This window comes from Altererythrobacter aquiaggeris (assembly GCF_037154015.1).
Classification (GTDB): domain Bacteria; phylum Pseudomonadota; class Alphaproteobacteria; order Sphingomonadales; family Sphingomonadaceae; genus Aestuarierythrobacter; species Aestuarierythrobacter aquiaggeris.
Map to the genome: position 1 here is coordinate 2,220,541 of NZ_JBANRL010000001.1, position 54,049 is coordinate 2,274,589.

Genomic DNA, 54,049 nt, shown 5'->3' on the forward strand with positions numbered 1-54,049 from the left:
AATGAATTGCTGCGAGACTAATGATCGCACTGCATCGCAGCGGAACTATGCTAGACTGCACTCGTAGTTCACGAATATCCGGATAGTTACATTTTTAGGAGATTACCGCCATGGAACGTAAAGGCGACGAAGTTCATCTTGAGACAGACGAAGCGCGCGGCGGCGAGAGCCAGGGCACGATGCGCTGGGTTCTGGGCGTGGGTCTGTTTCTGGCGATTGCTCTCCTTTCGATTATCTGGATCACCGGCGCTTTGACGCAGGACCCTGTCGAAAGCGAAGCAACAGTAAGCGGCAAGATCGAGGCTGCCAACGAATCCGGCGGCGATGGTACTGACGGAATAGTCTCCGATAATGCAGACGATCTGGAAACAGCGGTGCCGCAAACGGATGAAGCCGTGGGCACAATTGAAAACGAGACTGCCGAATAACGCAGGGTTCAGTCGGGCACGGGCGTCTCTATAGGTGCCTGTCCCGATTGCGACGCGGCGACGGCTTCGGCCGCTTTCAACACGCGCATCATGTTACGGCTCGAGATCATTTCCAACTCGGCCTGCGTATATCCGCGTTTGGCAAGCTGGGTGAACAACGCCGGGTATCCCGCGACATCTTCCATCCCGACAGGAACAGTCGGGATTCCATCATAATCACCGCCGATGCCAATATTGGCGATACCGGCGACTGACCGGATGTGATCGATATGATCGGCCATGTCGGATATATTGGCCCCGGGTTCCGGATTGGCCTGCGTCCACGCAGCCAGCGCCGTTTCCACCGCCCGGGGCTGGCCCTGCCACAAGGCTTCCAACCGCGCGTTTTCTGCTTGGTGACCGGCGTACCATTGCCGTGCCGCCTCGCTTAGAAAACCCGGATAGCCGACGACCATCACTATGCCGCCATTGGCGGGAAGGCGCGCCAAAACGCTATCCGGCACGTTTCTCGCATGGCCATTGACCGCGCGCGCACCCGAATGGCTGAAAATGACTGGCGCAGATCCTGCGTCCAGCGCATCGAGCATCGTTTTCTCGCTCACATGGCTGAGATCGACCAGCATCCCCAACCGGTTCATCTCGCGCACCAGATCTTTGCCGAAGTCTGTCAGTCCATCATGCTCGGGCTTATCGGTGGCGCTGTCGGCCCAGGGCGTGTTCTTTGAATGCGTCAATGTCATATAGCGCGCCCCAATGGCATACATCTGGCGCAGAACAGCCAGGCTGGAACCGATTGAATGGCCGCCCTCCATCCCGATTAGGGAAGCAATCTCGCCTTCAGCCAAGGCGCGTTCGACATCGGTTGAATCCAATGCCAGCGCCAGCCTGCCGGGATATTGCGCGATCAACCGCCGTGTCACATCGATTTGCTCGATTGTGGCGACCACGGCCTCAGGCTCGTCCAGATCGGCGCTGACGTAAACCGACCAGAACTGCGCGCCCACTGCTCCTGTTTTCAACCGTGCCAGATCAGTATGCATCGCCTGTCCGTTTACGTGGTCAGGCCCGGTCCCGGTCGTATCTTCGAAATCGAATTCGGACAGCATATTGCGGTAGCGTTCGCGCAATTGCATCGGCACGTCGTTGTGCCCGTCCCACACAGGTGCGGCTTCAAGTGCCGCTGCCGCCACTGCTTCGCCCGATTGGGCGGCGGCGGGCGATGTGATGACCAGCGTAAGCGCAAGTGCGGTAAAAACTGTCTTCATCGTCAGCAACTCCCGAATTGGCCGCGACTTGCGGGGAAACGTTCGTATTCTCGAGCGTATCTTTATCGCGTGGGCGTGCAACTGCAAATATGCCTGATTTTGATAGGAAGCGAAAACATGACCGTCGAAGCAAGTTGGAACGGCTGCATTATTGCTCGCAGCGATGACACGATTGTCGTCGAAGGTAACCACTATTTCCCGGATGACAGTGTCGATCAGGCTCTGCTGGAAAATAGTGACACGACATCATCCTGCCCCTGGAAAGGCACTGCGCATTATTACAACATAAACGCGGGCAATCAGGTGAACGCTGACGCGGCGTGGTATTATCCCCAGCCCCTGGAAAAGGCTTCCCACATTGCCGGTCATGTCGCATTCTGGAAAGGTGTGGAGATAAGCCAGGTCTGATAGAAACCGCCGGCTTGTTGCTCGGAGAGGTTGATTGCCAAGATTGGTAGCGCGCTGGGTACTAGCCTTGTTGTATGGCTTTGCCGGCTATGCCCACATTGCCATCCCTGCTGTTTTCCTGGCGATCACACCTGACTGGGTTCCCCTGAAATTACCGGTTGTAATCGGCACGGGATTAGCTGAGATTGCCGGCGCTGCGGCGCTGCTGCAACCTTGGTCACGCAATTTGCGGCGCTGCGGTGCGATCGGCCTTGCAATGTATGCCGTGTGTGTATTCCCTGCCAATATCAACCACTTCATGATGGATATGGCGCGCGCTGATGGCGGTGCGGGGCTGGTGTATCATGTGCCGCGTATGTTCGCGCAGCCAATGATAATCTGGCTCAGCCTGTGGGCCGGAGAGGTCCTTGACTGGCCCCTCCGGCTCCGCAGCCCCCTGTTTACAAGGGAATAGCTTTAATCAGGTGAGGTGCTTTGAAACAGCTGCCGTCATCTGAAACATCGAGATCTGGTCTTTGCCGATAACAGCGCCGAGTTTCGCGTCAGGATTGATTTGACGGCGATCGTTGCTGTCCTGCAGATCATGCTTCTTGATATGCTCCCAGACCTTTGACGTCACTTGAGCGCGGGTCATCGGACCTTTGCCAACAACTTCTTCAAGAGCCGGGGTAAGGGTTACGGGTTTGTTTAGCGCGTTGTTCTTTGCAGCCATTATTTAGTTCCTTTCTTCAATTCTGATGAGACAGGCGCAGGATAATATCATGCATCCTCCTCATCCTCCCATTTATCGTCTTCGAATTCGCTGCGTTTGTAAGTCCCCGTGAGGACGCTCGCAGCTATCACGTGGCCTTCCATCTCCTTGACCAATTGTGCACGGCTTGCACCGGGCATCAGGGTCAGCGGAAGGTCCAGCGCAAACAGTTGAAACACAAAATCATGGGCATCGCCATCCTGCGGCACTTCGGGTAGCAGCCATTCAGAATTTTTCTGGCTGTTCTTTCCGACCCGCGGCGGGGTCTCACCCTCAAGCAACATACCCTTCTGCGGTGCAAGTCCCCAAACCAGCCAATGGCAAACAGGCACCGCACCTGCCGAATGCGCATCTTCCACCACAATTGCGAGTTCCTGTGTGCCGGCCGGGGGCGCTGTCCATTCAAGCGGGGGCGCGACCGCATCTTCCTCGTCCGCGGTGAAGCACGGGTCGAGCGCTTCTCCATCGGCAAATGCCGGCGAGGTGAGCTGGAACCCACCGCGGCCAAGCGTATTCTCGCTCGCCAATGTTGCAACAGCAATCTGCCCCTTGCCGGGCGCGGATTTTTTCAGGGCTTTTGAAAGCCAGTTTGGTACCTGATCAGACATTGAGAGTCTTTTCGGCCCCTGAAAGGTGTTTTGCAACTCTGCCCATCCGTAAAATGGTGAGATATCAACCGGCATCAGGCGAAAATGCACATTTTTACGCCTGTCGGAGCAAAATCTGGCAAATTTTTGCGGACCCGCGCAGCGCGCAGACGGAATCGCCAAGGGCGATCCGCCTCACCTCGCTCCAAAAAATGGAGAGTTTAGGGAGAAAACCGGACTGATCCGGCCTCCTCCTGTCGCATCAAGTTGCGGCGGCGGCCGTTTCGGCTGTTTCAGCGGCTGCTGCGGCTGCTGCGGCGGCGCGGGCCTGTTCGGCTGCGCGGCGTTCAGCGCGGGCTTCGTCGGCAATCTTGCGTTCTTCGGCGGTACGCAAAACGCGCTCTGCCATGCTTCGCCAAGCGGCTTCTGACCGCAGGGCACGCTCTTTGACATTTTGCAGCGGCGCCTTGCGCGCTTCTTCGGCTGCTTCTTCGGCACGGGCTTCATAAAATTCGTATGTCTGGCTCATCGTGTGTCCGTCGATAAGATGATTGATGATATCTGCGCGGGGAGGAGTGACAACGCACTCCCCCCCGGCAGGCGAAATCGTAAACTTATGCCTGAGACAGGTTTACAGCCGATTCCTTGCCATTGCGGCCGGTTTCGACGTCATAAGAAAGACGCTGTTCTTTATCCAGCGTCTGCATGCCGGCGGCCTGCACTGCTGTGATATGTACGAAGCTGTCTGCTCCGCCATCTTCGGGCTGGATGAAACCATAACCCTTGTCTGCGTTAAAAAATTTAACTGTGCCGATAGGCATATTCCGTTCCTTTCAAGAACGTATCAATCCGGCTGCGGAAATGCAGCACGGGTAGTGCGTAAGGCCGTTTCGAGAAAGGAAGTCGTCGGTTTTAGCAAAGCCCGAAGGCCCTATTCACGTCGAAGTCCGTCGCAATTCCGACGTCAGCGCGACTCCATTAGCATGGTTGTGGATAAACGCCTAATTCTGCAGCAATCCTCGACTTATTGCCTGCCGGCAGGCAGTAATAAGGCGATGGGCAATCACAATGCGCTACATATTCTCGTCGATGCGGATGCATGTCCGGTAAAGGACGAAATTTACAAAGTGGCGCTGCGCCACCGGGTGCGGGTTAGCATTGTCAGCAATTCGCCGTTCCGTATTCCGGCCGATCCGTTATTCGAACGCATTGTGGTCAGCGACAGCTTCGATGCAGCCGACGACTGGATCGCCGACCACGCCGATGGGGGCAGTGTCGTCATCACCGCTGACATCCTGCTTGCTGATCGCTGTATTAAAAAAGGTTCAAGTGTTCTGGCACCTGATGGCAAGCCATTTACCGCCAATTCGATCGGGAGCGCTGTCGCCACGCGCGCAATAATGGCAGACCTGCGTGCCGGCGGTGATATCGTAGGCGGGCCCGCACCGTTTTCGAAAAGCGACCGTTCGCGTTTTCTTTCGGCGCTGGACGAGGTGCTGGTGCGCCTCAAGCGAACCAGCACCTCGTCGAAACCGGCGGTCTAGTCGTTAACGACGAAGGTAATTTTAAGCGTGCAACGCCATTCGGTGACTTCTCCGTCGGATACGGTGGCTTTGGTGTCTTTCACCCAAACGCCCTGAATGCCGTTGATTGTTTTGGAGGCCCGGCGGACGCCTTCGCGCACTGCATCTTCGATGCTCTTGTTCGACGAGGCAATGATTTCGGTTACTTTTGCGACTGACATAACATCTCCTGTAAGTGAGTTGAACAAGATCAACGGTCGGAAAGCCAGATCGTTCAAAGTTGACCGTAATGTTGGCGCAGGGCATCATACGATTATGCCTCGCCAACACACCACCTTTGCCGAATTCTGGCCGTTCTACCTGCAGGAACACAGCAAGCCGAGCACCCGCGCGCTGCATTATACCGGTACCTCGCTGGTCGTTCTGATCGCCGCCTTTGCTGTAGTGAGCGGTACCTGGTGGTTACTCGCCGCAATGCCGCTGGCGGGCTATTTCTTTGCCTGGATCGCGCATTTTACCGTCGAGAAAAACCGTCCGGCGACGTTTACCTATCCGCTGTGGTCGCTCGGCGCGGATTTCAAAATGTGGTGGCTGTGGCTGACCGGCAGACTGGCGCCGGAACTTCAACGTGCGGGCGTCACGGCGCCCGATCGCCGGTGAATGGCCGACTTGCGCTGTAAGCGCAGCCATTGCGGATATCCTGCGCGGAGAGCCACAGCGTCGCGGTGAACGGATAGGTCCGGTCGGACATCCCGTCGCTGCATTCCATTTCGCTTACCGTCAGCGTGAAGGGCCCGCCTGGCATCTCGCCCGACCATGACAGACCGCCCAAACCCTCCATCCGGGTGGCCGCGTAATCTGTGCCTTCGATGTCTTCCGGCGTAAAATAGGTGAATGTGCGCGCCGTCACTTCGCCGCCCCAGAACGGTTCGGTCCCGGTGAGGGTGATGGTTTCGTCCAGCGCAATACGCGATCCTGCTTCGACAGGTTCGGGCGTATCCGCCGCTTGGCAGGCCGTGAGCAGCAATGCGGCGATCAATGGCGCGCGGATGGTTTTCAGCATCATCAAACTCCCTCCGGTTTCAATGCCCGATCAGCAAATCGAGAAGGATCAGCCCTTCTTCTTGCCCTTGTGTTCGCCAATCAGCAGATCGATTTCTTCAATCCTGATGCGTTCCGGCGTTCCTTTGGGCAGGCCTTTCAGACGGCAGGTCGCCCACAGCTTCTTGCGCTCGGATTCCAGATTTTTCAGATAGAGATCGGCCATGGTGCTTCCTGATTTTTGGTTGAGCGTACCCTAGGCGATCAGCGCGCGCCGGAACAGCGCCGAAATTTGCCCGCCTGCTTTTGCGCGCCGATCCTGTCAGCGCCGCAGCGGGCCGGCGCCAAATAAAACGGGCGCCCCGGCTATCTGCCAGAGCGCCCGTCCTTATCAGCTTATTACCAATCTTACGAAGGCATCAGAACCGTGTCGATTACGTGCACTACGCCATTCGACGCAGCGATATCGGTTGCGGTTACAGTCGCGGTGTTACCGGCTGCATCCTTGAGCACGACGTTTTCGCCAACGACGCTCGCGGTCAGTTTCGCACCGTTTACGGTGGTCAGTTCGGCGGTGCCGTTAGCTGCGGTGATCGCTTCGGTCAGCGCTGCAGCCATCGTTTTGCCCGATACGACATGGTATGTCAGAATACCGGTGAGTGCATCCTTGCTTTCGGGCTTGGTCAGGTTTTCCAGCGTGCCGGCGGGCAGTTTGGCAAATGCTGCGTTGCTTGGTGCGAATACTGTAAACGGACCTTCGCCCGACAGTGTTTCGCCCAGGCCGGCTGCGGTCACGGCGGATACCAGCGTGGAGAAATCGGCGTTGCCCGATGCCACATCGACAATCGTCCCGGTTTCGGCCGCGGCAGGATCTACGGTTTCGGTTGCGGTTACTTCCGCATCAGTCGGGGTGGTTTCGGTTTCGGCACACGCCGAAAGGGCAAGTGCAGCGGTCAGAGCGAGGGGGAGAGTAAAATATTTCATCTGGATTCAATTCCTGTGCGTGTTTGATGGGACCATTCCCGCAGACAGACCGGATGCCCTGTAATTGGCCGGGGGTAATCTGCCGCATCAAATATCCGCAGCAATTGGCCGGACTGAATGGGGGGCGCAACCTGTCCTTCAGATGAACCAACTGGCGCCGTGCCAAGTGGTTCCAAAACATTCGACCAACCGCACAGGGTTACACTAGTGACACCGTGTAACTCTGCACCCGGTGCCGCATAAACTGCAGAATTCCGCCATTCAAAGCGCCATAGCGCGCCGGAAACCGCGCCGGACAAATTTGCGGGGTGACGCAAAAAACCGCATTCGGGCGTCCTGCGCGGCTCAGGCTCAGTCGCAATCCCCGCCATATTCGGGCAGATATCCGTCGTAATCGAGCTGCGGCGCGGCACCGCGTTCCACCGCCGCCACCAGATCATCGAACGACTGCGACTGCGCTTCTGCGGGCATGGCCAGCCGCCCGCCCGACTGGATCGGCCCGCGCCGCCCCAGCGCCATCAGCGCAACCGTCAGCCGTTCGTCAAACTTGCGGTATGACCCGACCTGCTCGCCCTTGAAAAATACCGGCATTTCCACCCCGTTCAGCGCGCGGCCCAGCGCCGCATGGGCCAGATTGTCAAACGAATGGTGGAAGGCCATGTCCCACCCCAGATCGAACGCCTGCCCTTTCAGTCTGGAACGCAACCGATACGCCGACTGGCGCGACATCCCGACACTGTGCGCTGCGGCGCTGACCGAATGGGTGGCGGATAATTGCCGCAGAAATTCCGCCTGCATGGCATCGGACCAGCGGCGGGTTTGCGGGGCGGGAATGATCGAGCGGCCCGATCGGGCGGGGGTGCGTGTCATCCGGCAGTATAAGGCAGAATTCGGCGGTGTAGGAAAGACTTACGCAGCCGCGCGGCGGGAACGCTAATCCGCCTGATGCGCTGGTATCATCAAAGGAAAGGCAAATTTCATGAGCGATAAATCAGTCAAACAGCACCTTGAACATATTGCAAAGGCGATGAAGGATATCGATTTTGCGATGCTCAACACGCACACCGCAAACGGCCAGATCGGTGCGCGCCCGATGAGCAATAACCGCCAGGTCGATTTCGACGGCGACAGTTATTATTTCACCTGGGAAGATTGCCGGATGGTGGATGATATCAAGGCCGATCCCAAGGTCGGCCTGTCGCTGCAAGGCGCGCCGTCACCCAAGGGCGCACCGGGCATTTTCATCTCGGTCGAAGGCAAGGCCGAAATCGTCCGCGACAAGGAAGCGTTCAAGAAGCATTGGGTGAAAGATCTTGAACGCTGGTTCAAGGACGGCGTCGATACCGAAGGGATGGTCATGCTGCACGTCCACGCCACCCGCGCCGCCTATTGGGACGGCGAGGATGAAGGCGATTTCGATATCAAGGGGTGAGAGTGAACGGCACTGGCGGGCGGGCCGGCGGCGCGCGCCTGCGGGGCGCGCCTGCGGTTAATCGGTAGGCACGCGCCGGTCGGCCTTTTCGAAATGGCGTGTGAGCCGCTGCGCCAATGTGTTTGCCGCCGTCCGCGCCGCCGCGTCGACATCGCCCGCCTTGCCAGTGACGCTCATCGGCTTTTCACCGCGAATGCGCGCTTCGATCATGCAGCTTTTGTCATCACCGCCACCCTTGCGGGCATTCTCGTCACTCACATGCACTTCCAGCCGGGTGAGCCGGTCCTCAAACCGCGCCAGCTTGTCCCGCACCTGCGTTTCGATGCGGCTGGCCACATCTTCGGTGCCCATGACGCTGCTGTCGGAATTGAACTGGAATTGCATTGGGTGTCTCTCTTTCATTGGTTGTTTTGTATCAACGAACGAGGCCCTCGCCGTATCCCCGAAATCGGGGGTTTTTGGGCGGTTTTTTCGAAGTGGTAGTGGCGTAGGAGAGAGGGAAACTAAGGGCCGTTTAACGAGATGCCGAAGGGAGAGCCATTCGGGCTACGTCTGCGTCCCCACATCAACTTATGCGTTAAATTTTGGGGCGTATTGCACCTGTCACCGGAATTCCCACCGCATTGCCATAATTGAATAAATGCTAAAAGAGTTCTTCTTGAATAGCGTCGGCGACTCTTGGTGGACACCCACACCATTTAGCGACTCACATAGACTCTTCTTGGAGAAGCCCTTCTTTCGCGACCCTGGAAAGTCTCGAACATCGACCACATGATCGATTCCAGCTTCTCCTAATGTCGCTAAGAAGGCGTCAATATCCGCACCTTCGTAACCGATCGTGAAAATTGTGGTCACTCACACTCCTTAAGTCATTTCATCTTCGTTTTGAAATCGTCCGGTTTCGTTCAGACGATGATTTCCCGACTACGTTGCAATTAAGCCTCACTCACTCACCCGCGCCATGATCTTGATCTCCACCCATGCGGTCGGCTCGTACAGGCTCGACACGCCCAGCGCGGTCCATGCGGGGAACGGGGCTTTGATATAGCGGTTTTTGACTTCCACAAATTCGTTGATCTGGCCCGCAAGATCGGTGTGGAAGGTGTCGAATGTCACCACATCATCCCAGCCTGATCCGGCGCGTTCCAGCGTTTTGCCGATCCGTTCAAACGCGCGGGTGAAGCCGGGGGTCATCGTGGTCTCCCCCGGTGCCGGGCCCGCGACCACGCCGGAGAGATACACCATCCCGTCCACGATCACCGCTTCGGAATAACCGACCTGCGTCTGGAACGCGAGCGCGTCCGGATTTTCGGGCATGATCGTCTGCAATTCATCATGCGCCAGCGCGGCGGCGGGTGCGCCGGCAAGACAAGCGAAACCGGCCCCCAGCAAAGTTGCGACAAGAACCGTTTTACGCATGATCATCTCCCTATTGTTGGTCGCCGGAGTTAATTGACCTCATCTTCGGGTAAGTAAAGGTTGTCGCCCTTGGCCTTATAGACGCGCGACATTTCCTTCATCCCCTCGACAGCGGCGAGGCGGCTGGCTTCGGCGGTGTCGGCGCCCAGCTTCTCCGCAGCCAAGAACCCGTCGGCGGTCTGGTTCTGTTTGGCGGCGAAATCGCGGACTTCCTGTGAAATCTGCATCGAGCAGAATTTGGGCCCGCACATCGAACAGAAATGCGCGGTTTTCGCGCCTTCTGCGGGCAGCGTCTGGTCGTGATATTCCTCCGCCGTTTCGGGATCGAGGCTGAGGTTGAACTGGTCGCGCCAGCGGAATTCGAACCGCGCGCGTGACAACGCATCGTCGCGCAATTGTGCCGCGGGATGCCCTTTCGCCAGATCGGCCGCGTGGGCGGCGAGTTTGTAGGTGATCACGCCCACTTTCACATCGTCGCGGTCGGGCAGGCCGAGGTGTTCCTTGGGTGTGACGTAACACAACATCGCGGTGCCATACCAGCCGATCTGCGCCGCGCCGATGCCGCTGGTGATATGGTCATATCCGGGCGCAATATCGGTCACCAGCGGGCCGAGCGTGTAGAACGGAGCCTCGCCGCAAACTTCCAGCTGTTTTTCCATATTCTCCTTGATCTTGTGCATCGGGACATGGCCCGGCCCCTCGATCATCACCTGCACATCGGATTTCCATGCGCGGTGGGTCAACTCGCCCAGCGTGTAAAGCTCGGCAAATTGCGCTTCGTCATTGGCATCCGCGATGCTGCCGGGGCGCAGGCCGTCACCCAGGCTGTAGGCGATGTCATACGCTTTCATGATCTCGGTGATGTCGTCGAAATGTTCGTAGAGGAACGATTCCTTGTGATGCGCGAGGCACCATTTTGCCATGATGGAGCCGCCGCGGCTGACGATGCCGGTGACGCGCTTGGCCGCCATCGGCACATAGGGCAGACGCACGCCCGCATGGATGGTGAAATAATCGACGCCCTGTTCGGCCTGTTCGATCAGCGTGTCGCGGAAAATGTCCCACGTCAGCTCCTCGGCAATGCCGCCGACCTTTTCCAGCGCCTGATAGATCGGCACGGTACCGATGGGGACGGGGCTGTTGCGGATGATCCATTCGCGCGTGTCGTGGATGTTGCGTCCGGTGCTGAGGTCCATAACGGTGTCCGCGCCCCAGCGGGTGGACCAGACCATCTTGTCAACTTCGCTGGCGACATCGGATGCCACCGCGCTGTTGCCGATATTGGCGTTGATCTTTACCAGGAAATTACGCCCGATCGCCATCGGTTCGCATTCGGGATGGTTGACGTTGGAGGGGATGATCGCCCTGCCCCGCGCCACTTCGTCGCGCACGAATTCGGGGGTAACATGTGCGGGCAATTCCGCGCCGAAGCCTTCGCCGCCGCTGGCTGCCTTTAGCGCCACTTCGCGGCCAAGATTTTCGCGCGCGGCAACATATTCCATTTCAGGCGTGATGATGCCGCGGCGGGCATAATGCATCTGGCTGAGGTTCTTGCCCTCCTTCGCCCGCAAAGGTTTGCGCAGGGCAGCCGGGAACGCAGGCACACCGCCTGAACGATCCGGGCCGAGCTGGCCGTTATCTTCGGGCTTCACTTCGCGCGGCGCATATTCTTCCACATCACCGCGCGCGAGCTGCCATTTCCGGCGCAAAGGCTCCAGACCCGCCTGAATGTCAATGTGTGCATCGGGATCGGTGTAGGGGCCGGACGTATCGTAAACCCGCAGCGGCGGCTCGCCCGAAGAAGGCTCCAGATCGATTTCGCGCATGGCGACATTATACGGACCGACATGAACCTTGCGGCTGCCGCGAATGGGGCCGGTGGTGACACCGATTTCGAGTTTGGAATTGATATCGGCCATAAAAATGCACTTTCCGGTTGTTCGGACAGAGCGCGGGAAAAATCGGCCGCCCTCCCTCCGCCCGTAACCCCCGAAAAATCGAGGGGCGGGATCAGGTTCAACGGGTCGAGCGCTGCCAAACGCTCCTCTCAGGCCATTTTAGCAAACCGCAACGCAAGCGCAGCGGAGGGCAGCCTCCCCGGGGTATGTTTGCCTGACTAAACCAAACACCCGGCAAGTGGAAGGCCTGTTGGTAAGCCGGTTGGTTGATCGACAGGCCCGCAACGCAGATGCCCGCACCGCAAATGTTTGGCCGCAAGGCGATTGCGGGCAGCCTGCCGCTCGCCTAAGTCACCGGCTGATGAACGGGCGCAAATGTGACATTGCCATTGTGGGCGGCGGATTGTCGGGCGGGCTGATTGCACTGGCGCTGGCGCGTGCGCGGCCCGAACTCGACATTCTGCTGTTCGAACAGGGCGAAACGCTGGGGGGCAATCACCGCTGGAGCTGGTTTGAAAGCGATCTGCCCGAAGGCGGCGCCGATCTGCTTCAAACTTTCCGCAAGGCGCGCTGGGCCGATGGCTACGATGTCCGCTTCCCCGAATATCGCCGCACACTGGATGCGGTCTATTGTTCGCTATCATCGGCTGATTTCGACCAGGCATTGCGCCGCGAATTGCCCGACGGGGCAATCGTAACGGGTAGCGGGGCGGCCCGGATCGGTTCGGGCGGGCTGACATTGGAAGACGGGACGCCGGTCACTGCGCGCAATGTAATCGATTGCCGCGGTATCACTGCGGCCCCGGCGCTTGAAGGCGGCTGGCAGGTTTTCATGGGCCGCCATATGCGTACCGCCGCACCGCACGGTGTCACGCGCCCGATCATCATGGACGCCGATGTCCAGCAGCACGGCGCATACCGCTTCGTCTATGTCCTGCCGCTGGGCGCTGACGAACTGTTTATCGAAGATACGTATTACGCCGATAGCCCCGATCTTGACCGCCGCGTGCTGGGCGCGCGGATCGAAGCCTATTGCGAAGCGAACGGCTGGACGGGCGAAATTATGGGTAACGAAACCGGAGTTCTGCCCGTGATTACCGGCGGCAACTTTGCGGGTTTCCAGGCCGCGCATGCCCGGCCGGGGGTAACCGCGGCGGGTGCGCGCGGCGGTTTTGTTCACCCGCTCACCAGTTACACTTTTCCGCAGGCGGTCGAGACCGCGCTTGCGATTGCGCAACAGGCAGACTTGCCCGGCGATCAGCTGTCAGCGGTTATTTCTGCCCGCGCGCGCAACCATTGGCGCGCCACCGCATTCTACAGAATGCTGGGTAAAATGCTGTTCGGGGCTGCAGAGCCTGACGAGCGGTACAGGATATTCCAGCGTTTCTACCGGCTGTCACCGGGGTTGATCGAACGGTTTTACGCCGCAAAATCGACAATATTGGACCAGATACGCGTGCTTTCGGGCAAGCCACCCGTCCGCATCGGGCGCGCGATAAAGGCACTTACCGGCGGCGGCAAACCGCTCGCCAAGAAGGATGATTTATGAGTTTCGAAGGCAAGAGGGCCTGTGTTGTCGGGGCCGGTTTCGGAGGTATGGCGCTGGCCATCCGCCTGCAGTCCGCCGGCGTCAAAACCACGCTGGTCGAAGGCCGCGATAAACCCGGTGGCCGCGGCTATTTCTGGGAGAAAGACGGCTTTACCTTCGATGCCGGCCCCACCGTTATCACCGATCCGCCATGCCTGAAGGAACTTTGGGAACTGACCGGACACGACATGGCGGACGATGTCGAACTGATGCCGGTCAAACCGTTTTACCGCCTCAACTGGCCTGACGGGACGAATTTCGATTATTCGAATGATGATGCGAATATGCTCAAGGAAATGTCGCGGGTCGCGCCCGGCGATATTGCCGGATACCAGGAATTTCTGCGCTATTCCGCGCATGTCTATGAAGAAGGCTATGTGAAACTGGGCACTGTGCCGTTTCTTGACTTCAAATCGATGATCAAGGCCGCCCCCGCGCTGGCCAAACATCAGGCGTGGCGCAGCGTCTATTCGATTGTTTCCAAATATATCAAATCGGAAAAACTGCGCGAGGCGCTCAGCTTCCACACGCTGCTGGTCGGAGGCAACCCGATGAAGACCAGCGCCATCTACACGCTGATCCACAAGCTGGAAAAAGACGGCGGCGTCTGGTGGGCGCGCGGCGGCACCAACCGGCTGGTTGCGGGCATGATCCGCCATTTCGAACGGCTGGGCGGCACAGTGCGGATGGGCGATCCGGTGGTGCAAGTGCACACATTGGGCAAACAGGCGACTGCGGTGGAAACCAAAAGCGGCTGGAAAGAGAAATTCGATGCCGTCGCCAGCAATGCCGATATCATGCACACTTACAAGGATCTGCTGTCGGGCAATCCGCGCGGCAAAAAGAACGCCAGGGCGCTGGCGCGGAAGAAATTTTCGCCCGGGTTGTTTGTGGTCCATTTCGGGCTGGAAGGGACCTGGCCCGGCATCCCGCATCACATGATCCTGTTCGGCCCGCGTTACGAAGGGCTGCTCGACGATATTTACACCAACGGTGTACTGCCGCAGGATTTCAGCATCTATCTGCACCACCCCACCGTGACCGATCCGGGCATGGCCCCTGCCGGAAAAAGCACATTTTACGCGCTGGTGCCCGTCGCGCATATGGGCAAGCTGGCGGTTGACTGGGACGAAATCGGTCCGGTGCTGGAAAAACGCATTCTGGACGAGGTGGGCCGCCGCCTGATCCCCGATATCCATGACCGGATCGTGACCAAATTCCATTATGCGCCAAACGACTTTGCCGGCGATCTCAACGCGCATCTCGGCAGTGCCTTCAGCCTTGAACCCCTGCTTACGCAGAGCGCGTATTTCCGCGGACACAACCGCGATGATGTGATCGACAATTTCTATCTTACGGGAGCGGGGACGCATCCCGGCGCGGGTATTCCCGGCGTGGTCGGAAGTGCCAAGGCGACAGCGGGATTGATGCTGGGGGATCTGGCGAAGTGAAGCGGCTGGCAGTCTATTGCGGCTCCGCCTCGCCCGCGGACGTCCGCTATATCGAACTTGCGCGCGATGTCGGCGCGGCGCTGGCGCAGCGCGGCATCGGCGTGGTCTATGGCGGCGGTCGGCTGGGCCTGATGGGCGCGGTCGCATCGGGCGCACTGGACAATGGCGGCGAGGTTATCGGGGTCATTCCCGAAGCGCTCGCGGGGAGCGAGGTCGCCAACAATGATTGCACGCAGCTGCATGTCGTATCGGGAATGCATGAACGCAAGAAAGCCTTCACCGATCTGTCGGACGGGTTCGTAACCATACCGGGCGGTGTCGGCACGATGGACGAATTGTGGGAAGCGATCAGCTGGGCCCAGCTGGGCTATCACACCAATCCGGTCGGCCTGCTCAACGCCTTTGGCTTTTATGATCAGCTGCTTGCCTTCAACGCGCACATGGCGGCGGTCGGATTTGTCCGTCCAGCGCATCAGAACATCATGATTGCAGATGTTGAAATCGGCAGTCTGGTGGACAAGATGGCGGAATATGAACCGCATACGCCGATTTTCGCCATGAAGGCAGCCGACCTTTGACCATACCGCCGCGAGAGGCCGGACCGCCGCAAGGGTCCGGAACCCCGCGGCGCGAACGCATGCTTGCACCTTCGCGCATCTTACGCAGCACGCCCAGCGTAACGGGCGGCGGACGCGAGCGGCCGGCATTGGTGGCCAAGGCGCGCGAGGCGATCGAAGAAGGCTCCAGAAGTTTCGCGTTTGCCTCGAAACTGTTCGACGCGGAGACGCGCGAGCGGGTCTGGCTGCTATACGCCTGGTGCCGCCGGTGTGACGATCTGGCTGACGGCCAGCATATGGGGCGGCCCGACGAGGCCGCTACCGGCGACAGCGAAAGCGCGGGCAAGCGATTGCGCGCTATCAGACTGCTCACCGACCGCGCATTGAAGGGGCAACCAACCGCCGACCCCGCCTTCGATGCGTTCGGGCAAGTGGCCGCCGAATGCGGCATTACCAAACAGATGGCGGACGATGTGATCGAGGGTTTTGCGCTCGATGCGGCAGACTGGCGGCCGCGCAGCGAAATGGATCTGCTGCGCTACTGCTATCACGTCGCCGGCGCGGTTGGCGTGATGATGGCGAAAGTCATGGGCGTCCATCAGGACGATACCGAACTGCTCGACCGCGCCTGCGATCTGGGGATTGCCTTTCAGCTGGCCAATATTGCGCGAGACATTTGCGAAGATGATGCGGCGGACCGCTGTTATATCCCGCTGAACTGGCTGGTGTATCAGGATATCGAACCCGGCCAGCAGATGAAGCCGCACCACCGCGGCGAATTGGCCGATATGGCCAGGCAGCTGGTCGATCTGATGGAACAGCACGAGGCGATGGCGCGGCTGGGCGCAAAGAAATTGCCGTTCCGCAGCCGCTGGGCAGTGCTCTCGGCAGCGCGCATCTATGGCGCGATCGGCCGCGAGGTGCGCGCGCGGGGCAAGGCCGCTTGGGACCACCGCGTCAGCACTTCCAAAGCGGCCAAGCTGGGCCATGTGATCGCGGCATTCGGCGAAGCACTGGTGAACCGTCCGCCGCAGCCTGACCAGCCGCCAAAATATACGCGCGGGGACATTCTGATCGAAGTTCGCATGGCTGGCCCGATCGCGCCGCCATCGATGGAGCCGCTGCCCGACGAAGAAGCCTAGCCGCACCCGCTTGCCGCGCGCAGCAGACACGGTTAACCCGTTTCGCATGATACAATCGCTCCTGATCGCCAATCGCGGCGAGATCGCCTGCCGCATTATCCGCACCGCCCGCGAAATGGGTATCCGCACCATCGCAGTCTATTCAGATGCCGATGCAAAGGCGCTGCACGTCAGACAGGCTGACGAGGCGGTGCATATCGGCCCTTCGCCGGCCAATGAAAGCTATCTCGCCGGCGAGAAGATCATCGCTGCAGCCAGGCAAACCGGCGCGGAGGCAATCCATCCGGGCTACGGATTTCTGTCCGAAAATGCCGACTTCGCGCAGGCTGTGCAGGATGCGGGTCTGATCTGGGTGGGGCCGAACCCCGACAGCATTCGCGCGATGGGCCTGAAGGATGCCGCCAAGAAACTGATGCAGGACGCGGGCGTCCCTGTGACGCCGGGATACATGGGTGCGGACCAGTCGCCCGAACGGCTTGCGAAGGAAGCCACCGCGATTGGCTATCCCGTGCTGATCAAGGCGGTCGCGGGTGGCGGCGGCAAGGGAATGCGCAAGGTTGATGCGGGAAAAGATTTTGCGGAAATGCTGCAAAGTTGCCGCCGCGAGGCCAAGGCCAGTTTCGGCAATGACGAAGTGCTGCTGGAAAAATGGGTCACCAGCCCCCGGCACATCGAAGTGCAGATTTTCGGCGATAGTCACGGCAATGTCGTCCATCTGTTCGAACGCGACTGTTCGCTGCAACGCCGCCACCAAAAGGTGATCGAAGAAGCCCCCGCCCCCGGCATGGATGCTGCAACCCGCGAAGAATTATGCTGCGCAGCAATTCGTGCAGCAAAAGCGGTCGATTATGTCGGCGCCGGCACGATAGAATTCATCGCCGACGCCAGCGAAGGCCTCAAAGCCGACCGCATCTGGTTCATGGAAATGAACACCCGCCTGCAGGTCGAACATCCGGTCACCGAAGAGATCACCGGTGTGGACCTGGTCGAATGGCAATTGCGCGTCGCAAGCGGCGAGCCGGTCCCGCTGAAGCAGGACGAGATCGCAATAAACGGGTGGGCCATCGAGGCGCGGCTTTATGCCGAAGATCCGGCAAAGGGGTTTCTGCCGAGCACGGGCAATCTCGATCACCTGCGTCTGCCCGCCGATCTGGCGCGGATCGAAACCGGAGTCGAAGAGCAAGCCGCGGTGTCGCCATTCTACGACCCTATGATCGCAAAGGTTGTGGCTTCCGGACCTGACCGGATTACGGCCATTGCGGCTCTCGAAGAAGCTGTCTCCAAAGTCGAGGTCTGGCCGGTCAGGACCAACGCCGCGTTTCTTGCCCGCCTGCTTCAAGACGAGGATTTTATCGCCGGAAGGCTCGATACGGGCGCAATCGAAAGCAAGCTGGACGATCTTGTTTCATCGCAGCCAGTGTCGATTTCACTCTTCAAGGATGCGATGAACATGCTGGTCGGCGACGATCCCGCATTACGCAGCCAGTTCGGCAAACCGGTGTCAATTCCCGGGTTCCGCCTTAACGCAAATCGCGCCTGCCAGAGCGGGGTTTATGTCGATGGAAAATTCGAGACCGACTTTCCCGACAATCACCGCTTCAGTACACAAGCATATGCAATCGGCTGTGCGACCGCGATCGGGTTCCAGGATGGTCAAACATACGAAATTTCCCTCGAGTGCCGCGGAGGTGACCACCACCACGCCCATGACGGCGACATCCTCTCCCCAATGCCCGGCAAGGTCATCGCGGTCGATGTGGCCGAGGGTGACGCGGTAACGGCGGGCCAGCGCCTGATGGTGCTGGAGGCAATGAAGATGGAACACGCCCTCACTTCGCCATTTGATGGCACCGTGGTTGAACTTTCTGCCAGCGAGGGCGGACAGGTTCAGGTGGAGGCTGTTTTGGCGCGGATCGAAAAGAATGCCGGATAATCTTCCCTCGCATAAATACGGGGGACTAAAATCATGAGCTGGAAACCCGAGCTGGACGAACTCGCCAGGCGGCGCGCATTGGCCGAGGAAATGGGCGGGGCTGACAAGGTTGCGCGCCAGCATTCCCGCGGCAAAATGGATGCCCGTGCGCGCCTGGCCGCGATGGCAGACGAAGGCTCCTTCCGCGAAATCGGGAAAATTGCGGGGAAAGGTTCCTACAACGAGGATGGCGAGCTTGAGGCTGTCATGCCCGCCCCGTTCCTGTTTGGCCGCGCGAATGTCGATGGACGCCCCGTAGTCATTTCCGCCGATGATTTCACTGTGCGCGGCGGCGCGGCCGATGCCTCCATCCACCGCAAGATAATGCAATGCGAGGCGATGGCGCACGATCTGCGTCTGCCGCTGATCCGCATGATCGATGGCACCGGCGGCGGCGGATCGGTCAAAATGCTGGAGCAAATGGGCGCGACCTATGTCCCCGCAGTGCCGGGATGGAGCGATGTGGTCGCCAATCTCGACACTGTGCCGGTGGTCGCGCTGGCACTCGGCCCCACGGCAGGCCTCGGCGCGGCGCGCACGGTCGCCAGCCATTACTCGGTCATGGTCAAGGGGCTGAGCCAGATTTTCGCCGCCGGCCCCGCTGTGGTCGAGGCGCTGGGCGAATTTTCGGACAAGGAAACGCTTGGCGGCAGCGATATCCACACGCGCAACGGCGTAGTCGATAACGAGGTTGCCAGCGAAGAAGCCGCATTCGATGCAGCACGCCGTTTCCTGTCCTATCTGCCCGGTCACATCGGCGCTTTGGCGCAGCGGACGCATTGCGGCGACCCCGCAGACCGCCGCGAGGAAGCCCTGCTGGAACTTGTCCCGCGCGAGCCCAGACAGGTCTATTCCATGCGCCGCGCGCTGGAGATGATCTTCGACCGCGATTCAACTTTTGAAATCGGCCGCCAATGGGGCCGCGCCGCGATCACCGCCTTTTCCCGGCTGGACGGTTGGCCGGTTGCGGTGGTGGCCAGCGATCCGTCGTTTCTGGGCGGATCGTGGGAGGCCAGAACGGCCGAAAAGGTCGAACGTTTTGTCAAGCTGGCCGACCAGTTCCGCCTGCCGATCGTCCATCTGGTCGATAATCCCGGCTTCATGATTGGCAAGGCGGCAGAGGAAGCCGGCACAATCCGTTACGGTGTCAACGCGATGAACGCGATCTACCGCGCCGGGGTGCCGCTGGCATCGGTCATTGTCCGGCGCGCTTATGGCATCGCGGGCAGCGCGATGAGCAATGCCGACCGTTACCAGTACCGCTTTGCATGGCCCAGCGGCGACTGGGGCAGCCTGCCGATCGAAGGCGGTATCGAAGTGGCCTATAAGGCAGAGTTGGAGGCGGCAGACGATCCCGCCGCCATGCTCGAGGAAATCCGCGGGCGGCTGAACAAGGTCCGCAGCCCGTTCCGCAGTGCCGAACGCTTCGGTGTGGAAGATATTATCGATCCGCGCGATACCCGCCCGCTGCTGTGCGAATTTGCGCAGCTGGCATGGCGCAAGCTGGAAGAACGCTAGCGCGCAGCCGCGTCGGCAGAGGGCACGCGCCGGCCGAACAATCTGCCCCGCTCGCTGAACAGGATGAGGCCAAGCGCCAGCAGCGCGCAGGTGAGCATGGCAGTCGCCAGCGGCAGCGCCGTCCCGTCGTACAAATAGCCGATGAAGCTGCCCAGCAGTGCGCCGGTGATCATCCGCAGGCTGGTATGCGCCGACGATGCCGCCCCCGCGATATGATAAAACGGTTGCATCGCAATCGAACTGAAATTCGCGCCGATAAAGCCCAGACAGGCCATTGACAGGCTGAGCAGCGGAACAAATTCCCACAATGTCTGATCGGGCTGGCTGGCCGACCAGTATTGCGCGATGCAAACCACGACAAACGCCAGCAGGGCGGCGTGGCTCACCCGCCTTGCCCCGAACCGTTCGACGATCCGCGAATTGGTAAAATTGGCCAGCACCATGCCCAGCACCGCAGCGCCGAATATCAGCGCAAAACTGTTACCGGCGCCAAAGCTTTCACCGATCAATTGCTGCGATGAATTGAGAAAGCCGAACAGGGAACCAAACACCAGCGCGCTGCCAAGCACATAGCCTATAGCGCCGCGCTGCGTCAGCGCCTGTCCCATATTTCGCAGAATCGAACGCGCATCGATTTCCTGTTTGTTTTCAGGCGCCAGAGTTTCGGGCAAGCGCAGCCATGCCCAGCTCCCGACGATGACGCCCATCACCGCCATCGATCCGAATATCCAGCGCCAACCGGCCACCATCAGGATAAGCTGCCCGATTGCGGGGGCAACAATCGGCACAACCAGAAATATCATCATGATAAGCGACATCAGCCGCGCCATCCGGTCACCGCCCACCCGGTCACGCACGATTGCCGCGGGCACAACGCTCAGGCCGGCAGCGCCCACGCCCTGCAACACGCGCAGGCCGACCAGCCAGGTAAAGTCGGTCACCACAACGCAGGCCAGCGATAGCACGATGTAAAACAGCAATCCGAAGGCCAGTACCGGACGCCGGCCAAACCTGTCGGCAAAGGCGCCGGGGAAAAACGCACCGATACCCGCGCCGAGGAAATACGCCCCGATCACCAGTTGGCGATCGTTACCGGTGACGCCGAAATCGCCCGCCATCGCGCCCAGTGCGGGCAGCATCGCGTCAATCCCGAAAGCCTGCAGGCTCATCAGCATCGCCATCAGTGCGATCAGTTCGCGTTCCCCCAACGGGGCGCGTAAGCGGGCTTGCGGGCGGTGCATTGTTGGTCCTTGGCCGCTGGATCGCGGTTTTGCCAGAAGGTTTTTGTATGAAACCCAAAGCGCATGAAACGCTGCAGAGTTCCGCCAGCAGCAAATCGCGCCTATCCTGCGGTGTATGGATTCGCAGCTAGCCGATAATTTTGATGAGCCGGATGATGAGCCGGATGGTGGGCCCGAACCCGAGGGCGGATTGCGCAAGATCATCCATGTCGACATGGATGCGTTTTTCGCCAGCGTGGAACAGCGCGACGACCCGTCGCTGCGCGGCAAGCCGGTGGCTGTCGGCGGTTCGGGCGGGCGCGGCGTGGTGGCTGCGGCAAGTTACGAAGCGCGAAAATTCGGCGTCAGGTCGGCCATGCCCTCGGTCACCGCGAAACGCCGCTGCCCCGATCTGATATTTGTGAAATCGCGTTTCGATGCATATCGCGAGGCGTCAAATATCATCCGGGAAATTTTCAGGTTCTACACGCCGCATGTCGAACCGCTAAGCCTGGATGAAGCCTATCTGGATGTGACCGACGATTTGCACGGGATCGGTTCGGCAACACGTATTGCCCAGCTTATCCGCCAGAAAATCCGCGAGGAGACGCAGCTGACCGCGAGCGCAGGCGTCAGCTACAACAAATTTCTCGCCAAGCTCGCCAGCGACCAGAACAAGCCCGACGGGATTTGCGTGATCCGCCCAGGCGAAGGTGCGGCGTTTGTCCAGTCGCTGGCGGTCAGACGGTTCCACGGGGTCGGGCCGCGCGGCGCGGAAAAAATGGCCAGGCTGGGGATCGAAACCGGGGCAGATCTGGCACAGAAAGATCTGGCCTGGATGCGCGCCAATTTCGGCAGCTTTGCGGATTATCTTTACCGGGCGTGCCGGGGTATCGATCTGCGCCCGGTCAGGGCAAACCGTATCCGCAAATCGGTGGGCGGCGAGCGGACTTTCAGCGAAGACATATCCTCCGGCCCTGCGCTGCGCGAGACGATGGACCGGATCGTGGACATTGTGTGGGAGCGGATCGAACGGTCGAATTCGCGCGGGCGCACCGTCACATTGAAGCTGAAATTCAACGATTTCCGGATCATGTCGCGGTCCAGATCGCTGCCCGACTATGTCGCGGATAAAGCCGAATTCCGCATGATCGGGCATGAACTGCTGGCCGATGTTGTGCCCTTGCCGCTGCCGATCCGGCTGATGGGACTGACATTGTCGTCGCTGGAGCGGGACGATGACGGAGATGTCAGGCGGCGCGAGGAAAAGGCCGGCCAATTGCCGTTGTTCTAAACGAAACAGGTCACCGGCTGCGTGGCTGCGCCCAGCAATCGCGCAACGGGAAGGTCATGCTCGCGCATCATCGCCGCATCGAACACGGCGCGCTTGTCCTCGCCGCGGATGACGAACAGCAAATTGTCGCTGCCCAGCAAGGAGGGAATGGTCAGCGTAATCCGGTCGAACGGAGCATCGGCAGGCAAGGGATCGGGCGTGAGCAGACGGACCGCTTGCGGATCGTCCACTTGCGGATCACTATCGGGAAACAGCGAGGCGATATGGCCGTCGGCGCCCATACCCAGCCAGGCCAGCGCAAAATGCGGAATTTCTTCCATCACGCTGAGCGCGGCGACCCTGGCTCCGGCAGGCTCCAGCAAGGCGCGGATTTTGCCCGTGTTGCTGGCGGGATGATCTTCCGGCACCACGCGGTCGTCACCCGGCCAGACCACAATGCGGGACCAGTCCAGTTCGCTGGCGGCGAGAACTTTCAGGATGGGAAACGGCGTGGAACCGCCGGGCATGGTTATGGCAATCGGACCGTCGGTTGCGGCCAGCGCCAGCCGCAGACGGTTTTCCAGCCAGAAGGCAATCTGGCGGTCGTCAGCGCCTTCTTTGACAATCACGTTTTTCATCCGCGGGAGATAACACGGCGGATGCCCCGCGTCATTGCGGCGCGGCGCCAATTCCCGTGCAGGCTCTGGTCAACCAAGGATCGAGCCGAGAAACCAGACGCGCTCTTCCGCCATATCGGTCCAGTCGTCCAGCAACCCGTCGGTCGCATTATCTCCGGCCTTTTCAGCCAGATCTTTCATGCCCTTGAGGCGTTTCACCATCGCGGCATTGTCATCGCGCAATTCGCTGACCATGTCTTCTGCGGCAAGATCGGTGCTGTCCTGATCCTTGATCTGGGTATTTTTGGCAATCGAGCCGATCGAGGTCAGTGTGGCCATGCCGTTCTTGCGCACCCGTTCACCGATAACGTCGATCTGGTCGCGGATTTCTATCGCCTGATCGTCAAACAGCAGATGCAGGTCGCGGAACCGCGGACCTTTGACATGCCAATGAAAATGCTTGGTCTTTGTATAAAGCGCAAAGTGATCTGCCAGCAAACCGTTGAGCTCCTGTACCAGTGCGGTCTTCGAATTGTCGCCCTTGTCGGCCATGATGATTTCCTTCCCGGGAATTTCGTGTTCGTAGGATCAATGCACCAGCCCGCCAATCGGTTTCGCCAAGTGTGACTATCGCAGCAATCGTATTATCCGATCAGCCCGCGCGCATTCAGCGCAGCGAAAATGCCCGCCGCCAGCAGCAGCGCCGCCAAACCGCGCCTGGCCGGCCTCAGCGGCAGTCTGGCTTCCAGATCATCGCCCAACGCCCAACCGGCGCACAATGCGGCCATCCCGCCCAGCGCGCCGCCAACTCCGGCTGCCAGCGGCGAAGGCGTCGCAACCGCAATGGCGAATATCAGGAAGCGCGCGCCATCACCCAATTGCCGCATGACCAGTACGGCAAAGATGGCAAAAAACGATCGTGTCGGCTCTGCTAGTGCCCGTTCCGCACGGTTCCAGGCCAGTTCAACTGCTGCCAGAACAAGCGCCATCGCAACCAGCATCTGCTTGCCGGCCAAGGCAAGAAAGCCTGCGATTGCACCACCGGCAAACGCCATGACAGCCGCGCTTAGCGCCGCGCTGATGCAACCGATAATCAGCAACCACGCCGGCGCGCCAAGCCTGCCCGAAAGCCGCGCGATCAGCGTCTGGTCTCTGGCACCTGCAGAAACCAGCAAAGCCGCCAGCAAGCTCAGAAAAAAGGACGGTATGGCAATGCTCCGGACTGGAGCGGGCGAAGGGAATCGAACCCTCGTCGTCAGCTTGGGAAGCTGCTGCTCTGCCATTGAGCTACGCCCGCCGTTGGAAACCGCGTCTGCCGCACTGGTTTTGCCTGGTCAATCGCCAAGCTCGGGGTTTGCCTTGGGGCCGGCGAAAGTCTAGAAGAAGGTTTGAAAGAATCGCATAGCGAAGAGGAATTATCATGCGTCAGGTCAATCACTTCATCGCCGGCGGTCCGGGCGATACTGCCGCTGCGGCCGCTGCACGCCACCATGATATTTTCGATCCCAATCAGGGCGAGGTTCAAGCGCGCGTACCGCTGGGCAATGCCGCCCTGCTGGATCGCGCTGTCACCGCTGCCAAGGCTGCGCAGCCCGCATGGGCCGCCACCAATCCGCAAAAGCGCGCGCGCGTGATGTTTGCCTTCAAACAGCTTGTCGAAGCCAATATGGAAGACCTTGCCGCGCTGCTGTCCAGCGAACATGGCAAGGTGATTGCCGATGCGCGCGGCGATGTGCAGCGCGGGCTGGATGTCATCGAATTTGCCTGCGGCATTCCCCACGCGCTCAAGGGCGAATATACGCAGGGCGCGGGGCCCGGCATCGATGTGTATTCCATGCGCCAGCCGCTGGGCATCGGTGCGGGCATCACCCCGTTCAACTTTCCCGCGATGATCCCGATGTGGATGTTCGGTGTCAGTATCGCGGTGGGTAATGCCTTTATCCTGAAACCTTCTGAACGTGATCCCTCCGTGCCCGTCCGCCTCGCCGAATTGATGCTGGAAGCGGGCGCGCCCGAAGGCATTTTGCAGGTCGTCCACGGCGACAAGGAAATGGTCGATGCGATCCTCGACCATGAAGATATCGCCGCGGTCAGTTTCGTGGGCTCGTCCGATATCGCGCATTATGTGTACAAACGCGGCGTGGCTGCGGGCAAGCGTGTCCAAGCCATGGGCGGGGCGAAGAACCACGGCATCGTGATGCCCGACGCTGATCTCGACCAGGTGGTCAACGACCTGTCCGGCGCGGCTTTCGGGTCGGCTGGCGAACGCTGTATGGCATTGCCGGTTGTGGTGCCGGTGGGTGAAGACACTGCCAACCGCCTGCGCGACAAGATGATCCCCGCGATCGAGAAGATGCGCGTGGGTATCTCGACCGATGCGGAGGCTGACTACGGCCCCGTCGTCACCGCCGAGCACAAGGCCCGCGTCGAAGGCTGGATCGATACGGCTGAAAAGGAAGGCGGCGAGATCGTGGTGGATGGCCGCGGCTTCAGCCTGCAAGGGCATGAGAAGGGCTTCTTCATCGGCCCCACGCTGATCGATCACGTCACGCCCGACATGCAAAGCTACAAGGAAGAGATTTTCGGCCCCGTGCTGCAGATCGTGCGGGCGAAGGATTTCGAGGAAGCTCTGGCTCTCCCCAGCAAGCACCAGTACGGCAATGGCGTCGCGATTTTCACGCGCAACGGCCACGCAGCGCGCGAATTTGCCGCGCGCGTGAATGTCGGCATGGTCGGCATCAACGTGCCGATCCCCGTCCCCGTTGCCTATCACAGCTTCGGCGGCTGGAAACGCAGCGCATTCGGCGATACCAACCAGCACGGCATGGAAGGCATCAAGTTCTGGACCAAGGTGAAAACCATCACCCAGCGCTGGCCTGATGGCGGCGTGGGTAATGATGGCAATGCCTTCGTTATTCCGACTATGGGTTGAATCCTATGACAGACCAGTTTCAACTCACCGACGACCAGCTTGCGATCCAGGAAATGGCGCAGCGGTTTACCGCCGATAACATCACGCCCCATGCGGCCGATTGGGACGAGAAGAAGATCTTCCCGCTCGCAGTGATCAAACAGACGGCGGAGCTGGGTTTCGGCGCGATTTACGTGTCCGAGGAATCGGGCGGCATCGGGCTTGGCCGGCTGGAGGCTGCGCTGATTATGGAGGCGATGGCTTATGGCTGCCCCGCTACCAGCGCGTTCATTTCGATCCACAATATGTCCGCCTGGATGATCGACCGCTTCGGCGGGGACGAGATCAAGGCGCGCTATCTGCCCGACCTGATCAGCATGGACAAGATCGCATCCTATTGCCTGACCGAACCCGGCAGCGGGTCCGACGCAGCGGCGCTGAAAACCACCGCCCGGCTCGACGGCGATCACTACATCGTCAACGGAACGAAGCAGTTTATTTCGGGCAGCGGCGTGAATGATGTTTACGTTACCATGGTCCGCACCGGCGAAGATGGCGCGAAGGGCATTTCGTGTCTGGTCGTGGATAAGGACACGCCCGGCGTCAGCTTCGGCGCGCCCGAGCGCAAACTGGGCTGGAACGCCAGCCCCACCGCGCAGGTCATCTTCGAAGACGCGCGCGTGCCGGCCGCCAACCGCGTGGGCGCAGAGGGCGACGGCTTCCGCTTCGCCATGATGGGCCTCGACGGCGGACGGCTGAACATCGGTGCCTGCTCATTGGGCGGGGCGCAGCGCTGCCTGGACGAAGCGGTTGCCTACACCAGGGAACGCCAGCAATTCGGCAAGCCAGTGTCGGACTTCCAGAACACGCAGTTCATGCTCGCGGATATGGCGACCGATCTGGAGGCTGCCCGCGCGCTGCTTTATCTTGCAGCGGCCAAGGTTACTGCCAACTCGCCGGATAAATCGCGGTTCTCCGCCATGGCAAAACGGCTTGCGACCGATAATGGCAGCAAAATCGTCAACGATGCGCTGCAATTGTTCGGCGGTTATGGCTATCTCAAAGATTACCCGATCGAGCGCTTCTGGCGCGATCTGCGGGTTCACTCCATCCTAGAAGGCACCAACCAGGTCATGCGCATGATCGTGGGCCGTGACCTTTTGCGCCAGTAAGGGCTCTTAGATTTGACCGAACATCTGAAAATTCACACGCACGGCAAAGTGGGGCATATCTCGCTGAACCGCCCCAAGGCGCTGCATGCGCTCACGCTGGATATGTGCCACGCGATGAGCGCAGCACTGGCCGGATGGGCGGATGACGACAGCGTCGAGGCTATTATCCTCGATCATGCCGAGGGACGCGGGTTTTGCGCGGGCGGCGATATCAATCTGCTGCGCAAATCGGCGCTGGAAGATGGCGGCAAGACCGGCCGCGAGTTCTTCCATGACGAGTATCAGCTCAACCACCAGATGATGACATATGACAAGCCCATCGTGTGTTTCATGGACGGTATCACCATGGGCGGCGGCGTGGGTATTGCCATGCCCGCAAAATTCCGCGTTGCGACGGAAAACACGCGCTTTGCCATGCCCGAAACAGGGATCGGCCTGTTCCCCGATGTGGGCGGCGGCTGGCATCTTTCGCGCCTGGGCGGACGGCTTGGCCAGTTCCTTGCCCTGACAGGTGCGCGGCTGGACGGTGCGGAATGCCTGTGGGCCGGCATCGCAACGCATTATTTGCCTAGCGAAATGCTCGCCGATGCCAAGGCGCGGATCATCGAAAAGCCTGACCGGATTTCGGGCGTGCTGTCCGAAATGGTCGGATCGCCGCCGAAAGCGCGGATCGAGGATAACGCGCTGAAAATTGCGAAGCATTTCGCATCGGACAAATATGAGGATATTCTTGCCAGCCTCGAAGCCGAAGATTCCGAGTGGGCGCAGAAGGAACGCGATACGCTGGGCACCAAAAGCCCGCAGACCTGCAAGGTTGCGCTGCGGCAATTGGCGCAAAGCGCCGCGCTGACCGATTTTGCCGACAATATGCGGATGGAATACCGCATCGCCAGCCGTGTGCTGACGCGCCCCGATTTCGCAGAGGGCGTACGCGCGGTAATCGTGGACAAGACCAATGATCCCAAATGGAACCCGCCGACACCCGAAGAAGTCAGCGACGAATTGCTGGACGCGATCTTCGCAGCCCTGCCAGCTGGTGAAGAATGGGTTCCACTTGCAAAGTAGAGACAGCAATTCCCCAAACTTCGTCATTCCCGCGAAAGCGGGAAACCAGTTGGGACGAAGCACGCGGACGCCCTAGGTTCCCGCTTTCGCGGGAATGACGCATAGGGGTAAACAGGAGTTCAGGAGTTCAAGATGGCTAGCTACGAAACGATCACCACCGAAACCCGCGGCGCGGTGACCATCGTCACACTGAACCGGCCCAAGGCGCTCAACGCGCTTAACAGTCAGGTGCTGGACGAACTGATCGATGCTTTTGCCGCATTCGAAGCAGATGACAGCCAGCGCTGCGCGGTTCTGACCGGATCGGGCGACAAGGCGTTTGCCGCCGGTGCCGACATCAAGGAAATGGCCGACAAGGCTGCTGCCGATTTCTATCTGGAGGATTTTTTCGCCAAATGGACCAGCCATCTGGTCAAGGCTGTACGCAAGCCGTGGATCGCAGCGGTCAACGGTTTTGCGCTGGGCGGCGGGTGCGAACTGGCGATGATGGCAGACTTCATCATCGCCTCGGATCAGGCGAAATTCGGTCAGCCTGAAATCAAGCTGGGCGTGGCCCCCGGCATGGGCGGCAGCCAGCGCCTGACACGCGCGGTTGGCAAGTCCAAAGCGATGGAAATGTGCCTGACAGGCCGGATGATGGGCGGGGAGGAAGCCGAACGTTCGGGCCTTACCGCGCGCACCGTACCGCATGACGAATTGATGACCGAAGCGCTCAAAACCGCCACCGCCATTGCCGCAATGCCGCCAATGGCTGCGATGGTGAACAAGGAAATGGTCAACGCCGCCTTCGAAACCGGGCTGGATCAGGGCGTTGTAACCGAACGCCGCCTGTTCCAGATATTGACTGCCAGCGAAGACAGGGCCGAAGGCATGGCCGCATTCATCGAAAAACGTGAAGGCACATGGAAGGGCCGCTAGAATGAAACCCTATACTTTCCTGCTGATGGTCCTGTGGGGCATTCTGGCATTCTATACCGGACATGTGGTGGCCAATAACGGTCCGAACCTGTTTCCGGATTTTCTTGGTAATTTGGCCGGGTGGACGTGGCCCGGCCAGTTCAATCTCGATTTCACGATGATGCTGTTCCTGTCGGCCAGTTGGACGCTATGGAGAAACGGGCTCTCACCAACCGGAATTGTCCTTTCCATTCTGGCGTTTATCGGCGGGGCGGGCTTCTTGCTACCCTATCTCACCTACCTCGGCTGGAAACATGGCGGCGATTTTGGCGCTGTGCTGCTCGGCCGAAATGCGAAAGATACAGCGTCATGAAGATCGCCTTTATCGGTCTGGGCAATATGGGCGGCGGGATGGCTGCCAATCTGGTCCAGGCGGGCCATACCGTGCGCGCGTTCGATCTTAGCGAGGTTGCGCTGGGCCAGGCCAAGAAAGCCGGCTGCGAGACGTATGCCACAGCCAAAGAAGCCGTGTCCGGCGTCGATGCGGTGGTATCGATGTTGCCCAATGGCGGGATCGTGAGCCGGGTTTATACCACCGATGTAATCGGCCATGCGCCGACCGAAGCGATCCTGCTCGACTGTTCGACTATCGATGTGGCAACCGCGCGTCAGGTGGCCGAAACCGCCGCCAACAATGGCTATGCCATGGTCGATGCGCCCGTTTCAGGCGGCATTGCAGCGGCAAACGGCGGCACACTGACTTTCATGGTCGGCGGATCTGCCGCAGCATTCGCCCGCGCCAAACCGATTCTGTCGGCTATGGGCAAAGCGGTAATCCACGCGGGCGATGCGGGCGCTGGCCAGGCGGCTAAAATCTGCAACAATATGCTGCTGGCAATCCACATGATCGGCACAGCCGAAGCGTTCACCATGGCGCAGAAACTGGGGCTCGATCCGCAAACCTTTTACGATATCAGTTCGGTCAGTTCGGGCCAGAACTGGTCGATGACCAGCTATTGCCCGCTCCCCGGCGTCGGGCCGCAAAGCCCCGCTGACAATGGCTATGAAGGCGGCTTTGCCACCGCGCTGATGCTGAAGGATCTGAAACTGGCGATGGAAGCGGCGCATACGGCAGATGCCAATACTCCGCTGGGGTCGCACGCGAAGGCACTTTACGAAGATTTTGCCGAGGAGAACGGCACAAAGGACTTCTCGGCAATCATCACGTCGCTTTGATTTCGGAAATTATCGTGTCGAGCCATTTCCGCGGTGCTTTTCTGCGCCCGATATCGGCCACAAATTCCTGACCCCGTGCAACGCTGCGCAAGCGATATCCGGGCAGCCAGCGATCCGCGCGGCCGTGATAGCTTAGCCCGCCCTGCGTGAGCCAAGCGGGCCGGTTCCACAGGCTGGGCGGGCCGCCGGGCACAGTCAGCCGTAATGCGGGTGAAGCGCGCTGCGCAGTCTGGCCAGCACCGGCATAAATCACATCATTCTTCGCATGCATCCCCAGCGCATGGGGGTGGCCGATGACTTCAAGCTCCGCCTTGCGTTCGCCGCAACAGCCTTCCAGCCGGACAATTTCGGCAATTTCCATAAAGGCGAAGATCCGGTGATGGGGCTCTCCCTCCTGTTCCTTGCCCCTCTGCTCCTCACGAAACAATCCGAAGAATACGAAGACATCGCCCCGCCCTACTTGCTGGTTTTCAAGATGCGTCTGCGCCGCGCTGCATTGGCCAAACAGGCAGGTCCGGTCAGCCAGAAACATCGGATCGTGATGGCAGAAATCGGCCGCCCCCAGCTTGCCGCGACTGGCCTTCGCTGCGTGGTCGCCCAGCTCCAGATCGCCATATGTCGTTCGCGAATGTCCGCACGAGGGTATCGGCAGGCTGACCGGCCTGCACCCGACTATCGGAGAAGGCCCGCCGCCAGCCGCGCTGTCGAAGCCCTTGCGGCTGAAGATGATTTTCATCGCAGCAGGATCAGCCCAAGCCGTCCTCGAACGCGCCGTCGATCAGCACAAAAACCACCCGGCACATTTTGCCCGAACGGTTCGCCCAGCCGTGATTGGTACCGCGCTGGACCACAATATCCCCCGCGCTGACAATCCGCTCCTCGGTATCGAGGATCAGCGTGATCTCGCCTTCCATCACGATCCCGTAATCAACCGTTTGAGTCCGGTGCATCAGCGCATGCGGCGACCCTTCATCACCGCGGCGCGAGGCGTCAGCGGCGCCGATTTCGGCAAACCTTTCGCGGGCCTCGTCCGCGCTCATTTCGGTAATCGTGGCATCTTCCGGCGGAAAATCCACGACCCGGATGCGCGTGCCGTTTGCGGGCGGAGCAAGCACGACCCCGTCTTCGCGCGGTTCACCTGAAGCGCGGTCGATCCTGGCCGGCGTTTCGCGGGTGTTCCAGATCTCGAAAAAGCGCGTTACCGCATCGCCCTCGCCCAAGGCGATTTCGCGCAGCGGTGCCCCGTCTTCCTGAAAAACCGCGCGGCCACTGGCATCATGGCCGGTGACGATGCGCCGTGGGGGTTTGGTCAAGGTTGATCTCCCGGTTTGCTCGCGCGCTGGATAACCGCGCGCATCGCAGGCTGGCGTAACAGCGTTCGCAACTCAAGCGTCCTCCTCGAAGGCAATGCTGCCGCCATTGTGAAGTAGCGCGGCCAGTTTCCTCACTGCGGGCGACTGCGCCTCATCCGAGTTCGGTTGACAGGTTAATCCCGCACACAGCCGCTCGGCAAACGGCGCGGTTTGATCGCTGCATTCATATCCGGTGCCGTCCACGAACAGCGTTACCCCGCCCTGCCCGCCGCGAATATAGGCGAAACGGCTGGCTGGATTGCGCAATATCCTCGCCCCGCCGGCCAACATGGCGCCCAGCCCATCAGGCGTCAGCTGCCCATAAGGTTGCCAATCGACATCTGGATATTTGGGCGCAGTGTTGTATCCGCCGAACCATGCGGCAAATGCCTCGCGGTCGCAAAGTCTGCTGGTGATCAGGCTGTGTAACCGGTTGACCGCTTCCGGTGTGATTTCGCCCGGATTGGCTTGCCCCGCCATGGCGCCGTCACGGTAACGCTCGTCATCCTCGATGGTATCAAGCAGATCATCAGCCCAGCTACCGATCAGATCAGCCACGGATGGCGCCCGGAATCCGATCGAGTAGGTCATGCAATCATCGCTGGCCGCGACCCCGTTATGCGCGATGCCGGGCGGAACATACAACATATCGCCTGGTTCCAGCACCCATTCGTCAAGCGGCCGGAAATCCGCCAACAGGCGCAGATCACCATGCGGGATCAGTTTGCTGGCGTCATCGCACGGCCCGCCGATCTGCCAGCGGCGACTGCCAAGCCCCTGCAGCAGGAACACGTCATACTGGTCGAAATGCGGCCCCACACCGCCCCCGTCCGGCGCGAGGCTGACCATCACATCGTCAATCCGCCAGTTGGGAATAAACCGGAATTGTTCGAGCAAGGCAGCGACTTCGGGGACGAAATGATCCACCGCCTGGACCAGCAAGGTCCAGCCCTGCCGGTCAAGGCGCTGCAGACGGTCCTCTGTAAATGCACCGTGTTCCAGCTTCCAACCATCGCCGTTCTGCGTAATCAGCCGCGATTCGGCAGTATCCTCGCACGCCAGGCCGGCAAGCTCGTCAGGCGCGAGCGGGTTATCCCACGCCGGAAAGGCCTGGCGGATCAGCAGCGGCTTTTTTTGCCAGTATTCCCGCAGGAATCGGTCAGTGTCGAAATTGGCAAGAGGGGGTGCTGGTTCGATCATATCGGCAGGAAAACCATAAACCTTTCAAGGGCGGAGAGATTTGGAACCCGCCAGCGGGAGAGTTCGGTCCAGCGTGAAATACGCTTGGGCAAGCCAGGTAACACTGAACCGCGCCGTGGGACATGGTTTCGGCTTAGCGTAAAAACGGCATCCGTCACACGATTGGCGCGTTCCTTTTGTTGACAAGGAACCTGCACCACAGCTAACGGCCCGTCCTACGAGCAAGCCGGACGTACAGAGCCGGATGCCCCGTGTGCCCAGATGGCGGAATTGGTAGACGCGCTAGCTTCAGGTGCTAGTATTCGCAAGGATGTGGAGGTTCGAGTCCTCTTCTGGGCACCATTTACTCATTTCCCGACGTAGCTAAATAACTCGCCAGAATGGCGGAAAACTGCTAGTTTTCAGCATATTCTGTCGCGGAGTGCGTCTCAATGTGTCTGGGCAATTCACCGATTTTGTGCATAGATTTGTGTATATATCCGATCACCGGGTGGTCCTTATATACACACACCGCCGCTGATAGGGGCGCGCGGCCATGGCGCTAAACGACGTTGCCATTCGCGCGCTGAAGCCCAAAGAGCGAGCTTATACCAAAGCCGACGGGAGCGGTCTTTGCATCGAGATCGCAGTCAGCGGCTCTAAGCTGTGGCGTTTTCGTTATCGTTTCGCACGAAAGGCCAGAAACCTGTCGTTCGGCCCCTACCCCGAAGTTTCGCTCAAAGAGGCGCGACGACGGCGCGACGAAGCCCGTGCTCTGTTGCGGGATGGTGTTGATCCCGGCGTAGAGCGTCAGCGTGCCAAGCTCATCGCCGAATTGAGCGTGGCCAATACGTTTCAGGCGGTCGCCGAAGAGTATATTGAACAGAAGTTGGTCAGGGATGGGAAAGCTCCCGTCACGATCGAGAAAAACAGGTTCTTCCTGCGTCACCTGAAAGCCATCGCTGACAGGCCCGTCGCGGAAATTGAGGCTCCGGAGATCTTTGCGGTCCTCAAACGCTTGGAGGGGCAACGCAAACACGAGACGGCGAAGAAGTGTCGCGCCTTCGCGAGCCGGGTTTTCAAATATGCCGTGGTCACGGCGCGCGCCAAGGCCGATCCCGCTGCGCTGCTCGGGGGCGCCCTTATCGCTCCCAAGGTGAAACATCGCGCTGCGATCGTCGAACCTGTGAAAGTCGGCCAACTGCTGCGCGACATAGACGCCTACCAAGGCGCGCCCATCACTCGCTTGGCGTTGCAAATTGCTGCGCACGTCATGGTGAGGCCCGGCGAATTGCGGCAAGCAATGTGGGACGAGTTCGATGTGGAAGCGAGAATCTGGCGCGTTTCGCAGGGGCGAATGAAGATGCGTCGCGCCCATGCCGTGCCGCTGTCGGATCAGGTGTTAAACCACCTAAGCGAGTTGCAGCAATTCAGTGGGCCCGGTGGCTTCATCTTTCCGGCATTCCACACCACTCGCCGTCCGATGAGCGAGAACACCATGAACATGGCATTGCGTCGCATGGGTTACGCGTCTTGCATCGGTCCAGTCGAGACAGTCGCTGATTTCAGCTTGGCTCGCAAAGCATTCATCATCGAGGCGCTGGCCTCGTAAAGTGTCACGAGTTTCTCACCAGCCAATTGGTGCTCGTTTAAAGCCTCCAGGAGTCCATTGAGCTTGCCGTCCGGCGTCTCTTTCTTGTCGTTGAGTTTATCGGCTGACCGCGTGCGGCCAGTGAGGGTGTTCAATACGACTCCAAGGCAACGAAGAGTTATCAGGCCCAGGCAGGCAAACGCTTCACCTGCAATTCCCCGCGAAAAAACGTGGCGAAGTCGAGCACGTTGTCATGGCGAACGTACTCGGTGTCCCTCGATTTCTTGAGGGTTTCCGGCACGACAAGGTTGATGCCCATCGATGCCATATCCTCGATCGCATTGGCCGCGATCGATTCATCGACCGTTGCGAGAAACAGGTCGCTGCCGCCCATTTCTCGCTGGACCTGTTTCCAGCGCTCGCGAAGCGTCGTCTTCGCGCTAAGGATAAGTCCGCGCTGCGCGCCTTCGTACGGCTTCTTGAGATGGACAAGCGATGGAAGCACAAAATCAGGTCGCTTCTTCGCGTCCATTACGACCTGCTTGGCGAAGGGAATGTTGCCCGCTTCAAGCATGGCCTCGATGTGGTGCTCGAACGAGTATCCGGCGCGTGACTTGCGTTGTTGGCTGGCCGAAAGCATCAGGCGGTCGACCGCGCCGGTTGCGTCGACCAGACGCCGAACGACGCCCTTCATGTCAATCTTGATCGGATCATCGCCGAGCACAATACGAACCAGTTCGACTCCGCGCTCCCGGCGCTGGAATTCGCGGAAGAGGTCCCACTCGATCTTGCGGCTGATCTCCCGGACTGCGTCGCCAGGAAACTCCAGCTCGAAAGGATTGAGTGAAGGGAGCTTGTAGCGATCAAGAAAGTTTGCACGCGCTAGCTGGGCGAGTTCTGCAGTCGCGGGCATTGCTGCCCGATTGTTCGCAAAACTGGCGATCTCGCCTGCGAGCCAAGCCAGCGCCACTTCTTCTGCGAAGTCCAGTATCTCGTCACGTTCGCGCGCGATCGCAGCTGCCGGATCGAGGATCCCTGCCGTGAAAGCGGCATCGATACTCAGTGTATCGAGGAGGACGGTTGCGTCGTCAGAGGCGGAATCGACCGTCAGGCAAATGTAGCGCGGTTCGCCGTGTTCGTCCGCCTTCGACATGATGAGCCACGAAGCAGGAGACAATTCGGCAAAAGCCTCTTTGGGCACCCGCGTCATGTGGGTTTCCGGGCCCTTGCTGGTGTAGTGCACCAGGCGGGTCTTCCTTTCGATGCCGTACTGCGGCCAATCGGTCTGGAACCACGCTTCCCTTATTTCATCGGCTTCCGGGTCGTCTCGTTCCTTGGCGACAAGAGGCGGGAAGAAGCCGCTGTCGCGCTGCGCAGGCGGGACGTAGACACCGCCTTGGTGCTTGTTTGTCAGCCGCGCCCAGTCGCGATCGTTGTTGGACAGCTTCTTGACGAAGAGTTCGCGTGATGTGCGCAGCAGCTCTGCAAGAAGGCCGCTGTCATCTTCTGTGAAAAGATCAAACTGTTCAGTCATCTGCGCTCCGTCCGGACGTGTTTTGTCCTTCGATGTCGATAGACGCCTGGTCGGATCGAAGCCAGTCCGCGAGCAGCCTGAGCGGTTCTCCCTCGGCTAAACGCGTTTTTCCCTTGACGCTGCATTCCCAGACAGTCGCCTGACGCCAGCCAGCCTCTTTCAGTGCCGCAGAATGCCTACGATCGTTCTCGCGGTTTCGGGTGATCTTGGCCTTCCAGAAGTCCTCCCGTGTCGAAGGCCACTTGAAGAGATGGCAGTCGTGGCCATGCCAGAAACAGCCGTGTACGAAGATTACCGCCCGTCTCGCCGTGAGGACAAGGTCCGGCTTTCCAGGCAGCTTGTGGTCGTGAAGGCGATAGCGGAAGCCGAGCGCATGCAATCCGCGCCGGACGATAATCTCCGGCTTTGTATTCTTGCCCCTGATTCCGGCCATCATCCGGCTGCGGACAGCCGGGGAGACCACATCAGCCATGGGCGTGAGCCGGTTCGCGAACCTGTTCGCTGAAAGCGTCTGTCGCAGCGGGCTCGCCCACAATATGGGGGGCCATGATCCTGGCAACAGCGCGGACTACCGGCACCACCACGGCATTGCCGAACTGGCGATAGGCTTGCGTGTCAGAAACGGGGATAATGAAGTCGCTGCCTTGCGGTTCGTCGAAACCCATGAGGCGCGCGCACTCGCGCGGTGTCAGCCTGCGGGGCCGGTTACCAGGTTGCAGAACCAGGCATTCGGACCCGTCTTTGTGATAGCGCGCCGAGAGCGTACGCGATACGTCGCCGGGACCGAAGACGGAATAGCCGAAGCCATTACCCTTCTTTGCGTGCTTCTCCTTGTACCCCTGCAAGTAGCCCCACAGATGCTCGCTCAGCGTATACTTGGCGTCAACATTGTCTTCCAGAATGTCGCCCAGCACGGGTTGGCGGCTCTCGGGCAATTTCAGGTCATCGAAGCTGAAACCTGTCTCTTCCCGGAAACCGACAATGAACACGCGCTCGCGCTTCTGCGGAACCCAGGGCGCGGAACTGATCACACGGTACTGGACCTTGTAGCCGAGCTCCTGTGTGAGAACATGCATGATGGTGGCGAAAGTCCGGCCCCGGTCGTGCCGCTCGAGATTTTTCACGTTTTCGAGCAGGAATGCTTTGGGCTGATGATGGGCGATGATCTTGGCGAGGTCGTAGAAAAGCGTTCCTTGCGTATCGCACAGGAAACCGTGAGGTCGACCAAGCGCGTTCTTCTTCGAGACCCCGGCAATCGAGAATGGCTGGCAAGGGAAACCGGCAAGCAAAACATCATGCTCGGGAACCTTCCAAGGCTCGTCGGCATAGGGCCGGATGTCGCCCGCGAACTCGTGATCGAAGGGGTTATCAGGATAGTTGGCGGCATAAGTCTTGCGTGACCAGCGATCCCACTCGGAGGTGAACACGCACTTTCCGCCAATCTCCTCGAACGGCCTGCGCAAACCTCCGATACCTGCGAAGAGGTCGATGAAACGGAAAGCTGGCTTTTCGCGGTCCACAAAGTTCGCACGCGCAGCGGCCTGTGCCATGCGGCGAACGAAATCCATCGCCAGCGGTGATGGATCTGTTCCGCGTGATCCCGGAGTCTCGTAGCGTCTGATTGTTCGTTCGGTTACGTGGAGCAGCTGTGCTGCCTCCTCAATCGGCAATCCGGCGCATTCCCTCAGTCTGGCAAACTCGGTTCGGCGATCAAGCACGGGCATCTCCACTGGGTCTGGAAAGGACAACATGTCAAATCCAGACCCAGTGATGAAACATTTGCAGAACATCTGCAAGAGTCCCGTGGAACAAATTTCCACAGGACACTTTCGGTCAGTATTCGCTGGCCAGCATAATCGTCAGCACCCGCCGGGTAACGGCGGGGTTGGCGGGGTCATCGCTGCCGAACTGCGAGTCGCGGTCGTATGCATCGATCTTCCAGAACACGGTTTCGGCAGGCCGCGCTGGTCGCATGGTCGTCCAGTGACCTTCGCCATTCTGATAGATCGCCCCGAAATCGCGCTCGCCATAAGGATCGTTATCCGGCGTGAAGGCGTCGAAGGTCTCGATCAGCTCGCGCACTCGCGACTGATCTTGCTCGGGCAAGGCCCGGAACCCCTCGGTTGCCACGGCAACGCAGGCCAGGCCCATCGCCTGCCGTGCCCTATCATTGAGCCGGGCAATCCGCTCGCTGCGGGAAAGAGTGCCAGCTGTCATTGAACCGCCCTCCCGCCGCATTCGCAAATGTGAACCAGCTCGCCAAAATCCTCCCATTCGCCCAGTTCCTCGGCCAGACGCCGCACGGTCCCGAACGGCAAGCCGTTCTCATTGGCCAGCATCCGCAACCAGTCCTCGCGGCATTCGGCCCCGCAAGCACGGTAGTTCAAGATTTGATCGTCCATCTGCCTAACTCCTTCCGGCAAAGCCGCATCCGACACGCGGCATGCGGCCTGCCTTCCGGCGAGGATGGGGCCGCATTGGCGCTGGATGGTAATGGCGGCCTGGAGTGCTTCCGTTCCTTAGCTACAGCGATCCGCAATCGAGTGGTCGTCTTCACCAATTTCCCGGCCGCAATACAGCCATTCCCGTACAGACGCATGACAAGCGTTGCATTGGCAGGCTAATGGATCGCTATGGAACTTGATGGTTTACTGCTTCGCTATTTCGCTACGGCCAATCCGAGCGATTTGAAGCCGGACGCGCTCGCCGCGGGCATCGAACGCTGTCAGGTCGATCTGGGCCTTGAAACCGATCCAGGAAAACGCTTCGCCTTATGGTCACTGCTTTACATGCTTGGCGCCGCCCCTGAGCTGACCAGCGTGTTCGAGGATGAGGCCGAGCGAAACGCTGCACGCAGTTTTATGGACCTGATGGCAGCAGCCGAAGGGCAATAAGCCCGCAGCGAAGTGGCGGCCGTCCGCCAACTGGCTCATCCGCGCCGACCGCGCCATTCATGCCATTCATGCCATTCACGCCAATCACGCCAATCACGCCAATCACGCCAATCACGCCAATCACGCCAATCACGCCAATCGTGCCCGCCGAGGTCATTATCGCGAACATTATTTCTCTGGGCTGGAACTGGCCGCCGACCGCCTCATTGGTCTGGTAAGAGGTAGCGGATGCGGCAAACGCCGCGTCATACCGGCTGACTGACGAGACACTTGTCAAAGGAATATCCAGATGAAAATACTTATGGTTCTCACGTCACACGACCGCCTGGGCGATACAGGCAAAAAAACCGGCTTCTGGCTAGAGGAATTTGCAGCCCCTTACTATGTGTTCAAGGATGCCGGGGCCGAGGTCACGCTTGCCTCGCCCAAGGGGGGCCAGCCACCACTGGATCCATCCAGCGATGCCGATGACGCGCAGACCAAAGCGACGGATCGGTTCAAAAAGGACAAATCGGCCCAGAAAGATCTGGCGCACACCGCCGTGCTGGCTGATATTTCGGCGGACGGCTTCGATGCCATTTTCTACCCCGGTGGCCACGGTCCGCTGTGGGATCTGGCCGAGAACAGCAACAGCAAGTCCTTGATCGAGGCTTTCGCATCCAGTGCGCGCCCTGTCGGCGCGGTCTGCCATGCGCCGGCCGTGTTCCGCCATACCAAAACCGCCGACGGCAAGCCGCTTGTCTCTGGTAAGTCCGTTACCGGTTTTACCAATACCGAGGAAGAAGCCGTCGGGCTGACCGATGTCGTCCCGTTTCTGGTTGAAGACATGCTGAAGGAAAACGGTGGCAATTACCAGAAGGGCGACGACTGGGCTTCCTTCGTTGTTACCGACGGAAAGCTGGTGACGGGCCAGAACCCGGCTTCTTCGGAAGAAGCGGCGAAGAAGCTCCTCACGCTGATTTGACCAGTTGCCGTGCCGGCGGCGGCTGCGCCGGCACCATCTCCAGATATTCAACAGAAAGAGCCGTCATGACCGCAATTACCACGACAAATCCCGCGACCGGCGAGACCATCGAGACGTATCCGCTGATGTCCGAACAGGAAGCCACCCAGAGGCTTGAGGCCGCGCACACCGCGTTTGGGGAATGGCGTGCCTTGTCGCATGCCGAGCGCGCGCCCTATCTGACGAAAATCGCGCAAAAGCTGCGTGATAATGCAGACGGGCTGGCTGCGCTGATGACGCAGGAAACGGGAAAATTGTACAAGGACGGCCAACGCGAAGTCGAAATCTGTGCCGCGATCTTCGACTATACTGCCAAGAACGGGCCTGGCGAGCTGGCGGACGAGGAACGCGTTCACGGACAAAACCAGTCGCGCGGCATCGTCAGCTATCAGCCGGTCGGTGTGATATACTCGATTCAGCCATGGAACTTTCCCCTGTATCAGCCCGTCCGCGTGCTGGCAGCGAACCTGATGGCCGGAAACGCGTGCGTGCTTAAACATGCCAGCATCTGCACCGGCACCGGCCTGCGCTTGCGCGAACTTTGCATCGAAGCCGGCCTGCCCGAAGGCCTGTTTCAGGTCATTCTGATAGACCATGACACCAGTGACAAGCTGATTGCCCACCCCCTCGTGCGGGGCGTAACGCTCACGGGAAGTGACGGGGCCGGGCGCCATGTCGGTGCCGTGGCGGCCAAGGCGTTGAAAAAGACTGTGCTCGAGCTGGGCTCGAATGACGCCTATCTCGTGCTAGAGGATGCCGACATCGAAACAGCGGTTAAATTTTCGGTTATGGGACGGCTTTATAACAATGGCGAAACCTGCGTCGCGGCCAAGCGGTTCATCGTGGCCGGATCTGTCTATGATGCTTTCGTCTCGGCCTTTGTCGAACAGATGAAAGCCATAAAGATGGGCGATCCGACCGACGAGAACAGCCAGCTTGGTCCATTGTCTAGCCAAGACCAGTTCGAAACTGTCAAAGGTCAGGTCGATGACAGCGTGGCCAAGGGCGCAAGGGCGCTTTGCGGAGGCACCCCGCCTGATCGCACCGGGGCCTATTACCCCGCGACAGTGCTGGTTGATGTTGCTCCCGGGATGCCGGCCTATGACGATGAGATCTTCGGCCCTGTCGCCGCTGTCATCCGCGCCAAGGACGATGCGGACGCCATGCGGCTTGCCAACGATAGCCGCTATGGTCTGGGCGGCGGGATCTTCACCCAGGACGAAGATCGCGCGATAATGCTGGCGCGCGATCACTTCGATACGGGCATGATCCGCATCAATTCATTCGGCGCTGCGGATCCGAATATGCCGTTCGGCGGGGTCAAGGATTCGGGCTATGGCCGCGAACATGGCGGCTTTGGCATGAAAGAATTTGTCAATGTGAAAGCAATCTTTTTGCCATGATTACGCTCCACGCCCTGCAATATTCGCGTGCTACCCGCATCTTGTGGCTGCTGGCCGATCTGGACCAGCCCTGCAACCGCATCGACTATGACCGGACGGATGACTTCGGCGCGCCGGAGGAACTCGCGAAGGTTCATCCTCTGGGGAAATCGCCCGTGATCGAAGACGATGGTGAAATGATCGCCGAATCTTCCACGATCCTGCGATATCTTGCAGCCAGGTTTGACGATGATACCCACACGCCGCCTGTCGGGACACCGCAATATTGGCGGCACGAAGCGCTGTTCGACTATGTCGAGGCGTCTTTCGCCGAAGTTGCGATGGGCGCAATCCTGCCCGCGTTCGGGGGCAAACCGGTGCCGGGTGATGCGAAGGCAGCGCTGGCCACGCACCTTGACTATATTGCGGGGGCCATCGGCGACGGGCCGCTGTTGTTTGGCGACAAGGCAATGTTGGCGGACATCCAGATGTCCTACATCATGGCGTTGCTCGCGCGTTTGGGATTGTTGACCGATCATCCCGAAATTGCGGCCTATTGGGACGCCTTGCAGAAACAGCCAGGCTATATAGCCGCAACCCGGGCGGGCGGGCCCATGGCACCGCCCGCACCAAACTGACCAAGCGAATTTCTAATGCCAGCGAACATTCTCGTCGCCGGTGCCACGGGCAGAACCGGTCTGCTGTCGACGCAGAATCTGCTGGATCACGGCCACACTGTAACCGCGAGGCTGCGGAAATAAGATAGCGCCGGACATTGTAGCCACGGCGGACTGGCAGCATTTTGTCCGTTTCGGGATGACAGCAGACTGTCTGCCAGGAACCCGGTTACCTACGTTTGCACCTCAAGCGCGCTTGCAGAGCGGAGTATTTGGCTATCTAAGTTGTTCTGCCAACAAGCACATTTCAACCGAAAGGACGTTTTTTTGCAGGGCATGGCACGGACGTGACGAATGACCGGTTTCGACAAAACCGAGTTTGCGAAGCACCCGGCCCGATGCCGGGTTGCTGGCAAAATAGCCCGATTTGATAAACGGCAACCGCAATTGTTCAAAACCAAAAGACGCTATAGCCCTTGCAGCTTCGGTCGCCAGTCCTTGTCCCCAATGTGTTTTTGATAGCCAATACCCCAGCTCGGCAGTTTCTACCCCGTCATCGGGAGTTAGCCCTACCGCGCCGATCATTGTGTCGGAACCGATCTTCGTTATTGCCCAAGTCCATTCATTTGGCACAACGTGCTCAAGGAAAAACAGCGCGTCCGACCGATGGTAGGGATGCGGCACACGGCTCAGACAGCGAGCCACCTCCCAATCGCCCACAGCACCAATAATCGCATCGGCGTCACGTTCGGTAGGTGGGCGCAGACGAAGGTGATCTGTAGCGAGCGGCGGACGCTCCTCAAGTCTTTTGCGGTCGATCATTTCGATGAGCTAATGCACAGAGTCTGGATCTGCAACGCATACTCAACCTGGATGGGAAACGGTCAACAACGAACTGGCAGCCTACCACCCGGCAACGGATGTAACGAGATAGCTTTGCGTGACGCCACCAGTGCAAGTTCACTGTTTGTAAACCCGCGAAAAACATATGGTGGTGGCTGGAGAGTAACGATGCGCTGTTTTATTGCCTGCTTGATGCTGGTTTCTGCTGCCCCGGTCGTGGCTGAGGCTGACGATATTCTCAATTGGCAGCGTGCCCGGGAGAACTACGTGGCGCTCGTCGATGGTCGCAAGCAATTTTATCAACTTACGCCGATAGAGCAGTTGGAACTGCGGGAGCTTCACCGTAGATTGGGGGAAGAGGCCATCGAAACTCGTTCAAAGCGAGAGCGCTGCGAGGACGAGCAGATCGCGCAGTTGCGGTCGAAGCGGATGAGTTACCTCGATCGGCGGCATATCGACATGGTTTGCAGAGACGAACCGGAATGAGCTGTCACGCATTTGGCATGACAGGGAGGACGGAGACAACTTTGCGTCAGCTATGCCTACCTGGCATTCACCGAAGCGTGCGAACGTAATGGTTCTACGCCATGCGCCCGCTGCTGGTGCTGTACATGGCGCAGTCGCTGTTTTTTCCCGGGCAGGTTGAAAACATCGTGGGCGTGGCGGCAAATCGCAGCGCGGTGGAGGCACTGTCTGAGCCGCTTTCGGCGCAGGCTTTGGCCGGTCAAACCTTCGGGCTTTACGCCGGTCTGGTCTAATTCGCCCCGCTGACCGGCGGGTGGATGGCTGACCGCTGGCTTGGTATAAAAGAACCTTCATGATTAGCGGGGCATCGACCACAATCGGTGTCGCCATCATCGCTCTCGGATCATCGGCGGCATGGGGCGGCATGGGGCGGCATGGGGCGGCAAAGTCAGGGTTGCTTTTCCGGTCCTTGTATTTGTGATCACCGGAAGCGGGCTTGCCTGGTACCGGCCAATCAGGCTCGCGCTGGTATCGCGCTATTCACCGCCCAAAATTGCCGCGCGGAAGCCTAACCCATTGCGCGCCCGTCGTTTGCCATAGCATGATTACTGCCCGAAAGGATCATTGAAATGAAACCGAACCGCAAACTCGTTCTGGTCTCCTGTGTCGGCATTGCGCTGGCACTCTCGTCACCTGCTGCGGCGCAGGCACCCGACCCGATCACCAATGCGGCACAATTGGAAGCAGCCATTGCCGAAAGCCACCGCGCGCTCGAGGCTATTCTCAATGGTGACCCGGGCAAGTATCTCGCGCTGTTTGCAGACCGTGAAGACATAACGCTGGGCAATCCGTTCGGACCGTTCGGCCAAGGCCGCGCTGCAGTGGGGGCAACGCTGGCCAACGCAGCGAACAAATACCAGCGAGGCACGGCGCGGGTCGAGCGTGTGGCGCTGTATGGCGACGAGCATCTCGTCTGCCTGGCCGAGATCGAACATGATCGCGCGCAGTTGACGGGAAGCGACGAGTTTGCTGAATTCAGTGTGCGCGTGACCAGCATCCACGAGCGCATCGGTGATGAGTGGAAGCTGGTCCACCGTCATGCCGATCCGATTACAGCCCCGCGTACTGCACAATCGGTGATCGGGAAGTAGCTGCGCGCCGACCGGCAGTTCGCACGCGCCGATCCAACACTTTGAAGCCGAACTATACTTTCGGGCATTACGTCAATCAAACTTCAGGTTCGATAGTCTTTCGGTTTCAAATGATGGCGGGTCAATTTATCATAAAGCGTTTTGGTAGGAACCGATAAGATCTTCTCCGCTTGCGCAATATTTCCGTTCGACTGCTTCAGCGCTGCTTCGATAATTGACCTTTCAAAGCCCTCGACCTGATCCCGCAGACCCTGCGCGGTACCTCTGCTTGCCCTGCTGTTCGGGGATATGCGCGATCCGATCACCAGACTTTTAACATACGTATCCAACTCCCTGAGATTGCCTGGCCAATCATAGGTCCGGATATGATGCAGCACACCGGTTTCGGTTTCCTCGTATTCGACGCCGAATTCATGCTCGTGGCGCGCCAGAAAAAGGCTGAAGAATTCCGCGACATCGTCATCGCGTTCGCTGATCGACGGTAGCGTCAGCCGGACAGGATTGCCGCGATGCAGAATGCAGTCGCGATCAAATGTCACTCCTTGGGGCAGGACCTGGATGATCCGGATATCCACGTTCCGCGACCGCTCTGCGCCAAGCGGGCGAAGCGTACGCAGTTCGACCAGCGATTTCAGGCGTTCACGCGTCGCCCCGCTCACGCTTTCGATTTCGTCGAGTACCAATGTGCCCCCCCGGGCGCGTTCGATCAGCCCGGTGTGCGACAGACCTGTGTGCGACAGGCCGCCCGCCTGGTCCCGCCCAAACAGCAAAACCTCCGCATCGGGGTGCAGCACCGTGCCCGCATCGACCACGACGATCGGCCGCGAGGAGCGCGGGCCGACCTGATGCATCAGGCGCGCGGCAAAACTCTTGCCGGTTCCGCCCTCGCCTTCGATCACCACGTCCACATCGGCCTTTGCCAACAGTGCGAGCTGGCTGCGCAGACGTTGGCTGGCGGCCGAATGACCAGGGATGGCATTCGACCGTTCCAAGCGGCCGCGCAGCACCCGGTTCTCCAACACGAGTGTCCGGTTGGCGGACGCTTTCACAATTGAATCGAACAGCCGTTCGGAACCGAAAGGCTTGGCGAGGAAATCGAAAGCGCCGACCCGCATGGCGTCCACTGCAAGGTCGATGTCGCCGTGACCGGTGACCAGGATGACGGGGATAGCATCGTCGATCGATCGCAGACGCTCGAAGAAAGCGATGCCGTCCATTCCCGGCATCCGGATATCGGTGATGACTACCCCGGCAAAATCGCGGTCGATCGCTGCCAGTGCTGTATCGGCGCGGTCGAAATGCGTGACGATGGCGCCTTCCAGTTGCAGCGCCTGGACCGTCGCTTCGGCGAGTGCCCTGTCGTCCTCCACCAGCAGCACGGTGATCGCGTCTAGGGCATTCATGCCAGCGGTACCTCCATTACAAACCGTGCCCCGCCTTCGACTGGTTCGGCACGAAGTTCGCCGCCAAGCACGCGCATAATCTCTTTCGATATAACCAGTCCCAGACCAAGACCATCCTCTTTTGTTGTCACGAAAGGTTTGAACAAACGGTCCCTCACCCCGTCACTGAGCCCCGGACCATTGTCGATGACCGCGATGCGGCAGGTTGCGGGCATCAAAGCGATCGCTATTTCGATGCGGCCCCCGGCCCCCGACGCATCAATTGCGTTCTGCAGCAGATTCACGAGGACTTGTTCAAGCCGGACATGCTCACCCAGAACCTGGATCGCGCGCGCTGCAGGATCGGGAAGGATAATGTCGATGCCGAGCCGCGCAATCCGGTCGTTCAACAGCAGCAGCGCGCCGTCGATGACTTGACCGATCGGCATGGCGCGCGGTGCCCGTGTGCCGCGGCGGCTGAACCGGAGAAGCTCGCCGCTAATTGTGCCGATCCGATCTGCCAACTGCGCGATTTGTTCGAAATTAGCCGTCGCGCGTCCATAATTTTCGGTATCGATCAACTTCACACCATTGTCGGCGAATATGCGGATAGCGGCGACCGGCTGACGGATTTCATGGCTGATCCCGGCGCCGATCTGACCCAGTACCGCCAACCGGTTTGCTTGCGAGAGTTGTTCCCGCAACAGACCGGTGCGGCGATCTGTGTCCTTTTCGCGCGCGGCAAGCCGGCGGCGCTGCGATACGAACGCCGCCCCGCCAATCATCGCGAGCAAAGCGGTTGCCAGACCGACCGCCAGCCTACCCCCAGCCACCGAAGCGGCAATCCGGCCTGAAGGGTCGTCGAGCAAATGAAGAGTCCAGCCCTCCGGCGCAACGGCGTACGGGCCCCGGTCGAGGGGGATTGCAACATCGCGCAAGATGTTGCCATCAAGGTTTAGCGGACGAAACTCCGCCACTCCGAACTGGCGCAGATTCTCTTCCCGATCCAGCGAAACAAGTGCTTGCGTAGCGCGAAACCGCCAATCGGGGTTGCTGGCAATCAGTGCAATACCATCCGCGTCCGTGACATAAATCGCCTTGCCGGAATCACGCCAGCCGGCTTCGATTTGGCCGAACTCCACTTTCAATGCGAGCACACCTTGCGGATTTCGCGGCGAGCCGATCCTGCGGGCGATGTAAAGGCCGGGGCGTCTGCTGACTGTGCCCAGCGCAAACTGGGTGGCATCCCCGTCGGTCAGCGCCTTGCGAAAATAAGGGCGGAAGCCGTAATTGGAGCCGACGAAATTGTCGGGCCGCCTGTAGTTGCTGGATGACAGCGTCTGGCCTTGCGCATTCATCAGATAGATGACGGCGGCGCCGGTTTGCTGCGATAGCGTCTCCAGCCTTCGGTCAAGCGCTGGCGTTTTCGATCGATCGCCGCGCAAAAGCGCAATAACATCGGGGTCTTCGGCCAATACCGGCGGCACAAGCTGGAATTTTTCCAGCTCGCTTTCCAGCCCGGCTGCAAGAATGCGCGCATCGCCAAACGCATCACTGCGCGCCTTATCCACGGCAGAACTGCGCATGATACGATCCACCGTCAGTACCGCGAGCAAACTGAAAAGCACCAGTGTCACAAATGCGATGGCCCAACCGTTGACGTGTTGAGTTTTCAAAATCCTTCCCACCCCCGCAAGTTGTGCGGAAATCCGCAAAAACGCCAACTGATTTCTGCGAAATGTCGGAAAGCCGAGCCTATCGTTAAATCACGCTAATTGTTTTCATTAGTTATTTAGCGTTCGAAATTTTTTCTCGTGTAGGCTTCTTTTGCGTCATATCATCGCATCAGCCGTCTAACAGGTCGGTCTTGGGAGAGGGATTAATGGCAATATCGCCCACCAGCGATGCGGCGGTCGCAGCGGTACCCGCGCGCGAGCCACTTTATCGCAAACTTTACTTCCAGGTTGTCGTCGCAATCATCATCGGGGCGCTGCTCGGGCATTTGTATCCTGAATTCGGTAGTTCGCTGAAACCGCTCGGTGACGGGTTCATTGCGTTGGTCAAAATGATCATCGCGCCGGTGATCTTCGTGACCGTTGCGACAGGTATCGCCGGGATGAAGGACATGTCCGCTGTCGGCAGCGTGGCGGGCAAGGCAATGGTGTATTTCCTGTTTTTTTCCACTCTGGCGCTGATCATCGGGCTGATCGTAGCCAATGTCGTCCAACCAGGTGCGGGGCTGAACATCGATCCCGCGACGCTGGATACCACAGCGGTTGAAGCGTACGCGGACACTGCGCAAGAACAGACCATAACGGCATTTCTGCTGGCGATAATTCCGACAACTTTCTTCAGCGCCACGACAAGCGGGTCCATCCTGCAAGTTCTGCTTGTCGCGATCTTGTCCGGGATCGCAATTGCCGCGACCCGGCCCAAAAGCGATCTCGTGTTCGATGTACTCGTGTCATTTGGCGAAGTGATCTTCAAACTTGTCCATATGCTGATGAAATTCGCACCGATCGGGGCGTTCGGGGCGATTGCCTTTACCATTGCGGAATTCGGTATCGGCTCGCTGGCAAATCTCGCGGCACTGATCGCCACTTTCTACGTCACCTCGCTGTTGTTCGTCATCGTGGTGCTTGGCTCCGTAGCCTGGTTTGGCGGCTTTTCGATCTTTGCACTTATCAAATATCTGCGCGAGGAATTGCTTCTGGTTCTGGGCACTTCATCGTCCGAAGCCGCGCTGCCCAGCTTGATGGAAAAGATGGAGATCGCCGGGTGCCGCAAATCGGTGGTCGGGCTGGTCGTGCCGACCGGCTATTCATTCAATCTGGATGGGACCAATATCTATATGACGCTGGCGGCGCTATTCATCGCGCAAGCCATGGGCATCGATCTGTCTTTTAGCGAACAGATTGCGCTCGTGCTTGTGGCAATGATCAGTTCCAAGGGCGCGGCGGGCGTGACGGGCGCCGGGTTTGTCATCCTTGCTGCAACGCTATCGGTTGTTCCCTCGGTCCCGGTCGCAGGTATGGCGCTGATTCTGGGAATCGACCGGTTCATGAGCGAATGCCGTGCCTTGACGAACTTCATCGGCAATGCGGTTGCGACCGTTATCGTCGCCAAATGGGAAAACGCCCTCGACAAGGATCGCTTGGCGGCGGCGCTTGGCGGCAAACCGATGCCGCTTCCCGAGGAAGACATCGAGCGTCACGAACGCTCGGGCCCGCACAGCCATGCCATGATTGCAGCAGCCAATATGGCAGACAGCCGGTGATCGGCCGCAGAACACTCCTCGGCGGGGGTCTGGCGCTCACCGCGGTTGCACAAACGCGCTTCACTTCATCCGCTTTAGGACACGAGCCGGAAGACATAATGCTGTGGCCGGGCCCCCCGCCCGGAAAGGGCGGTGCCAGCGGGGCGGAGAAGATCGGCACCGAAGGCGCGGGCTACGGTGCAATCTCCAACATTTCGATTCCGCGGCTACGCGTGTATCGGCCCAATATTGCCAACGGACGCGCGGTGATCGTCGCCGGCGGTGGGGGGTATTTCCGGATCCAGACATGGAAAGAAAGCACGCCCGCCGCCGAATGGCTGCGCAATCGCGGCTATACCGTGTTCGAATTGATCTACCGCCTCCCCAACGACGGGTGGGAAGCCAGCGCACCGTTCGCAGATGCGCAGCGGGCCATGAAGATCGTGCGGACGCGGGCAGCGGACTTCGGTGTGCGCCCCGACGCGATCGGCATCATGGGTTTTTCCGCTGGAGGCCATCTGACAGGGTTCACTGCCTTGCAGCCTGCCCGCGATCTTTATGCTGGCAATGACCAGTTCGAAGCCGCGAGCGCGCGACCCGACTTTACAGTGCTGCTCTTCCCCGTCGTGTCGCTTCGCAAGCCCTACGATACCACCCGCACGCGGCGTGAGATCGTTGGTAAAACCCCGTCGCGCGCCGCAGAGGATGCCTGGTCGCTCGACACATATGCGCGCAAGGACGCCCCGCCGACCATCATTTTTTCGGCAGCAGACGACACAATCACGCCGCCGGGCCATGGGATCGGTCTGTTTCAAGCGCTGGTCGCGCAGGGAGCATCAGCAGAATTACACATTTTCGAGAAGGGCGGCCACGGTTGGGGTCTTGGCGCGCCGACGCAGTTAATCAATCAATGGCCCGACATCTTCGAAGCCTGGATCAACCGGCGGTCGGACAGCAAAACAGATAAGGGAGAATGACTTTGCGTATTAAAGGATTTGGACGGTTCGCCTTGTTGGGAACAACCAGCCTGCTTGCAGCGACCAGCAGCGCCTACGCGCAGGCCGCGCAGCAAAGCCCGCAGCAGACCACGCCGCAGATGACCCCGCAGCAGCAAGCGCAAGCAGCTGCGGAAGAACGGGAGAATACCCAGTCGGCTGTCACCGCCGACAATATCATCGTCGTGACCGGAACCCAGATTCAGGGAGCACAGATCAACGACGTCCTCCCGGTGACAGTCCTCGACGAGCAGGCGATTGAAAATTCCGGAGCAGCATCGGGCGACGAACTGTTCCGTTCCATCCCGCAGGCTGGGACAGTTGCATTCAACGAACAAAACGCCACGACGCAAAACAGTGTGCGCGGGGATGTGGGTTCGGTCAATCTGCGCGACCTGGGCACCGGCAACACGCTATTGCTCATCAACGGGCGCCGCATGACGCTGCACCCCGGTTTCCAGACAGAGCTGCTCGTCCCGGTCGTCAGTTCGGACACCAATGAAATCGCGCCTGGTAGCGTGCGCCGGATCGAAGTGCTGCGCGACGGTGCTTCGGCAATTTACGGCGCGGATGCTGTCGCGGGTGTCGTTAACACAGTGCTCAAGGGCAATATTACCGGCGGCTTTCTGGAAGCGGATATGCGGCTTTTCGACGGGACAGGGCTCTACAGCACGCAGATCAGCGGCGGTCTCGGCGTCGATTTCGGCGGTGGGCGCGGCAACCTCACGCTTTACGGCGGTTATTTCCACGAAAACGGTCTGAGAGCGTCCGAGCGCAGGTATGCCGCTGACGACGATCGCCGACCGCTGGTTGTCGGGACCGACTTCGAAGGCGATGCTTCCTTTAACAATCGCAACACGTTCGGTCCGTTCGGGCAATTCGATATCCAGGCTCCATCCAACCGGACGCCGATCGGTGATGATGATTTTTATCTGCAACCCAGTTCGTTTCCGGGCTGCCGGCTCGATTTCGGTAACGGCTTATGTGCCCGCAACGGAACAACACCGACAACCGATGTTCGCTACAACACCAATTTCGGCAACAATCTGATCAGTAAGAAAAGCCGCTATAACGCCCTTGCATTGCTCAATTACGAACTGACGGACAACGTCGAAGCCTATTTCGAAGGCAGCTATTACCGTTCCGAAAACCGCCGCAATATCGAAGCCTCGGCAATCCTGAGTGCGGTTCCGGTGGGCATTGCAGCGACAGCTTTTTACAATCCGTTCGGCCCGACGTTGCGTAACGGCGTCCGCAATCCGCAGCGGCTGCCCGGCACTACCATTGCCGCTGGCGGTGCGGACGTGATTATGGAACGGTATCGCTTCGTCGATGTCGGCAACCGCGACATTTCGGTGGACAAAGACACCTACCGCCTCGTTGGCGGCCTGCGCGGCAATTTCGGCGAATGGGATTTCGATACCGGATTTGTCTATTCGGAGTCCGATCTGGTCGATCTGGCGCGCAACCGCGTCTCGCTCACGCTGATGCAGAACCAGATCAATCTGACGACGCCCGATGCATACAATCCGTTCAACGGCGGCTGTGTCGTTGGCGATCCGGGCCAGGGCGATTGCACACCCAACCCGCAATCATCCATCGATCCGTTCCGCATCGACGTGTTCCGCAAGGGCGGCACCAGTCTGGCGCTGGCCGATTTCAAGGTTAGCCGCGACAACCTGTTCACTCTGCCCGGAGGCGATGTCGGGGTGGCCTCCGGTGTGGAATGGCGGCGCGAGACTTTCTACGATGATCGCGATCCACGGCTCGACGGAACGATTACCTTTACCGATAGTGTGACCGGCGATTTCAACGGAAGCGATGTTGCCGGCACCAGTCCGTCGGCTGACACCAATGGATCGCGCAACGTCTATTCGGGATTTGCCGAACTGTTCGTCCCTCTGGTCAGCCGGGACATGGACATTCCCCTGGTCGAGGCTTTGAATCTGCAACTGGCAGGCCGGGTGGAGTATTTCGACGATATCGACGAGACCGCGTTCGTACCGCGCGTGGCGGCTTCGTGGACGACGTTTCCCGGGGTGACGCTCCGCGGCGCATGGTCGCGCGGCTTCCGCGCGCCGAACCTGGTCCAGGTCAACGACGAAGGCACGACCCGGTCCAATACGCGCGACGATTTTGTTGTGTGTCAGGCGCAGGTTCTGCAGAATCAGATCGACAGTCTTGGCGCCTGTCCGGGTGCGGGTGTCATCAGCATTCGGGCAGGAACCGAAAACCTGGTTCCGGAAGACAGCACCAGTATCAATCTGGGCATCGTGCTCGAACCCGCGTTCATACCCGGTCTGACGCTGACGGCGGATTACTGGCGCGTCCGCCAGACTGGCTTGGTTGGCACGTTTGGAGATGACAACGCTATCGCGCTCGATCTGCTTCGCCGCTTGAACGGGGACACCAATCCGAACGTGGTCAGGCTGGCGCCTACGCCTGACGATATTGCGCTGTTTGCGGGCACCGGCCTGTCGCCAGCCGGCAAGATCGATTTTGTCATCGACAATTATCTCAACCTCGATAGCCGCACCTCGAAGGGTCTCGACTTCGGACTGTTCTACCGCGTACCCGATTTCGGACTGGGCAAGTTCAGTGTACGTTTGAACGCTGCGCGGCTGATCGGCTTCGTGCAAAATGCCGGTGCCGATGGACAGGAAATTGTCGATGCGGTGGCGGACGGTACGCTCCCGCTTGATGTGACGGTCGGCGGTTTGGGCGAACTGCTCGAAATAGAGGGTCGGCCCAAATGGCGTGCCAGTGGTTCGATCAACTGGGACAACGGACCAATTGATATCGGACTGTACGGCCAATATGTGGGCAAGGTTTACGACACCAGCGTCGTGCGCGACGAACTGATCGTTTCCGACGATCCCAATGCCAACTTCTATCAGGTGGACGATTCGTTCACGGTTAACGCGTCGATCTCCTATTCGATCGAAAATACCAGCACGGCGCTCGACGGCACCAGGCTGCGGTTCGCGATCAACAACCTGTTCGATGAAGACCCGCCGCTGGCTGACGAGACCTACGGCTTCTTCAGCGAGTTGCACAGCCCGCGCGGGCGAGTGTTCCATGTCGAACTGCGCAAGAAGTTCTGATACCAGCACCGCTGATGAAGCGTCTGCCGATCATCGTGCTGGGGAGCCTGCTGGCCGGAGCGTGCGCCGACACGCCCCGGCCAACGGGTGGAGCGGGACAGATATCGGCGACAGCGGCGGTGTGCCGAACTGAAAGCGTTACCATCGCGTTCGATTTCGAAGGGGCCTCGCAATCGCGCTGTGCCATCGAAGGGGAGCGAAGTTTTTCGATCCTTGTCACGCCCGAACACGCACCGCCAATCAATCCGAGCGCGTGGTACGCGTTCCGCTACAAAGCGAAGCCCGGCCCCCCGGTGGTAATCGAACTGCGTTATCTGGCGGCACGGCATCGTTATGTGCCGAAATTGCAAGCGGGCGATACGGTCTCGATGTTGAGCGCCGGCATCTCCGATGAAGGCAGGACAGCGCGCTTCGCGGTTCCGCCCGGCGCCGGTATCGTGGCGGGACAGGAACTGTTCCTGGGCAAGCGCTACAATGACCTGATCCGCCGACTCTCCCGCTCGCCCCATGTGGAGGCCAGGACACTCGGCTCGTCACACGACGGGCGCGCCATCAAGGCAATCGAGATCGGCGACAGGAACGCACCTTATGCAGTTATTCTGTTAGGCCGTGCGCATCCGCCCGAAGTTACCGGGGCGCTCGCAATGGAGCCGTTTCTGGAACGGATCGTTGAACTGTTTGATAGCGGCGCGATCGATCCCGCCCGCTTTCGTTTTCTGGCAGTGCCGTTGCTCAACCCTGATGGTGTGGCGCGCGGTCATTGGCGCTCAAATGTCGGGGCGACCGATCTTAATCGAGATTGGGGACCATTCGCCCAACCCGAAACACGCAGCGTAAGAGACTGGCTCGCCCGCTTGCCAACCGGGACAAGGCCGGTGGCACTGCTCGATTTTCACTCGACCCAGCGTGATGTGTTTTACACCATCCCTGCCGCCTTGCCGACTGA

General features: G+C 59.5%; 62 protein-coding genes and 2 tRNA genes (2 of these 64 running past the window's edge). 33 read left to right on the forward strand and 31 right to left on the reverse strand.

From position 1 onward, the window contains the following. Positions 1-21, forward strand: the 3' end of a protein-coding gene (gene dapD, locus WFP06_RS10880) for a 2,3,4,5-tetrahydropyridine-2,6-dicarboxylate N-succinyltransferase (RefSeq protein WP_336987186.1). It extends 819 nt beyond the left edge of the window; 21 of the gene's 840 nt are visible here — the last part of the coding sequence; its start codon lies off the left edge, out of view; its stop codon occupies positions 19-21. A gap of 89 nt (positions 22-110) precedes the next feature. Continuing rightward, a complete protein-coding gene (locus WFP06_RS10885) occupies positions 111-428 on the forward strand; it encodes a hypothetical protein (protein WP_336987187.1) in 318 nt (105 codons plus the stop codon). Positions 429-436: 8 nt separating this feature from the next. Here the strand turns inward: WFP06_RS10885 and WFP06_RS10890 are convergent, their stop codons facing one another. Then, positions 437-1,693, reverse strand: coding sequence for a dipeptidase (locus tag WFP06_RS10890; RefSeq protein ID WP_336987188.1), 1,257 nt, complete (start codon positions 1,691-1,693; stop codon positions 437-439). Positions 1,694-1,810: 117 nt separating this feature from the next. Between WFP06_RS10890 and WFP06_RS10895 the strand changes: the two genes are divergently transcribed. Together WFP06_RS10895 and WFP06_RS10900 are read left to right on the forward strand one after the other, a co-directional pair. Continuing rightward, positions 1,811-2,101 carry a DUF427 domain-containing protein gene (locus WFP06_RS10895; protein WP_336987189.1) on the forward strand — a complete coding sequence of 97 codons (291 nt, stop codon included), beginning with the start codon at positions 1,811-1,813 and terminating at the stop codon, positions 2,099-2,101. A 34-nt stretch (positions 2,102-2,135) separates the two neighbouring features. After that, complete coding sequence (locus WFP06_RS10900; RefSeq protein ID WP_336987190.1) at positions 2,136-2,555, forward strand: DoxX family protein; 420 nt, start codon at positions 2,136-2,138, stop codon at positions 2,553-2,555. Between the two features lie 6 nt (positions 2,556-2,561). On the opposite strand, the gene WFP06_RS10905 is transcribed toward WFP06_RS10900, so the two are convergent. The 4 genes from WFP06_RS10905 to WFP06_RS10920 form a co-directional block, all read right to left on the reverse strand. Next, positions 2,562-2,813 (reverse strand): SWIB/MDM2 domain-containing protein, encoded by a 252-nt coding sequence (locus WFP06_RS10905; RefSeq protein WP_336987191.1) that lies wholly within the window; start codon positions 2,811-2,813, stop codon positions 2,562-2,564. A gap of 47 nt (positions 2,814-2,860) precedes the next feature. Next, positions 2,861-3,460: a YbhB/YbcL family Raf kinase inhibitor-like protein gene (locus tag WFP06_RS10910; RefSeq protein ID WP_336987192.1), complete on the reverse strand. Its 600-nt coding sequence runs from the start codon at positions 3,458-3,460 to the stop codon at positions 2,861-2,863. Between the two features lie 241 nt (positions 3,461-3,701). Continuing rightward, the gene (locus WFP06_RS10915; protein ID WP_336987193.1) at positions 3,702-3,968 is read right to left on the reverse strand and encodes a hypothetical protein; all 267 of its coding nucleotides are present in this window, start codon (positions 3,966-3,968) and stop codon (positions 3,702-3,704) included. Positions 3,969-4,053: 85 nt separating this feature from the next. Next, positions 4,054-4,260, reverse strand: coding sequence for a cold-shock protein (locus WFP06_RS10920; protein WP_336987194.1), 207 nt, complete (start codon positions 4,258-4,260; stop codon positions 4,054-4,056). Between the two features lie 234 nt (positions 4,261-4,494). On the opposite strand from WFP06_RS10920, the gene WFP06_RS10925 reads away from it, so the two are divergent. Then, positions 4,495-4,983, forward strand: coding sequence for a YaiI/YqxD family protein (locus tag WFP06_RS10925; RefSeq protein WP_336987195.1), 489 nt, complete (start codon positions 4,495-4,497; stop codon positions 4,981-4,983). Here WFP06_RS10925 and WFP06_RS10930 read toward each other — a convergent pair. Next, on the reverse strand, positions 4,980-5,183 hold the full coding sequence (locus tag WFP06_RS10930; RefSeq protein WP_336987196.1) for a dodecin family protein: 204 nt from the start codon (positions 5,181-5,183) through the stop codon (positions 4,980-4,982). The genes WFP06_RS10925 and WFP06_RS10930 overlap by 4 nt on opposite strands. Before the next feature lie 94 nt (positions 5,184-5,277). Here WFP06_RS10930 and WFP06_RS10935 point away from each other — a divergent pair, with 94 nt between their 5' ends. Then, on the forward strand, positions 5,278-5,622 hold the full coding sequence (locus WFP06_RS10935; protein WP_336987197.1) for an Mpo1-like protein: 345 nt from the start codon (positions 5,278-5,280) through the stop codon (positions 5,620-5,622). Here WFP06_RS10935 and WFP06_RS10940 read toward each other — a convergent pair. The 4 genes from WFP06_RS10940 to WFP06_RS10955 all read right to left on the reverse strand — a co-directional run bounded on the left by WFP06_RS10940 (position 5,600) and on the right by WFP06_RS10955 (position 7,857). Further along, positions 5,600-6,028, reverse strand: coding sequence for a hypothetical protein (locus WFP06_RS10940; protein WP_336987198.1), 429 nt, complete (start codon positions 6,026-6,028; stop codon positions 5,600-5,602). The genes WFP06_RS10935 and WFP06_RS10940 overlap by 23 nt on opposite strands. 45 nt (positions 6,029-6,073) lie before the next feature. After that, complete coding sequence (locus WFP06_RS10945) at positions 6,074-6,229, reverse strand: hypothetical protein (protein WP_336987199.1); 156 nt, start codon at positions 6,227-6,229, stop codon at positions 6,074-6,076. A gap of 182 nt (positions 6,230-6,411) precedes the next feature. Beyond that, on the reverse strand, positions 6,412-6,987 hold the full coding sequence (locus WFP06_RS10950; RefSeq protein ID WP_336987200.1) for a fasciclin domain-containing protein: 576 nt from the start codon (positions 6,985-6,987) through the stop codon (positions 6,412-6,414). Between the two features lie 351 nt (positions 6,988-7,338). Beyond that, positions 7,339-7,857 (reverse strand): hypothetical protein, encoded by a 519-nt coding sequence (locus tag WFP06_RS10955; protein ID WP_336987201.1) that lies wholly within the window; start codon positions 7,855-7,857, stop codon positions 7,339-7,341. Between the two features lie 109 nt (positions 7,858-7,966). Between WFP06_RS10955 and WFP06_RS10960 the strand changes: the two genes are divergently transcribed. After that, positions 7,967-8,419, forward strand: a complete 453-nt coding sequence (locus tag WFP06_RS10960; RefSeq protein WP_336987202.1) for a pyridoxamine 5'-phosphate oxidase family protein — start codon at positions 7,967-7,969, stop codon at positions 8,417-8,419. A gap of 57 nt (positions 8,420-8,476) precedes the next feature. Here the strand turns inward: WFP06_RS10960 and WFP06_RS10965 are convergent, their stop codons facing one another. The 4 genes from WFP06_RS10965 to thiC all read right to left on the reverse strand — a co-directional run bounded on the left by WFP06_RS10965 (position 8,477) and on the right by thiC (position 11,757). Further along, a complete protein-coding gene (locus tag WFP06_RS10965; RefSeq protein WP_336987203.1) occupies positions 8,477-8,803 on the reverse strand; it encodes an HPF/RaiA family ribosome-associated protein in 327 nt (108 codons plus the stop codon). Positions 8,804-9,022: 219 nt separating this feature from the next. Next, positions 9,023-9,274: a DUF488 domain-containing protein gene (locus tag WFP06_RS10970; protein ID WP_336987204.1), complete on the reverse strand. Its 252-nt coding sequence runs from the start codon at positions 9,272-9,274 to the stop codon at positions 9,023-9,025. Positions 9,275-9,361: 87 nt separating this feature from the next. Then, positions 9,362-9,838, reverse strand: coding sequence for a Rid family hydrolase (locus tag WFP06_RS10975; RefSeq protein ID WP_336987205.1), 477 nt, complete (start codon positions 9,836-9,838; stop codon positions 9,362-9,364). Between the two features lie 29 nt (positions 9,839-9,867). Then, positions 9,868-11,757 (reverse strand): phosphomethylpyrimidine synthase ThiC, encoded by a 1,890-nt coding sequence (gene thiC / locus WFP06_RS10980; RefSeq protein ID WP_336987206.1) that lies wholly within the window; start codon positions 11,755-11,757, stop codon positions 9,868-9,870. A 340-nt stretch (positions 11,758-12,097) separates the two neighbouring features. Here thiC and crtY point away from each other — a divergent pair, with 340 nt between their 5' ends. From crtY to WFP06_RS11010, 6 genes are read left to right on the forward strand one after another with little or no spacing between them, the layout of a single operon-like run. Further along, on the forward strand, positions 12,098-13,285 hold the full coding sequence (gene crtY / locus WFP06_RS10985) for a lycopene beta-cyclase CrtY (RefSeq protein WP_336987207.1): 1,188 nt from the start codon (positions 12,098-12,100) through the stop codon (positions 13,283-13,285). Continuing rightward, the gene (locus tag WFP06_RS10990; RefSeq protein WP_336987208.1) at positions 13,282-14,775 is read left to right on the forward strand and encodes a phytoene desaturase; all 1,494 of its coding nucleotides are present in this window, start codon (positions 13,282-13,284) and stop codon (positions 14,773-14,775) included. The genes crtY and WFP06_RS10990 overlap by 4 nt, the downstream gene beginning before the upstream one ends. After that, complete coding sequence (locus WFP06_RS10995; RefSeq protein WP_336987209.1) at positions 14,772-15,353, forward strand: LOG family protein; 582 nt, start codon at positions 14,772-14,774, stop codon at positions 15,351-15,353. Before WFP06_RS10990 ends, WFP06_RS10995 begins: the two co-directional genes overlap by 4 nt. 59 nt (positions 15,354-15,412) lie before the next feature. Continuing rightward, positions 15,413-16,474 (forward strand): phytoene/squalene synthase family protein, encoded by a 1,062-nt coding sequence (locus tag WFP06_RS11000; protein WP_336987210.1) that lies wholly within the window; start codon positions 15,413-15,415, stop codon positions 16,472-16,474. A 46-nt stretch (positions 16,475-16,520) separates the two neighbouring features. Continuing rightward, positions 16,521-18,407 (forward strand): acetyl/propionyl/methylcrotonyl-CoA carboxylase subunit alpha, encoded by a 1,887-nt coding sequence (locus WFP06_RS11005; RefSeq protein ID WP_336987211.1) that lies wholly within the window; start codon positions 16,521-16,523, stop codon positions 18,405-18,407. Between the two features lie 33 nt (positions 18,408-18,440). Beyond that, on the forward strand, positions 18,441-19,964 hold the full coding sequence (locus WFP06_RS11010) for an acyl-CoA carboxylase subunit beta (protein WP_336987212.1): 1,524 nt from the start codon (positions 18,441-18,443) through the stop codon (positions 19,962-19,964). On the opposite strand, the gene WFP06_RS11015 is transcribed toward WFP06_RS11010, so the two are convergent. Further along, complete coding sequence (locus WFP06_RS11015) at positions 19,961-21,205, reverse strand: multidrug effflux MFS transporter (RefSeq protein ID WP_336987213.1); 1,245 nt, start codon at positions 21,203-21,205, stop codon at positions 19,961-19,963. The two genes, WFP06_RS11010 and WFP06_RS11015, sit on opposite strands and share 4 nt — an antisense overlap. 115 nt (positions 21,206-21,320) lie before the next feature. On the opposite strand from WFP06_RS11015, the gene dinB reads away from it, so the two are divergent. Beyond that, positions 21,321-22,478 (forward strand): DNA polymerase IV, encoded by a 1,158-nt coding sequence (gene dinB, locus WFP06_RS11020; protein WP_336987214.1) that lies wholly within the window; start codon positions 21,321-21,323, stop codon positions 22,476-22,478. Here the strand turns inward: dinB and WFP06_RS11025 are convergent. The 4 genes from WFP06_RS11025 to WFP06_RS11040 all read right to left on the reverse strand — a co-directional run bounded on the left by WFP06_RS11025 (position 22,475) and on the right by WFP06_RS11040 (position 24,371). After that, positions 22,475-23,095, reverse strand: a complete 621-nt coding sequence (locus WFP06_RS11025) for a 6-phosphogluconolactonase (protein ID WP_336987215.1) — start codon at positions 23,093-23,095, stop codon at positions 22,475-22,477. The two genes, dinB and WFP06_RS11025, sit on opposite strands and share 4 nt — an antisense overlap. Positions 23,096-23,164: 69 nt before the next feature. Next, positions 23,165-23,626, reverse strand: coding sequence for a Dps family protein (locus WFP06_RS11030; RefSeq protein ID WP_336987216.1), 462 nt, complete (start codon positions 23,624-23,626; stop codon positions 23,165-23,167). A 92-nt stretch (positions 23,627-23,718) separates the two neighbouring features. Further along, complete coding sequence (locus tag WFP06_RS11035) at positions 23,719-24,249, reverse strand: hypothetical protein (RefSeq protein ID WP_336987217.1); 531 nt, start codon at positions 24,247-24,249, stop codon at positions 23,719-23,721. A 48-nt stretch (positions 24,250-24,297) separates the two neighbouring features. After that, positions 24,298-24,371 (reverse strand) — tRNA-Gly (locus WFP06_RS11040). 123 nt (positions 24,372-24,494) lie between these two features. Here WFP06_RS11040 and WFP06_RS11045 point away from each other — a divergent pair. The 6 genes from WFP06_RS11045 to mmsB all read left to right on the forward strand — a co-directional run bounded on the left by WFP06_RS11045 (position 24,495) and on the right by mmsB (position 30,355). Beyond that, positions 24,495-26,006: a CoA-acylating methylmalonate-semialdehyde dehydrogenase gene (locus tag WFP06_RS11045; protein ID WP_336987218.1), complete on the forward strand. Its 1,512-nt coding sequence runs from the start codon at positions 24,495-24,497 to the stop codon at positions 26,004-26,006. Between the two features lie 5 nt (positions 26,007-26,011). Beyond that, positions 26,012-27,157, forward strand: a complete 1,146-nt coding sequence (locus WFP06_RS11050; RefSeq protein WP_336987219.1) for an acyl-CoA dehydrogenase family protein — start codon at positions 26,012-26,014, stop codon at positions 27,155-27,157. A 12-nt stretch (positions 27,158-27,169) separates the two neighbouring features. Next, complete coding sequence (locus tag WFP06_RS11055; RefSeq protein ID WP_336987220.1) at positions 27,170-28,222, forward strand: enoyl-CoA hydratase/isomerase family protein; 1,053 nt, start codon at positions 27,170-27,172, stop codon at positions 28,220-28,222. Between the two features lie 132 nt (positions 28,223-28,354). Next, complete coding sequence (locus tag WFP06_RS11060; RefSeq protein ID WP_336987221.1) at positions 28,355-29,140, forward strand: enoyl-CoA hydratase-related protein; 786 nt, start codon at positions 28,355-28,357, stop codon at positions 29,138-29,140. A gap of 1 nt (position 29,141) precedes the next feature. Beyond that, the gene (locus WFP06_RS11065) at positions 29,142-29,492 is read left to right on the forward strand and encodes a hypothetical protein (RefSeq protein WP_336987222.1); all 351 of its coding nucleotides are present in this window, start codon (positions 29,142-29,144) and stop codon (positions 29,490-29,492) included. Further along, complete coding sequence (mmsB, locus tag WFP06_RS11070; RefSeq protein WP_336987223.1) at positions 29,489-30,355, forward strand: 3-hydroxyisobutyrate dehydrogenase; 867 nt, start codon at positions 29,489-29,491, stop codon at positions 30,353-30,355. The genes WFP06_RS11065 and mmsB overlap by 4 nt, the downstream gene beginning before the upstream one ends. Here mmsB and WFP06_RS11075 read toward each other — a convergent pair. From WFP06_RS11075 to WFP06_RS11085, 3 genes are all read right to left on the reverse strand, one after another. Next, positions 30,342-31,091 carry an Nmad3 family putative nucleotide modification protein gene (locus WFP06_RS11075; RefSeq protein ID WP_336987224.1) on the reverse strand — a complete coding sequence of 250 codons (750 nt, stop codon included), beginning with the start codon at positions 31,089-31,091 and terminating at the stop codon, positions 30,342-30,344. The genes mmsB and WFP06_RS11075 overlap by 14 nt on opposite strands. Before the next feature lie 10 nt (positions 31,092-31,101). Then, positions 31,102-31,668 carry a cupin domain-containing protein gene (locus tag WFP06_RS11080; protein WP_336987225.1) on the reverse strand — a complete coding sequence of 189 codons (567 nt, stop codon included), beginning with the start codon at positions 31,666-31,668 and terminating at the stop codon, positions 31,102-31,104. A gap of 72 nt (positions 31,669-31,740) precedes the next feature. Beyond that, positions 31,741-32,907 carry a cupin domain-containing protein gene (locus tag WFP06_RS11085; RefSeq protein WP_336987226.1) on the reverse strand — a complete coding sequence of 389 codons (1,167 nt, stop codon included), beginning with the start codon at positions 32,905-32,907 and terminating at the stop codon, positions 31,741-31,743. A 255-nt stretch (positions 32,908-33,162) separates the two neighbouring features. Between WFP06_RS11085 and WFP06_RS11090 the strand changes: the two genes are divergently transcribed. Both WFP06_RS11090 and WFP06_RS11095 read left to right on the forward strand, forming a co-directional pair. Beyond that, positions 33,163-33,249 (forward strand) — tRNA-Leu (locus WFP06_RS11090). Between the two features lie 193 nt (positions 33,250-33,442). Then, positions 33,443-34,498 carry a tyrosine-type recombinase/integrase gene (locus tag WFP06_RS11095; RefSeq protein WP_336987228.1) on the forward strand — a complete coding sequence of 352 codons (1,056 nt, stop codon included), beginning with the start codon at positions 33,443-33,445 and terminating at the stop codon, positions 34,496-34,498. A 160-nt stretch (positions 34,499-34,658) separates the two neighbouring features. Here WFP06_RS11095 and WFP06_RS11100 read toward each other — a convergent pair whose 3' ends face one another. The 5 genes from WFP06_RS11100 to WFP06_RS11120 form a co-directional block, all read right to left on the reverse strand. Then, positions 34,659-36,011, reverse strand: coding sequence for a type II restriction endonuclease (locus WFP06_RS11100; protein ID WP_336987229.1), 1,353 nt, complete (start codon positions 36,009-36,011; stop codon positions 34,659-34,661). Further along, positions 36,004-36,483: a very short patch repair endonuclease gene (locus WFP06_RS11105; protein ID WP_336987230.1), complete on the reverse strand. Its 480-nt coding sequence runs from the start codon at positions 36,481-36,483 to the stop codon at positions 36,004-36,006. Before WFP06_RS11105 ends, WFP06_RS11100 begins: the two co-directional genes overlap by 8 nt. Continuing rightward, positions 36,476-37,735 (reverse strand): DNA (cytosine-5-)-methyltransferase, encoded by a 1,260-nt coding sequence (gene dcm / locus WFP06_RS11110; protein ID WP_419716248.1) that lies wholly within the window; start codon positions 37,733-37,735, stop codon positions 36,476-36,478. Before dcm ends, WFP06_RS11105 begins: the two co-directional genes overlap by 8 nt. Positions 37,736-37,844: 109 nt before the next feature. Beyond that, complete coding sequence (locus WFP06_RS11115; protein ID WP_336987232.1) at positions 37,845-38,228, reverse strand: DUF3768 domain-containing protein; 384 nt, start codon at positions 38,226-38,228, stop codon at positions 37,845-37,847. Next, positions 38,225-38,413, reverse strand: a complete 189-nt coding sequence (locus WFP06_RS11120) for a hypothetical protein (protein WP_336987233.1) — start codon at positions 38,411-38,413, stop codon at positions 38,225-38,227. The genes WFP06_RS11115 and WFP06_RS11120 overlap by 4 nt, the downstream gene beginning before the upstream one ends. 231 nt (positions 38,414-38,644) lie before the next feature. Here WFP06_RS11120 and WFP06_RS11125 point away from each other — a divergent pair, with 231 nt between their 5' ends. Then, complete coding sequence (locus WFP06_RS11125; RefSeq protein ID WP_336987234.1) at positions 38,645-38,905, forward strand: hypothetical protein; 261 nt, start codon at positions 38,645-38,647, stop codon at positions 38,903-38,905. On the opposite strand, the gene WFP06_RS11130 is transcribed toward WFP06_RS11125, so the two are convergent. Then, entirely contained in the window at positions 38,871-39,182 is a 312-nt protein-coding gene (locus tag WFP06_RS11130; protein WP_336987235.1) for a hypothetical protein, read from the reverse strand. The genes WFP06_RS11125 and WFP06_RS11130 overlap by 35 nt on opposite strands. A 12-nt stretch (positions 39,183-39,194) precedes the next feature. Here WFP06_RS11130 and WFP06_RS11135 point away from each other — a divergent pair, with 12 nt between their 5' ends. The 3 genes from WFP06_RS11135 to WFP06_RS11145 all read left to right on the forward strand — a co-directional run bounded on the left by WFP06_RS11135 (position 39,195) and on the right by WFP06_RS11145 (position 41,928). After that, positions 39,195-39,869, forward strand: coding sequence for a type 1 glutamine amidotransferase domain-containing protein (locus WFP06_RS11135; protein ID WP_336987236.1), 675 nt, complete (start codon positions 39,195-39,197; stop codon positions 39,867-39,869). A 65-nt stretch (positions 39,870-39,934) separates the two neighbouring features. Continuing rightward, complete coding sequence (locus tag WFP06_RS11140; RefSeq protein WP_336987237.1) at positions 39,935-41,311, forward strand: NAD-dependent succinate-semialdehyde dehydrogenase; 1,377 nt, start codon at positions 39,935-39,937, stop codon at positions 41,309-41,311. Further along, a complete protein-coding gene (locus tag WFP06_RS11145; RefSeq protein ID WP_336987238.1) occupies positions 41,308-41,928 on the forward strand; it encodes a glutathione S-transferase family protein in 621 nt (206 codons plus the stop codon). The genes WFP06_RS11140 and WFP06_RS11145 overlap by 4 nt, the downstream gene beginning before the upstream one ends. A gap of 255 nt (positions 41,929-42,183) precedes the next feature. On the opposite strand, the gene WFP06_RS11150 is transcribed toward WFP06_RS11145, so the two are convergent. Next, positions 42,184-42,729 carry a GNAT family N-acetyltransferase gene (locus tag WFP06_RS11150; RefSeq protein WP_336987239.1) on the reverse strand — a complete coding sequence of 182 codons (546 nt, stop codon included), beginning with the start codon at positions 42,727-42,729 and terminating at the stop codon, positions 42,184-42,186. Positions 42,730-42,918: 189 nt separating this feature from the next. Between WFP06_RS11150 and WFP06_RS11155 the strand changes: the two genes are divergently transcribed. The 3 genes from WFP06_RS11155 (at position 42,919) to WFP06_RS11165 (ending at position 44,366) form a co-directional block, all read left to right on the forward strand. Then, positions 42,919-43,236: a hypothetical protein gene (locus tag WFP06_RS11155; protein WP_336987240.1), complete on the forward strand. Its 318-nt coding sequence runs from the start codon at positions 42,919-42,921 to the stop codon at positions 43,234-43,236. 101 nt (positions 43,237-43,337) lie between these two features. Continuing rightward, positions 43,338-43,508 carry a hypothetical protein gene (locus WFP06_RS11160; RefSeq protein ID WP_336987241.1) on the forward strand — a complete coding sequence of 57 codons (171 nt, stop codon included), beginning with the start codon at positions 43,338-43,340 and terminating at the stop codon, positions 43,506-43,508. A 336-nt stretch (positions 43,509-43,844) separates the two neighbouring features. After that, positions 43,845-44,366 carry a YybH family protein gene (locus tag WFP06_RS11165; RefSeq protein ID WP_336987242.1) on the forward strand — a complete coding sequence of 174 codons (522 nt, stop codon included), beginning with the start codon at positions 43,845-43,847 and terminating at the stop codon, positions 44,364-44,366. An 83-nt stretch (positions 44,367-44,449) separates the two neighbouring features. Here the strand turns inward: WFP06_RS11165 and WFP06_RS11170 are convergent, their stop codons facing one another. Together WFP06_RS11170 and WFP06_RS11175 are read right to left on the reverse strand one after the other, a co-directional pair. Further along, positions 44,450-45,769: a sigma-54-dependent transcriptional regulator gene (locus WFP06_RS11170; RefSeq protein WP_336987243.1), complete on the reverse strand. Its 1,320-nt coding sequence runs from the start codon at positions 45,767-45,769 to the stop codon at positions 44,450-44,452. Further along, complete coding sequence (locus WFP06_RS11175) at positions 45,766-47,424, reverse strand: sensor histidine kinase (RefSeq protein ID WP_336987244.1); 1,659 nt, start codon at positions 47,422-47,424, stop codon at positions 45,766-45,768. Before WFP06_RS11175 ends, WFP06_RS11170 begins: the two co-directional genes overlap by 4 nt. Positions 47,425-47,630: 206 nt before the next feature. Here WFP06_RS11175 and WFP06_RS11180 point away from each other — a divergent pair, with 206 nt between their 5' ends. The 4 genes in view from WFP06_RS11180 to WFP06_RS11195 are tightly spaced (at most 14 nt apart) and all read left to right on the forward strand, a layout consistent with a single transcriptional unit that may run on beyond the window. Continuing rightward, positions 47,631-49,025, forward strand: a complete 1,395-nt coding sequence (locus tag WFP06_RS11180; protein WP_336987245.1) for a dicarboxylate/amino acid:cation symporter — start codon at positions 47,631-47,633, stop codon at positions 49,023-49,025. Continuing rightward, positions 49,022-49,981 carry an alpha/beta hydrolase gene (locus WFP06_RS11185; RefSeq protein WP_336987246.1) on the forward strand — a complete coding sequence of 320 codons (960 nt, stop codon included), beginning with the start codon at positions 49,022-49,024 and terminating at the stop codon, positions 49,979-49,981. The genes WFP06_RS11180 and WFP06_RS11185 overlap by 4 nt, the downstream gene beginning before the upstream one ends. After that, positions 49,978-53,103, forward strand: a complete 3,126-nt coding sequence (locus tag WFP06_RS11190; RefSeq protein WP_336987247.1) for a TonB-dependent receptor plug domain-containing protein — start codon at positions 49,978-49,980, stop codon at positions 53,101-53,103. The genes WFP06_RS11185 and WFP06_RS11190 overlap by 4 nt, the downstream gene beginning before the upstream one ends. Positions 53,104-53,117: 14 nt before the next feature. Then, a protein-coding gene (locus WFP06_RS11195; RefSeq protein WP_336987248.1) for a M14 family metallopeptidase crosses the window boundary here: on the forward strand, positions 53,118-54,049 show its 5' portion. It continues 262 nt past the right edge of the window; only the first 932 of its 1,194 coding nucleotides appear in the window; the start codon lies at positions 53,118-53,120; its stop codon lies beyond the right edge, outside the window.

What these genes read in the sequence shown, in the direction of transcription:
- WFP06_RS10920 (WP_336987194.1), bottom strand. Translation starts at nt 4,260, where the DNA reads ATGCCTATCGGCACAGTTAAATTTTTTAACGCAGACAAGGGTTATGGT.
- WFP06_RS11015 (WP_336987213.1), bottom strand. Translation starts at nt 21,205, where the DNA reads ATGCACCGCCCGCAAGCCCGCTTACGCGCCCCGTTGGGGGAACGCGAA.
- WFP06_RS11155 (WP_336987240.1), top strand. Translation starts at nt 42,919, where the DNA reads ATGCGCTGTTTTATTGCCTGCTTGATGCTGGTTTCTGCTGCCCCGGTC.
- WFP06_RS11095 (WP_336987228.1), top strand. Translation starts at nt 33,443, where the DNA reads ATGGCGCTAAACGACGTTGCCATTCGCGCGCTGAAGCCCAAAGAGCGA.
- WFP06_RS11160 (WP_336987241.1), top strand. Translation starts at nt 43,338, where the DNA reads ATGCGCCCGCTGCTGGTGCTGTACATGGCGCAGTCGCTGTTTTTTCCC.
- dcm (WP_419716248.1), bottom strand. Translation starts at nt 37,735, where the DNA reads ATGCCCGTGCTTGATCGCCGAACCGAGTTTGCCAGACTGAGGGAATGC.
- WFP06_RS11125 (WP_336987234.1), top strand. Translation starts at nt 38,645, where the DNA reads ATGGAACTTGATGGTTTACTGCTTCGCTATTTCGCTACGGCCAATCCG.
- WFP06_RS10950 (WP_336987200.1), bottom strand. Translation starts at nt 6,987, where the DNA reads ATGAAATATTTTACTCTCCCCCTCGCTCTGACCGCTGCACTTGCCCTT.
- WFP06_RS11190 (WP_336987247.1), top strand. Translation starts at nt 49,978, where the DNA reads ATGACTTTGCGTATTAAAGGATTTGGACGGTTCGCCTTGTTGGGAACA.
- mmsB (WP_336987223.1), top strand. Translation starts at nt 29,489, where the DNA reads ATGAAGATCGCCTTTATCGGTCTGGGCAATATGGGCGGCGGGATGGCT.
- WFP06_RS10890 (WP_336987188.1), bottom strand. Translation starts at nt 1,693, where the DNA reads ATGAAGACAGTTTTTACCGCACTTGCGCTTACGCTGGTCATCACATCG.
- WFP06_RS10930 (WP_336987196.1), bottom strand. Translation starts at nt 5,183, where the DNA reads ATGTCAGTCGCAAAAGTAACCGAAATCATTGCCTCGTCGAACAAGAGC.
- WFP06_RS11045 (WP_336987218.1), top strand. Translation starts at nt 24,495, where the DNA reads ATGCGTCAGGTCAATCACTTCATCGCCGGCGGTCCGGGCGATACTGCC.
- WFP06_RS10885 (WP_336987187.1), top strand. Translation starts at nt 111, where the DNA reads ATGGAACGTAAAGGCGACGAAGTTCATCTTGAGACAGACGAAGCGCGC.
- WFP06_RS11060 (WP_336987221.1), top strand. Translation starts at nt 28,355, where the DNA reads ATGGCTAGCTACGAAACGATCACCACCGAAACCCGCGGCGCGGTGACC.
- dinB (WP_336987214.1), top strand. Translation starts at nt 21,321, where the DNA reads ATGGATTCGCAGCTAGCCGATAATTTTGATGAGCCGGATGATGAGCCG.
- WFP06_RS11050 (WP_336987219.1), top strand. Translation starts at nt 26,012, where the DNA reads ATGACAGACCAGTTTCAACTCACCGACGACCAGCTTGCGATCCAGGAA.
- WFP06_RS11025 (WP_336987215.1), bottom strand. Translation starts at nt 23,095, where the DNA reads ATGAAAAACGTGATTGTCAAAGAAGGCGCTGACGACCGCCAGATTGCC.
- WFP06_RS10960 (WP_336987202.1), top strand. Translation starts at nt 7,967, where the DNA reads ATGAGCGATAAATCAGTCAAACAGCACCTTGAACATATTGCAAAGGCG.
- WFP06_RS11180 (WP_336987245.1), top strand. Translation starts at nt 47,631, where the DNA reads ATGGCAATATCGCCCACCAGCGATGCGGCGGTCGCAGCGGTACCCGCG.
- WFP06_RS11135 (WP_336987236.1), top strand. Translation starts at nt 39,195, where the DNA reads ATGAAAATACTTATGGTTCTCACGTCACACGACCGCCTGGGCGATACA.
- WFP06_RS11145 (WP_336987238.1), top strand. Translation starts at nt 41,308, where the DNA reads ATGATTACGCTCCACGCCCTGCAATATTCGCGTGCTACCCGCATCTTG.
- WFP06_RS11065 (WP_336987222.1), top strand. Translation starts at nt 29,142, where the DNA reads ATGAAACCCTATACTTTCCTGCTGATGGTCCTGTGGGGCATTCTGGCA.
- WFP06_RS11140 (WP_336987237.1), top strand. Translation starts at nt 39,935, where the DNA reads ATGACCGCAATTACCACGACAAATCCCGCGACCGGCGAGACCATCGAG.
- WFP06_RS10975 (WP_336987205.1), bottom strand. Translation starts at nt 9,838, where the DNA reads ATGCGTAAAACGGTTCTTGTCGCAACTTTGCTGGGGGCCGGTTTCGCT.
- WFP06_RS11005 (WP_336987211.1), top strand. Translation starts at nt 16,521, where the DNA reads ATGATACAATCGCTCCTGATCGCCAATCGCGGCGAGATCGCCTGCCGC.
- WFP06_RS11120 (WP_336987233.1), bottom strand. Translation starts at nt 38,413, where the DNA reads ATGGACGATCAAATCTTGAACTACCGTGCTTGCGGGGCCGAATGCCGC.
- WFP06_RS10925 (WP_336987195.1), top strand. Translation starts at nt 4,495, where the DNA reads ATGGGCAATCACAATGCGCTACATATTCTCGTCGATGCGGATGCATGT.
- WFP06_RS11075 (WP_336987224.1), bottom strand. Translation starts at nt 31,091, where the DNA reads ATGAAAATCATCTTCAGCCGCAAGGGCTTCGACAGCGCGGCTGGCGGC.
- WFP06_RS11170 (WP_336987243.1), bottom strand. Translation starts at nt 45,769, where the DNA reads ATGAATGCCCTAGACGCGATCACCGTGCTGCTGGTGGAGGACGACAGG.
- WFP06_RS11000 (WP_336987210.1), top strand. Translation starts at nt 15,413, where the DNA reads ATGCTTGCACCTTCGCGCATCTTACGCAGCACGCCCAGCGTAACGGGC.
- crtY (WP_336987207.1), top strand. Translation starts at nt 12,098, where the DNA reads ATGAACGGGCGCAAATGTGACATTGCCATTGTGGGCGGCGGATTGTCG.
- WFP06_RS11010 (WP_336987212.1), top strand. Translation starts at nt 18,441, where the DNA reads ATGAGCTGGAAACCCGAGCTGGACGAACTCGCCAGGCGGCGCGCATTG.
- WFP06_RS10990 (WP_336987208.1), top strand. Translation starts at nt 13,282, where the DNA reads ATGAGTTTCGAAGGCAAGAGGGCCTGTGTTGTCGGGGCCGGTTTCGGA.
- WFP06_RS10905 (WP_336987191.1), bottom strand. Translation starts at nt 2,813, where the DNA reads ATGGCTGCAAAGAACAACGCGCTAAACAAACCCGTAACCCTTACCCCG.
- WFP06_RS10965 (WP_336987203.1), bottom strand. Translation starts at nt 8,803, where the DNA reads ATGCAATTCCAGTTCAATTCCGACAGCAGCGTCATGGGCACCGAAGAT.
- WFP06_RS10955 (WP_336987201.1), bottom strand. Translation starts at nt 7,857, where the DNA reads ATGACACGCACCCCCGCCCGATCGGGCCGCTCGATCATTCCCGCCCCG.
- WFP06_RS10915 (WP_336987193.1), bottom strand. Translation starts at nt 3,968, where the DNA reads ATGAGCCAGACATACGAATTTTATGAAGCCCGTGCCGAAGAAGCAGCC.
- WFP06_RS11115 (WP_336987232.1), bottom strand. Translation starts at nt 38,228, where the DNA reads ATGACAGCTGGCACTCTTTCCCGCAGCGAGCGGATTGCCCGGCTCAAT.
- WFP06_RS10895 (WP_336987189.1), top strand. Translation starts at nt 1,811, where the DNA reads ATGACCGTCGAAGCAAGTTGGAACGGCTGCATTATTGCTCGCAGCGAT.
- WFP06_RS11030 (WP_336987216.1), bottom strand. Translation starts at nt 23,626, where the DNA reads ATGGCCGACAAGGGCGACAATTCGAAGACCGCACTGGTACAGGAGCTC.
- WFP06_RS11100 (WP_336987229.1), bottom strand. Translation starts at nt 36,011, where the DNA reads ATGACTGAACAGTTTGATCTTTTCACAGAAGATGACAGCGGCCTTCTT.
- WFP06_RS11105 (WP_336987230.1), bottom strand. Translation starts at nt 36,483, where the DNA reads ATGGCTGATGTGGTCTCCCCGGCTGTCCGCAGCCGGATGATGGCCGGA.
- WFP06_RS10935 (WP_336987197.1), top strand. Translation starts at nt 5,278, where the DNA reads ATGCCTCGCCAACACACCACCTTTGCCGAATTCTGGCCGTTCTACCTG.
- thiC (WP_336987206.1), bottom strand. Translation starts at nt 11,757, where the DNA reads ATGGCCGATATCAATTCCAAACTCGAAATCGGTGTCACCACCGGCCCC.
- WFP06_RS11085 (WP_336987226.1), bottom strand. Translation starts at nt 32,907, where the DNA reads ATGATCGAACCAGCACCCCCTCTTGCCAATTTCGACACTGACCGATTC.
- WFP06_RS11165 (WP_336987242.1), top strand. Translation starts at nt 43,845, where the DNA reads ATGAAACCGAACCGCAAACTCGTTCTGGTCTCCTGTGTCGGCATTGCG.
- WFP06_RS10945 (WP_336987199.1), bottom strand. Translation starts at nt 6,229, where the DNA reads ATGGCCGATCTCTATCTGAAAAATCTGGAATCCGAGCGCAAGAAGCTG.
- WFP06_RS10940 (WP_336987198.1), bottom strand. Translation starts at nt 6,028, where the DNA reads ATGATGCTGAAAACCATCCGCGCGCCATTGATCGCCGCATTGCTGCTC.
- WFP06_RS10910 (WP_336987192.1), bottom strand. Translation starts at nt 3,460, where the DNA reads ATGTCTGATCAGGTACCAAACTGGCTTTCAAAAGCCCTGAAAAAATCC.
- WFP06_RS11150 (WP_336987239.1), bottom strand. Translation starts at nt 42,729, where the DNA reads ATGATCGACCGCAAAAGACTTGAGGAGCGTCCGCCGCTCGCTACAGAT.